At 28.6% G+C, this 57,671-nt stretch carries 60 protein-coding genes (1 of these 60 running past the window's edge); 27 read left to right on the plus strand and 33 right to left on the minus strand.

The features are described 5' to 3' along the window. Window positions 1-838, plus strand: an 838-nt coding sequence (locus ACTT9R_RS01535; RefSeq protein ID WP_440926315.1) for a lysophospholipid acyltransferase family protein, incomplete at its 5' end; no start/stop codon positions are given. Between the two features lies 1 nt (window position 839). Here ACTT9R_RS01535 and ACTT9R_RS01540 read toward each other — a convergent pair. Further along, window positions 840-1,031 carry a DUF2093 domain-containing protein gene (locus tag ACTT9R_RS01540; RefSeq protein ID WP_440926316.1) on the minus strand — a complete coding sequence of 64 codons (192 nt, stop codon included), beginning with the start codon at window positions 1,029-1,031 and terminating at the stop codon, window positions 840-842. Between the two features lie 21 nt (window positions 1,032-1,052). On the opposite strand from ACTT9R_RS01540, the gene purD reads away from it, so the two are divergent. Both purD and rsmD read left to right on the plus strand, forming a co-directional pair. After that, window positions 1,053-2,318, plus strand: a complete 1,266-nt coding sequence (purD, locus tag ACTT9R_RS01545; protein WP_440926317.1) for a phosphoribosylamine--glycine ligase — start codon at window positions 1,053-1,055, stop codon at window positions 2,316-2,318. After that, window positions 2,315-2,875: a 16S rRNA (guanine(966)-N(2))-methyltransferase RsmD gene (rsmD, locus tag ACTT9R_RS01550; RefSeq protein WP_440926318.1), complete on the plus strand. Its 561-nt coding sequence runs from the start codon at window positions 2,315-2,317 to the stop codon at window positions 2,873-2,875. The genes purD and rsmD overlap by 4 nt, the downstream gene beginning before the upstream one ends. Here rsmD and ACTT9R_RS01555 read toward each other — a convergent pair. Genes ACTT9R_RS01555 through ACTT9R_RS01580 form a run of 6 tightly spaced genes read right to left on the minus strand, consistent with a single transcriptional unit; the run spans window position 2,852 to window position 9,271 of the window. Continuing rightward, window positions 2,852-4,027 carry a glucose-6-phosphate isomerase gene (locus ACTT9R_RS01555; protein ID WP_440926319.1) on the minus strand — a complete coding sequence of 392 codons (1,176 nt, stop codon included), beginning with the start codon at window positions 4,025-4,027 and terminating at the stop codon, window positions 2,852-2,854. The two genes, rsmD and ACTT9R_RS01555, sit on opposite strands and share 24 nt — an antisense overlap. Beyond that, window positions 4,014-4,334: a DUF3035 domain-containing protein gene (locus ACTT9R_RS01560; protein ID WP_440926320.1), complete on the minus strand. Its 321-nt coding sequence runs from the start codon at window positions 4,332-4,334 to the stop codon at window positions 4,014-4,016. The genes ACTT9R_RS01555 and ACTT9R_RS01560 overlap by 14 nt, the downstream gene beginning before the upstream one ends. Then, a complete protein-coding gene (gene lspA / locus ACTT9R_RS01565; protein WP_440926321.1) occupies window positions 4,334-4,825 on the minus strand; it encodes a signal peptidase II in 492 nt (163 codons plus the stop codon). The genes ACTT9R_RS01560 and lspA overlap by 1 nt, the downstream gene beginning before the upstream one ends. Then, window positions 4,825-7,539, minus strand: a complete 2,715-nt coding sequence (gene ileS / locus ACTT9R_RS01570; protein WP_440926322.1) for an isoleucine--tRNA ligase — start codon at window positions 7,537-7,539, stop codon at window positions 4,825-4,827. The genes lspA and ileS overlap by 1 nt, the downstream gene beginning before the upstream one ends. Beyond that, window positions 7,536-8,459: a bifunctional riboflavin kinase/FAD synthetase gene (locus ACTT9R_RS01575; RefSeq protein WP_440926323.1), complete on the minus strand. Its 924-nt coding sequence runs from the start codon at window positions 8,457-8,459 to the stop codon at window positions 7,536-7,538. The genes ileS and ACTT9R_RS01575 overlap by 4 nt, the downstream gene beginning before the upstream one ends. Continuing rightward, window positions 8,453-9,271 carry a TIGR01459 family HAD-type hydrolase gene (locus tag ACTT9R_RS01580; RefSeq protein WP_440926324.1) on the minus strand — a complete coding sequence of 273 codons (819 nt, stop codon included), beginning with the start codon at window positions 9,269-9,271 and terminating at the stop codon, window positions 8,453-8,455. Before ACTT9R_RS01580 ends, ACTT9R_RS01575 begins: the two co-directional genes overlap by 7 nt. A gap of 132 nt (window positions 9,272-9,403) precedes the next feature. On the opposite strand from ACTT9R_RS01580, the gene groES reads away from it, so the two are divergent. From groES to typA, 3 genes are all read left to right on the plus strand, one after another. After that, a complete protein-coding gene (gene groES, locus ACTT9R_RS01585) occupies window positions 9,404-9,694 on the plus strand; it encodes a co-chaperone GroES (RefSeq protein WP_023854741.1) in 291 nt (96 codons plus the stop codon). 22 nt (window positions 9,695-9,716) lie between these two features. Then, window positions 9,717-11,378: a chaperonin GroEL gene (gene groL / locus ACTT9R_RS01590; protein ID WP_440926325.1), complete on the plus strand. Its 1,662-nt coding sequence runs from the start codon at window positions 9,717-9,719 to the stop codon at window positions 11,376-11,378. A gap of 272 nt (window positions 11,379-11,650) precedes the next feature. Beyond that, window positions 11,651-13,477, plus strand: a complete 1,827-nt coding sequence (gene typA, locus ACTT9R_RS01595) for a translational GTPase TypA (protein WP_440926326.1) — start codon at window positions 11,651-11,653, stop codon at window positions 13,475-13,477. On the opposite strand, the gene yczE is transcribed toward typA, so the two are convergent. Beyond that, window positions 13,474-14,121 (minus strand): membrane protein YczE, encoded by a 648-nt coding sequence (gene yczE / locus ACTT9R_RS01600; RefSeq protein WP_440926327.1) that lies wholly within the window; start codon window positions 14,119-14,121, stop codon window positions 13,474-13,476. The two genes, typA and yczE, sit on opposite strands and share 4 nt — an antisense overlap. 53 nt (window positions 14,122-14,174) lie before the next feature. Between yczE and ACTT9R_RS01605 the strand changes: the two genes are divergently transcribed. Beyond that, complete coding sequence (locus tag ACTT9R_RS01605; protein WP_440926328.1) at window positions 14,175-14,855, plus strand: DUF6134 family protein; 681 nt, start codon at window positions 14,175-14,177, stop codon at window positions 14,853-14,855. A gap of 3 nt (window positions 14,856-14,858) precedes the next feature. On the opposite strand, the gene ACTT9R_RS01610 is transcribed toward ACTT9R_RS01605, so the two are convergent. From ACTT9R_RS01610 to ACTT9R_RS01620, 3 genes are read right to left on the minus strand one after another with little or no spacing between them, the layout of a single operon-like run. Next, window positions 14,859-15,830 (minus strand): NAD(P)/FAD-dependent oxidoreductase, encoded by a 972-nt coding sequence (locus ACTT9R_RS01610; protein WP_440926329.1) that lies wholly within the window; start codon window positions 15,828-15,830, stop codon window positions 14,859-14,861. Then, a complete protein-coding gene (locus tag ACTT9R_RS01615; RefSeq protein ID WP_440926330.1) occupies window positions 15,827-17,143 on the minus strand; it encodes a TldD/PmbA family protein in 1,317 nt (438 codons plus the stop codon). Before ACTT9R_RS01615 ends, ACTT9R_RS01610 begins: the two co-directional genes overlap by 4 nt. 2 nt (window positions 17,144-17,145) lie before the next feature. Beyond that, window positions 17,146-18,558: a TldD/PmbA family protein gene (locus ACTT9R_RS01620; RefSeq protein WP_440926331.1), complete on the minus strand. Its 1,413-nt coding sequence runs from the start codon at window positions 18,556-18,558 to the stop codon at window positions 17,146-17,148. An 85-nt stretch (window positions 18,559-18,643) separates the two neighbouring features. Between ACTT9R_RS01620 and ACTT9R_RS01625 the strand changes: the two genes are divergently transcribed. Beyond that, the gene (locus ACTT9R_RS01625) at window positions 18,644-18,991 is read left to right on the plus strand and encodes a DCC1-like thiol-disulfide oxidoreductase family protein (protein WP_440926332.1); all 348 of its coding nucleotides are present in this window, start codon (window positions 18,644-18,646) and stop codon (window positions 18,989-18,991) included. Here ACTT9R_RS01625 and ACTT9R_RS01630 read toward each other — a convergent pair. The 4 genes from ACTT9R_RS01630 to ACTT9R_RS01645 are packed head-to-tail and all read right to left on the minus strand — an operon-like array spanning window position 18,988 to window position 22,621. Then, on the minus strand, window positions 18,988-19,281 hold the full coding sequence (locus ACTT9R_RS01630; protein WP_072090343.1) for a hypothetical protein: 294 nt from the start codon (window positions 19,279-19,281) through the stop codon (window positions 18,988-18,990). The genes ACTT9R_RS01625 and ACTT9R_RS01630 overlap by 4 nt on opposite strands. 30 nt (window positions 19,282-19,311) lie before the next feature. Beyond that, window positions 19,312-20,517: a hypothetical protein gene (locus ACTT9R_RS01635; RefSeq protein ID WP_440926333.1), complete on the minus strand. Its 1,206-nt coding sequence runs from the start codon at window positions 20,515-20,517 to the stop codon at window positions 19,312-19,314. Window positions 20,518-20,545: 28 nt separating this feature from the next. Beyond that, a complete protein-coding gene (locus tag ACTT9R_RS01640) occupies window positions 20,546-21,736 on the minus strand; it encodes a class I SAM-dependent methyltransferase (protein WP_440926334.1) in 1,191 nt (396 codons plus the stop codon). Beyond that, a complete protein-coding gene (locus tag ACTT9R_RS01645) occupies window positions 21,737-22,621 on the minus strand; it encodes a dihydrodipicolinate synthase family protein (RefSeq protein WP_440926335.1) in 885 nt (294 codons plus the stop codon). A 49-nt stretch (window positions 22,622-22,670) separates the two neighbouring features. Here ACTT9R_RS01645 and ACTT9R_RS01650 point away from each other — a divergent pair, with 49 nt between their 5' ends. Beyond that, a complete protein-coding gene (locus ACTT9R_RS01650; RefSeq protein WP_440926336.1) occupies window positions 22,671-23,633 on the plus strand; it encodes a glycosyltransferase family 9 protein in 963 nt (320 codons plus the stop codon). On the opposite strand, the gene ACTT9R_RS01655 is transcribed toward ACTT9R_RS01650, so the two are convergent. After that, window positions 23,630-24,133: a J domain-containing protein gene (locus ACTT9R_RS01655; protein WP_440926337.1), complete on the minus strand. Its 504-nt coding sequence runs from the start codon at window positions 24,131-24,133 to the stop codon at window positions 23,630-23,632. The genes ACTT9R_RS01650 and ACTT9R_RS01655 overlap by 4 nt on opposite strands. A 15-nt stretch (window positions 24,134-24,148) precedes the next feature. Between ACTT9R_RS01655 and ACTT9R_RS01660 the strand changes: the two genes are divergently transcribed. Then, window positions 24,149-26,224, plus strand: a complete 2,076-nt coding sequence (locus ACTT9R_RS01660; protein ID WP_440926338.1) for a S9 family peptidase — start codon at window positions 24,149-24,151, stop codon at window positions 26,222-26,224. 100 nt (window positions 26,225-26,324) lie between these two features. Beyond that, complete coding sequence (locus ACTT9R_RS01665) at window positions 26,325-26,771, plus strand: Hsp20 family protein (RefSeq protein WP_440926339.1); 447 nt, start codon at window positions 26,325-26,327, stop codon at window positions 26,769-26,771. A gap of 47 nt (window positions 26,772-26,818) precedes the next feature. Here ACTT9R_RS01665 and ACTT9R_RS01670 read toward each other — a convergent pair whose 3' ends face one another. Together ACTT9R_RS01670 and ACTT9R_RS01675 are read right to left on the minus strand one after the other, a co-directional pair. Further along, window positions 26,819-28,141 carry a uracil-xanthine permease family protein gene (locus ACTT9R_RS01670; protein WP_440926340.1) on the minus strand — a complete coding sequence of 441 codons (1,323 nt, stop codon included), beginning with the start codon at window positions 28,139-28,141 and terminating at the stop codon, window positions 26,819-26,821. Between the two features lie 137 nt (window positions 28,142-28,278). Further along, complete coding sequence (locus ACTT9R_RS01675) at window positions 28,279-28,584, minus strand: hypothetical protein (protein WP_440926341.1); 306 nt, start codon at window positions 28,582-28,584, stop codon at window positions 28,279-28,281. 126 nt (window positions 28,585-28,710) lie between these two features. On the opposite strand from ACTT9R_RS01675, the gene ACTT9R_RS01680 reads away from it, so the two are divergent. From ACTT9R_RS01680 to ACTT9R_RS01700, 5 genes are all read left to right on the plus strand, one after another. After that, a complete protein-coding gene (locus ACTT9R_RS01680) occupies window positions 28,711-29,301 on the plus strand; it encodes a nucleoside deaminase (RefSeq protein WP_440926342.1) in 591 nt (196 codons plus the stop codon). Window positions 29,302-29,304: 3 nt separating this feature from the next. Continuing rightward, the gene (locus ACTT9R_RS01685) at window positions 29,305-30,795 is read left to right on the plus strand and encodes an ABC transporter ATP-binding protein (RefSeq protein ID WP_440926343.1); all 1,491 of its coding nucleotides are present in this window, start codon (window positions 29,305-29,307) and stop codon (window positions 30,793-30,795) included. Continuing rightward, a complete protein-coding gene (locus ACTT9R_RS01690) occupies window positions 30,792-31,856 on the plus strand; it encodes an ABC transporter permease (protein ID WP_440926344.1) in 1,065 nt (354 codons plus the stop codon). Before ACTT9R_RS01685 ends, ACTT9R_RS01690 begins: the two co-directional genes overlap by 4 nt. Before the next feature lie 8 nt (window positions 31,857-31,864). Next, entirely contained in the window at window positions 31,865-32,785 is a 921-nt protein-coding gene (locus tag ACTT9R_RS01695; protein WP_440926609.1) for an ABC transporter permease, read from the plus strand. A gap of 78 nt (window positions 32,786-32,863) precedes the next feature. Then, window positions 32,864-33,934, plus strand: coding sequence for a BMP family ABC transporter substrate-binding protein (locus ACTT9R_RS01700; RefSeq protein ID WP_102133207.1), 1,071 nt, complete (start codon window positions 32,864-32,866; stop codon window positions 33,932-33,934). A gap of 50 nt (window positions 33,935-33,984) precedes the next feature. Here the strand turns inward: ACTT9R_RS01700 and ACTT9R_RS01705 are convergent, their stop codons facing one another. Genes ACTT9R_RS01705 through uraH form a run of 6 tightly spaced genes read right to left on the minus strand, consistent with a single transcriptional unit; the run spans window position 33,985 to window position 39,985 of the window. Then, window positions 33,985-34,509 (minus strand): phosphoribosyltransferase, encoded by a 525-nt coding sequence (locus ACTT9R_RS01705; RefSeq protein ID WP_440926345.1) that lies wholly within the window; start codon window positions 34,507-34,509, stop codon window positions 33,985-33,987. Window positions 34,510-34,525: 16 nt separating this feature from the next. Then, on the minus strand, window positions 34,526-35,434 hold the full coding sequence (locus tag ACTT9R_RS01710; protein WP_440926346.1) for a urate hydroxylase PuuD: 909 nt from the start codon (window positions 35,432-35,434) through the stop codon (window positions 34,526-34,528). Beyond that, window positions 35,434-35,904: a nucleoside deaminase gene (locus ACTT9R_RS01715; RefSeq protein WP_440926347.1), complete on the minus strand. Its 471-nt coding sequence runs from the start codon at window positions 35,902-35,904 to the stop codon at window positions 35,434-35,436. The genes ACTT9R_RS01710 and ACTT9R_RS01715 overlap by 1 nt, the downstream gene beginning before the upstream one ends. Next, window positions 35,894-38,197, minus strand: a complete 2,304-nt coding sequence (xdhB, locus tag ACTT9R_RS01720) for a xanthine dehydrogenase molybdopterin binding subunit (RefSeq protein WP_440926348.1) — start codon at window positions 38,195-38,197, stop codon at window positions 35,894-35,896. The genes ACTT9R_RS01715 and xdhB overlap by 11 nt, the downstream gene beginning before the upstream one ends. After that, on the minus strand, window positions 38,198-39,634 hold the full coding sequence (xdhA, locus tag ACTT9R_RS01725; protein ID WP_440926349.1) for a xanthine dehydrogenase small subunit: 1,437 nt from the start codon (window positions 39,632-39,634) through the stop codon (window positions 38,198-38,200). Then, window positions 39,635-39,985 carry a hydroxyisourate hydrolase gene (gene uraH / locus ACTT9R_RS01730; RefSeq protein WP_440926350.1) on the minus strand — a complete coding sequence of 117 codons (351 nt, stop codon included), beginning with the start codon at window positions 39,983-39,985 and terminating at the stop codon, window positions 39,635-39,637. A 47-nt stretch (window positions 39,986-40,032) separates the two neighbouring features. Between uraH and uraD the strand changes: the two genes are divergently transcribed. Genes uraD through puuE form a run of 4 tightly spaced genes read left to right on the plus strand, consistent with a single transcriptional unit; the run spans window position 40,033 to window position 42,897 of the window. After that, on the plus strand, window positions 40,033-40,530 hold the full coding sequence (gene uraD / locus ACTT9R_RS01735) for a 2-oxo-4-hydroxy-4-carboxy-5-ureidoimidazoline decarboxylase (protein ID WP_440926351.1): 498 nt from the start codon (window positions 40,033-40,035) through the stop codon (window positions 40,528-40,530). Beyond that, entirely contained in the window at window positions 40,527-41,513 is a 987-nt protein-coding gene (gene alc, locus ACTT9R_RS01740; RefSeq protein ID WP_440926352.1) for an allantoicase, read from the plus strand. Before uraD ends, alc begins: the two co-directional genes overlap by 4 nt. Continuing rightward, the gene (locus ACTT9R_RS01745) at window positions 41,510-42,001 is read left to right on the plus strand and encodes an ureidoglycolate lyase (protein ID WP_440926353.1); all 492 of its coding nucleotides are present in this window, start codon (window positions 41,510-41,512) and stop codon (window positions 41,999-42,001) included. The genes alc and ACTT9R_RS01745 overlap by 4 nt, the downstream gene beginning before the upstream one ends. Continuing rightward, window positions 41,998-42,897 (plus strand): allantoinase PuuE, encoded by a 900-nt coding sequence (puuE, locus tag ACTT9R_RS01750; RefSeq protein WP_440926354.1) that lies wholly within the window; start codon window positions 41,998-42,000, stop codon window positions 42,895-42,897. Before ACTT9R_RS01745 ends, puuE begins: the two co-directional genes overlap by 4 nt. A gap of 8 nt (window positions 42,898-42,905) precedes the next feature. Here the strand turns inward: puuE and ACTT9R_RS01755 are convergent, their stop codons facing one another. Continuing rightward, a complete protein-coding gene (locus tag ACTT9R_RS01755) occupies window positions 42,906-43,229 on the minus strand; it encodes a c-type cytochrome (RefSeq protein ID WP_440926355.1) in 324 nt (107 codons plus the stop codon). 43 nt (window positions 43,230-43,272) lie between these two features. On the opposite strand from ACTT9R_RS01755, the gene ACTT9R_RS01760 reads away from it, so the two are divergent. Both ACTT9R_RS01760 and ACTT9R_RS01765 read left to right on the plus strand, forming a co-directional pair. Next, window positions 43,273-43,560, plus strand: coding sequence for a DUF1330 domain-containing protein (locus ACTT9R_RS01760; RefSeq protein ID WP_440926356.1), 288 nt, complete (start codon window positions 43,273-43,275; stop codon window positions 43,558-43,560). Window positions 43,561-43,592: 32 nt separating this feature from the next. Then, entirely contained in the window at window positions 43,593-44,483 is an 891-nt protein-coding gene (locus tag ACTT9R_RS01765; protein WP_440926357.1) for a hypothetical protein, read from the plus strand. Between the two features lie 6 nt (window positions 44,484-44,489). Here the strand turns inward: ACTT9R_RS01765 and ACTT9R_RS01770 are convergent, their stop codons facing one another. Both ACTT9R_RS01770 and ACTT9R_RS01775 read right to left on the minus strand, forming a co-directional pair. After that, window positions 44,490-45,125, minus strand: a complete 636-nt coding sequence (locus ACTT9R_RS01770) for a DNA-3-methyladenine glycosylase family protein (RefSeq protein ID WP_440926358.1) — start codon at window positions 45,123-45,125, stop codon at window positions 44,490-44,492. After that, window positions 45,118-45,999, minus strand: a complete 882-nt coding sequence (locus tag ACTT9R_RS01775; protein ID WP_440926359.1) for a DMT family transporter — start codon at window positions 45,997-45,999, stop codon at window positions 45,118-45,120. Before ACTT9R_RS01775 ends, ACTT9R_RS01770 begins: the two co-directional genes overlap by 8 nt. 34 nt (window positions 46,000-46,033) lie before the next feature. Here ACTT9R_RS01775 and msrA point away from each other — a divergent pair, with 34 nt between their 5' ends. From msrA to ACTT9R_RS01795, 4 genes are read left to right on the plus strand one after another with little or no spacing between them, the layout of a single operon-like run. After that, the gene (gene msrA / locus ACTT9R_RS01780; RefSeq protein WP_440926360.1) at window positions 46,034-46,477 is read left to right on the plus strand and encodes a peptide-methionine (S)-S-oxide reductase MsrA; all 444 of its coding nucleotides are present in this window, start codon (window positions 46,034-46,036) and stop codon (window positions 46,475-46,477) included. A gap of 1 nt (window position 46,478) precedes the next feature. Continuing rightward, window positions 46,479-47,291 (plus strand): sulfurtransferase, encoded by an 813-nt coding sequence (locus ACTT9R_RS01785; protein WP_440926361.1) that lies wholly within the window; start codon window positions 46,479-46,481, stop codon window positions 47,289-47,291. Between the two features lie 3 nt (window positions 47,292-47,294). Beyond that, the gene (locus ACTT9R_RS01790; protein ID WP_440926362.1) at window positions 47,295-48,290 is read left to right on the plus strand and encodes an efflux RND transporter periplasmic adaptor subunit; all 996 of its coding nucleotides are present in this window, start codon (window positions 47,295-47,297) and stop codon (window positions 48,288-48,290) included. 4 nt (window positions 48,291-48,294) lie between these two features. Then, on the plus strand, window positions 48,295-51,417 hold the full coding sequence (locus ACTT9R_RS01795) for an efflux RND transporter permease subunit (protein WP_440926363.1): 3,123 nt from the start codon (window positions 48,295-48,297) through the stop codon (window positions 51,415-51,417). Here ACTT9R_RS01795 and ACTT9R_RS01800 read toward each other — a convergent pair. Then, window positions 51,414-52,013, minus strand: a complete 600-nt coding sequence (locus ACTT9R_RS01800) for a transglycosylase SLT domain-containing protein (RefSeq protein ID WP_440926364.1) — start codon at window positions 52,011-52,013, stop codon at window positions 51,414-51,416. The genes ACTT9R_RS01795 and ACTT9R_RS01800 overlap by 4 nt on opposite strands. 436 nt (window positions 52,014-52,449) lie before the next feature. On the opposite strand from ACTT9R_RS01800, the gene ACTT9R_RS01805 reads away from it, so the two are divergent. Next, complete coding sequence (locus ACTT9R_RS01805; RefSeq protein WP_440926365.1) at window positions 52,450-53,157, plus strand: 2,3-bisphosphoglycerate-dependent phosphoglycerate mutase; 708 nt, start codon at window positions 52,450-52,452, stop codon at window positions 53,155-53,157. On the opposite strand, the gene ACTT9R_RS01810 is transcribed toward ACTT9R_RS01805, so the two are convergent. The 5 genes in view from ACTT9R_RS01810 to ACTT9R_RS01830 are tightly spaced (at most 42 nt apart) and all read right to left on the minus strand, a layout consistent with a single transcriptional unit that may run on beyond the window. Next, window positions 53,135-53,824 (minus strand): sugar phosphate nucleotidyltransferase, encoded by a 690-nt coding sequence (locus tag ACTT9R_RS01810; protein WP_440926366.1) that lies wholly within the window; start codon window positions 53,822-53,824, stop codon window positions 53,135-53,137. The two genes, ACTT9R_RS01805 and ACTT9R_RS01810, sit on opposite strands and share 23 nt — an antisense overlap. Before the next feature lie 4 nt (window positions 53,825-53,828). Then, window positions 53,829-54,773, minus strand: coding sequence for a phosphotransferase (locus ACTT9R_RS01815; RefSeq protein WP_440926367.1), 945 nt, complete (start codon window positions 54,771-54,773; stop codon window positions 53,829-53,831). A 16-nt stretch (window positions 54,774-54,789) separates the two neighbouring features. Beyond that, complete coding sequence (tsaE, locus tag ACTT9R_RS01820) at window positions 54,790-55,239, minus strand: tRNA (adenosine(37)-N6)-threonylcarbamoyltransferase complex ATPase subunit type 1 TsaE (RefSeq protein WP_440926368.1); 450 nt, start codon at window positions 55,237-55,239, stop codon at window positions 54,790-54,792. After that, window positions 55,223-56,509, minus strand: a complete 1,287-nt coding sequence (gene ahcY, locus ACTT9R_RS01825) for an adenosylhomocysteinase (RefSeq protein WP_440926369.1) — start codon at window positions 56,507-56,509, stop codon at window positions 55,223-55,225. Before ahcY ends, tsaE begins: the two co-directional genes overlap by 17 nt. Window positions 56,510-56,551: 42 nt before the next feature. Then, window positions 56,552-57,671, minus strand: the 3' portion of a protein-coding gene (locus tag ACTT9R_RS01830) for a sensor histidine kinase (protein ID WP_440926370.1). The gene runs 422 nt beyond the window's last position; the window shows 1,120 of its 1,542 coding nt (coding positions 423-1,542); the start codon falls outside the window, past its right edge; it ends in the stop codon at window positions 56,552-56,554.

The raw sequence follows: 57,671 nt of genomic DNA on the forward strand, positions 1-57,671 counted from the left end.
ATATATAGTAATATTAATTTTTTTTACTTTATTTAAGATTTTAGGTTTAAAAATTTCATTAATTTTTTCCTCCTTAATATTTAAATTTTTTGGACCAATCTTCAGAAAAAATAAAATAAGTGAAAAAAATTTGAGCTATGCTTTTAAAAATATTGATTATAATGAAAAACAAAAAATATTAAAAAAAATGTGGGGTAATTATGGAAAAATTTTTGCAGAATATATGTTTATTAAAAATTTTAGAAATGACCCAAAAATTTCAAAAAAAATAACTATTAAAAATAAAGAAATACTTAAAAAAATTAAAAAAGATCCAAAACCTGTAATTTTTATTTCTGGTCACTTTAATAATTTCGAATTTATGGCAATGGAAATTGAAAAATTTGGAATTGATCTATCTGCAATTTATCGACCATTAAATAATATTTTTCTTAATCCAATAATGGAGCGAATACGAAAAAAATATATTTGTAAAAATCAAATTCAAAAAGGCATAAATGGTATGAGGAATTTATTAAAAAATTTTAAAAATGGTACTTCAATTGCTCTTATGATTGATCAAAGAGTTTCTGAAGGAATAAAAAGTGATTTCTTTGGTAAAAAGGCTTTTACAACAACAATACCTGCTCAATTTGTAAAAAAATTTAAAACTAAAGTTATACCTGTTTATATTGAGAGGCAAAAAAATGACGAATTTATTATTAAATTTCAGGAACCAATAATTTTTGATGAAAATCAAAATATTGAACAAATAACAACAAGTTTAAATAAAATTATTGAACAAATGATTTTAATTAATCCAGAACAATGGATTTGGACTCACAACAGATGGAAATAAACTATTTTTTTTCCTCTCTTTTTTTTGCCACCTCAACATAAGAAAAATAAGGTTCTTGCAACTCTACACTCCAATAATTAAGCCTTTCTAATGGAATTTTTTTTCTGCTAATGCAGCAAATCACATGATCTCCACTCTCAATAACTTCAAAATTATTTGGTAAGTATTTTATTTTTGCTAATTTTTTATACATTATTAGTTTATACATTATTACATGAATGTTTTAATAATTGGAAGTGGCGGAAGAGAGCATGCTATATGTGTCTCATGCAAAAATTCAGAATTTGTAAGTAAAATTTACTGTATACCTGGAAATGCAGGTACAGAATCTATAGCAAAAAATATTTCTATAGATATTAATAATTTTAAAGAAATCTCACATTTTGTTAAAAAAAATAAAATTGAAATTGTAATTGTGGGCCCAGAAAAACCACTTGTAGATGGTATAGTAGATTTCTTAGAAGAAAATAATATAAAAACTTTTGGACCTAATAAATTAGCCTCTAAACTTGAGGGATCAAAAATCTTTACTAAGAAATTATGTGAAAAATATAATATTCCAACAGCAAAATTTGGAATTTTTAAAAATTCTATTGATGCAAGTAATTTTATAAAAAAATGTAATTTACCAATTGTGGTTAAAGCAGATGGACTAGCATCTGGTAAAGGAGTTTATATTTGTAATAAACGTGATGAGGCATTAATTGCAATTAAAGAAATTTTTAACGGAAGATTTGGTTTAACAAACGAAATATTAATTGAGGAATTTCTTGATGGAGAGGAAATGAGTTTTTTTGTAATTTCTGATGGAGAGAATTATATTCCTTTTGGTACAGCACAAGATCATAAAAGAGTTTTCGAAGGTGACAAAGGTAAAAACACTGGGGGTATGGGTGCATACTCTCCTTCTAGATTAGAAAATGATAATCTAAATAAAAAAATTATAAATAAAATTATAAACCCAACACTACAAGGACTCAGAGACTTAAATACTAATTTCAAAGGATTTCTTTATGCAGGTCTTATGATAATAAATAGCGAACCATTTTTGATAGAATATAACGTAAGAATGGGCGATCCTGAATGTCAAACAATTTTACCAAAACTTAAGAGTGATTTTATAAAATTAATAAGCGCTTGCGTGGAAAAAAATTTAAAATCAATAAATTTAGAATGGCATAATGATAAAAGTTTATGCATTGTGCTTTGCTCAAAAGGTTATCCTGAAAGTTATGAAAATAATATTGAAATCCAAAATTTGGATAACATTAAACTCAATCAAAATGAATTTATTTTTCACGCAGGTACCAAAAAAGATAATGATAAAATTTTTTCAAATGGTGGACGGGTGTTAAATTTTGTTGTTAGGTCAGATAGCTTTTCAAATAATAGAAAAAAAGCAATAAATCTTATTAATCAAATTAGATGGAAAAACGGATTTTTCAGAAAAGATATCGGATATAAAGTAATTGATTCATGAGAATAATTAGAGGAAAAAATAAAGGTAAGAAAATTTACTTACCAGTTGACAAAAATACAAGGCCTCTAAGAGACCTTGTTAAAGAATCTATTTTTAACCTCATAGAACACTCAAATCAATTTGATATATCTATTACAAATTCGATTGTGCTAGATTTGTTTTCAGGTACAGGTTCTTTTGGACTAGAATGTCATTCTAGAGGTGCAAAATTCATTACATTTGTTGAAAATTATATCCGTGTACTAGGTATATTGAAGAAAAATATAACTAATATGAATGCACTGACATGTTCTGAAATAATTGAAAAAAATTGTTTTGAATTGATGAATGAGAAAAAGAAATTTTCAAAAACTTTTGATATTATATTTTTGGATCCACCTTATAAATATAGAAATATTAACATTTTAATTAATCAAATATTTGAACAAAAAATTCTAAATAAAAATGGTATTATTTTAATTCATAGGCATAAAAAAGATGACATAGATATTACATCTAAACTAAAAATTTTAGATACCAGAAAATATGGAATATCAAAAATAATTATTGGAAATTAATTTTTTTTTAGTTTCTTTTTTGATTAGTTCTACTGAAGGTTGGTCATATGGATTTATTTTCAATACTTTGCCTAACAAGATTGTTTCAAGAATAAAATAAGTAAACAGTATACCAAGTGAACTTTCATCTCTCTTTTCAACTACAAAACTCCTGAAAGGGATTTTTTTTTTCGAGAATACACTTTGAGTTGCGAGAAATTGATTATACAAAACATTTTGTAAATTTTTATGTTTTAAATAATCACGTGATTTTAATATTCCTTCATTTTTAATTTTTTCTGAAAGTATTTCTTTAGTAAAAAAAAAAGTATAAAAATTATTTTTTGTTCCATCCAAATAAAGTTGCATTAAACTGTGATTATCTTGAGGCATTTTTGATATTATGGGCAGTATCCCTCTACCTTTTTTTCCTAAGCTTTCAGCAACTAATTGCTGATACCAATAAAATAAATCAGATGATTTTTCATCATAATTTAAAATAATTGAATTTAATTTATTTCTTTTAATCAAACTTATTGTGCTTGAAACACTATTAATTATTGAATTCAAAAAGAATTTATTTTTTATTAATTCATTAAATTTTCTAAACTTTTCTACTTTTAAGCCCATCAAAATTGCAGGAAGCATTCCAACTTCTGATAAAACTGAATACCTGCCACCAATAAAATTATTATGATCAATTATATCTGATTTTAACTTGATAGCCAAAGATCTAAGATAATTTTCGTTATTTTCAGTTATAAAAATATTTTTTACTTTTTTATTGATAATTACATTTGAATTTACAATTGTTTCTAAAGTGTTGCCTGATTTTGATATAATTAAATTTAAATTATTTTTTTTTTTTATTTCTTTAATTTTATTATTTTCAAAGTTATCCAGGAAAAAAAAGTTTTTTTTAATTCTATTTTTTAAAAAACTATAAATAGATTTTGAGCCCATTATAGAACCTCCCATGCCAACAAGAGTAATATTGGAAAAATTTTTATATTTTTGAATTTTTTTTATATCCCACGAATCTTTATAATTATTTTTCAAAGACTTTATAATATGATTGTCTTCTCTAATTAATTTATTTAGTAAACTTTTTATTTTTTTTGAAGGTTTTTTTTTATCAAAATTTTTGATTTTAATATTTTCAATTTGAGTCATTTTTTTTGATATTTTTTAATATCAATTCCTCTGTTGATTTTGTTAATGTTTTTTCCTCTACATTGTTGTCTTTAGAGCTATTAGTTAAAATTTTTCCCTCAAAAGTTTCATTATTATTTAAATCGGTTGTTTCGGTATTTCCCGGTTCTGGAAGATCGTTAAAATTTGGTGGTAAAACTAAGGGATTTTTCTTTTCTACTAAAAATTCATCCCCAGTATTACCTTTTTTCAGTTTAAAACCTTCGGATACTGAGGCACAACTTTGTAAAAAATTAAATATCAAGATAATTAAAATAAGTTTTTTCATCAATTTTTTTTATTTTTTATAAATAATTCAATATATATTAATAGCACTACTCCTAAAGTAATAAATATATCAGCAACATTAAATATAAACCAATGAAAATTCTGATAGTGAATATCTATAAAGTCAGGAACTGCTGAATAAAAAAATCTATCAAATACGTTACCACAAGCACCGCCTAATATTATTAAAAAACTATATTTTTCAAAGCCTCTTGTTTTTGTGATAAAATACAGCAACGTAAGTATTACTAAAATTATAAATCCCGTGATTAAATTATAAAAAAAATTATCATCAAATGCAAATAATCCAAATGCAACTCCTTCATTCCATATAAGACTAATGTTTAAAAATTTTGAAGAATAAATTTCAGACCCTAAAAATTTCTTATCTAGATAAATAACATAAATTTTAGAAACCCTATCAATTACAAATATTAAAAAAACTAACAACAAGTTAATTATTAAGCTTTTTCTTAAAATTTTTTCAATCATTAAGGGTGTCTAGGACAAGGGCCTTCATTTATTTTCCAGCAAACTGGACACTTGGTTCCCTTTGCTTTGCTAGTGATTGCAGTTGTCTCAACATCTTCCTTGTAACTAACTTCAGCTTTTGAAGTAATGCACAGTTCTGAAAAATCAATATTACTAGTTAACTTTTGTAATTTTTGATTTAAATTTATTTTTAAATCTGCCTCTAAACTTGATCCTATTTCCTTACTAGCTCTTTTTTCTTCAATACTTATGTTGCAAACATTTCTAATTTTAATTAATTCACTCCATTTTTCGCTAAGTTTTTGATTTTTAAATTTTTCAGGAAATTCAAGAAATTTCTCAAGGTGAATGCTTTTTTGATCTTTAAATAATAACTTAAAAATTTCTTCAGTTGTAAAAGACAGAATAGGAGCAAACCATTTTAATAGAGAGTTTAAGATTATATTAAGAAGTAAAATAGTTGATTTTCTTTTTTTTGAATCTTTAGGATCACAATAAAGATTATCTTTTCTAATATCGAAATAAAAAGCAGATAAATCAACTGTACAAAAATTTAGAAGTTCTTTATATAAATTATGAAAATCATAATTCTTAAAATATTTTTTAAACTTATCATTTAAAACAAATATTTTATGAAGCATAAATTGTTCAAGTTCGGGTAATTGGGATATATCTATGTTATCTAAATCTATATTTTCAAAATTATCATTTATATTTCCCAGTAAATATCTAAATGTATTTCTTATTTTTCTATAAGAATCTGCATGCTGATCCAAAATAGAATAATCTATTCTTAAATCTTCTGCATAATTTGATGATGCTACCCATATCCTTAAAATATCGGCTCCATATTTTTTTAGAATATCCTCAGGAGCAATTACGTTTCCTAAAGATTTAGACATTTTTAAACCTTTACCGTCTACAACAAATCCATGGGATAAAATAGATTCAAATGGTGCTCTTCCTCTAGTTCCGCAAGACTCTAGTAATGACGAATGAAACCAACCTCTGTGTTGATCTGACCCTTCTAAATACATTGATGCTGGCCATTTTAAATCGTCTCTTTTTTCTAAAACAAATGAATGAGTTGAACCACTATCAAACCATACCTCAACAATATCACTTAATTTTTCATAATCTTCAGCTTTATATTTCTTTCCCAAAAATCTTTGAGGTTCATCAGAAAACCAACAATCAGATCCTTCTTTTTCATAAATTGATGCAATGTTTTCAATAACTTGATCATCAACTAAAATTTCTTTAGTTTTTTTATTAACAAAAATTGGAAGAGGCACACCCCAAACTCTTTGTCTTGAAACGCACCAATCAGGTCTTGTTTCAATCATAGATTTTAATCTTTCTTTACCTTTGCTTGGGTAAAAAGTTGTTTCATCAATAGCCTTTAATGCTTTATCTCTTAATTTATGGCTTTCCATTGAAATAAACCACTGTGGTGTTGCCCTATGAACAAGTGGAGCTTTAGACCTCCATGAGTGTGGATATGAGTGAACTAGCTCACCATTAAATAATAAATTTTTTTGTTCTCTAAGTCTTTCGATTACAATAGGATTTGCTTTAAAAATATGAATTCCTTCAAATAATTTTACATTGTTTGTATATTTTCCATCTCCATCAACTGTTTCAATAGCTTTAATACCGTTATTCAAACAAAGATTAAAATCATCAGGTCCATGACTTGGTGCACAGTGAACTATTCCAGTTCCTTGCTCGGTAGTTACAAATCTAGCCTCAAGCATTGGGATATCATGATCGTAACCAAGATTTAAAAATGGGTGACTACAAATAGTATTATTAAATTCTTTTCCCTTAAATTTGTGGATTTTTTTATAATTTTTTAACTCACACTCTTTCACAACTGATTCCAGCAGAGCATCTGCAATAACAATTTTTCTGTTTTTAAAATCACCTTCGTCATTTATTTCCAATATTATATAATCAAGAGACTCGTTATATGCTAAAGCTTTATTGGCTGGTATTGTCCATGGAGTTGTTGTCCAAATAATTATTTCACTTCCAACTAAATCTTTTAAATTAGATGATTTAACTTTAAATGAAGTATAAATAGTATCTGATTTATGATCTTGATATTCGACCTCAGCATCTGCAAGTGCGGTCTTCTCAACTGTTGACCACAGAACTGGCTTAAAACCTCTATACAAACTTCCTTCTTGAAGAAATTTTCCAAGCTCTCTAACTATTTGAGCCTCTGCACTAAAGCTCATTGTCGAGTAATAATTTTCCCAATCTCCTACAACACCTAATCTTTTAAATTGACTTTTGTGAACTTCAATCCACTTCTCAGCAAATGTTCTACATTCTTTTCTAAACTCAACGATTGGAACTTCGTTTTTGTTTTTTTTATTTTTTTTATATTGTTCCTCAATTTTCCATTCAATTGGCAAGCCATGACAATCCCAGCCTGGAACATAAATAGAGTCTTTTCCATCCATTTGATGAAATTTTACAATTATATCTTTAAGAATTTTATTTAGAGCTGTTCCCATGTGAATATTTCCATTTGCATAAGGAGGACCATCATGAAGGACAAATTTTTCTTTTCCTTTGCTTTGATTTCTTAATTCATCGTAAAGATTAATTTTTTTCCAATATTCAAGAATTTCTGGTTCTTTAGCAGGCAGGTTGGCTTTCATGGAAAAAGCTGTTTTTGGGAGATTTATTTGAGATTTGGTCATTTAGTCTTTTTTGCGATATATAAATCTTTTTTAATTTGAGCTCTTAATTGATTAACATTATTAAATTTTTTTTCTTTTCTTATAAACTTTAAAAACTCTACTGATAAAAGTTTATTATAAAGATTTCCAGAAAAATTAAATAAATGAACTTCTAATAATATTTTTTTTTGGTTAAATGTTGGTCTAAATCCAAGATTAGCAATTCCTTTAAGATATTTGTCACTATTTTTTCTTAAAACCTTCACAGCATAAACTCCTGGTTTTGCCAAAACATAATCATGGATATCTATATTACAGGTCGGAAAACCAATTTTTTTTCCAACTTGTCTCCCCTTTTTAACCACTCCTTGTATAGTCCAGTTTCTTTTTAAAAGATTATTAGCTCTTTCCAAAAGACCCTTTTCTAAAAGATCTCTTATTAAAGATGATGACACAATCTTATTACCTTTTATTAATGGTTCTGGTTTAACAACTTTATAATTAAATAATTGTTCATATTTTTTTAATAAATTAACATTTCCCTCTCTTTTATTTCCAAATCTAAAATTATTGCTTACAAAAATAAATTTAGAAACCAGTTTTTTATTTAAAATTTGAGAAATAAAGTTTAGCGCTTTAGTTTTTGAAAATTTTTTATCAAATTTTTTTGTAATAACAAAATCTACTTTTAAATTACTTAGTAATCTAATTTTTTGATCAATATTAGAAAGCCGAAAGTTTTTTAATTTTTTATTAAAAAACATTTTTGGCATTGGATCAAAATTCACAACACCAATTTTTAAATTATATTTTTTCTTATATGACTGTGCTAATTGAAATAATTTTTGATGCCCCAAATGCAAACCATCAAAATTACCTATTAAAATAATTGAACCTCTATGGATTTTTTTAATATTAAAATTTGTATAATGTTTTACCATTTTAAGTCTGACTGAATATAATTAACTATTACTTCGTAATCTTTCGCAACATTTTGAATGCCATTATTTTTTATTTCATTTCTATGTATTCCGTTACTTACCAACAAAGAATCATAATTTAATAAATTTGCACCTCTGATATCAGTATTTAAATTATCACCAATTGCTAATATTTTTTTATTTTTATTATCAATTGACTGATTATAAACCTCTGGATGTGGTTTTCCAAAATATACTACTTCTCCACCCATTTTTTCAAAAACCATTGCAACTGAACCTGCGCACAACTCTCTAACTTCACCACGATCAACGATTAAATCTGGATTTGTGCAAATCATTTTTTTGGTGATATGTTTTTCAAGTAAAACTTTATAAAATTCTAAATCCTTATCATGATCATCAAATAATCCAGTACACAATAAATATTCACTATCGCTAATATCTTCACACTTATTTTTCTCAAATAAATAAAATAGATCAAAATCTCTAGGAGGACCTATGTGATAAAACTTTTTCGATAAGTATGATTTTTTCAAATAATTCAATGCTGCCTCTCCTGAGGTAAATACGTGATCTCTGAGCACTTTATTCATGCCCATCTTTTCTAAAAAATTTTGAACAGTTTTATTTGGTCTTGGGGCGTTTGTTAAAAGTACCAACATTTTCTTTTTTTTTAAAAGTTCATTCAAAACAGCTATTGCTTTTTCATGAAGATTTACCCCATTATGAACAACACCCCATAAGTCTATATAAAAAAGATCATAATTATCAGCAATTGATTGTAAGCCATTTAAATCTAAATTTTTGGTCATATTTTAAGGTATAAACCATAAAATCCCGAATTTACTAGCATTATTAATATCCTAAAGATTTTCTGATCTTGAAATAGACGGTGAAATATCTATATGAGGCTCATATTTATAAAGATTTATTAAGGAGAATTTATGAAGTTTAAACCGTTACATGATAGAGTTTTAATTGAAGTATTAGATGGTAGTGAAAAAACTGCTGGAGGAATAATCATCCCAGACACAGCTCAAGAAAAACCTCAAGAAGGCAAAGTTGTTGCTGTAGGTGGTGGTGCAAAAACTGAAGATGGAAAAATAATTCCAATGGATGTTAAGGTTGGTGATAAAGTTTTATTTGGCAAATGGTCAGGAACTGAAGTCAAAATTAATGGCAAAGAATACAGCATAATGAAAGAGTCTGACATTATGGGTATTTCAGGTAAGTAATTTAATTTAAAGGAGAAAAATAATGGCAAAAATTGTTAAATTTGATGCTGAAGCAAGAGCAGCAATGATTAGAGGTGTAAATATCTTGGCTGACACTGTTAAAGTAACTTTAGGACCAAAAGGAAGAAATGTAGTAATGGATAAATCTTATGGTGCACCTAGAATTACTAAAGATGGCGTTTCTGTAGCTAAAGAAATAGACCTTGAAGATAAATTTGAAAATATGGGGGCACAAATGGTTAAAGAAGTTGCTAGCAAAACTAACGATGAAGCTGGCGATGGAACTACGACTGCAACTATACTTGCGCAAGCAATTGTCAAAGAAGGTGTTAAGTATGTAACAGCTGGCATGAATCCTATGGATGTAAAAAGAGGAATTGATGCTGCTGTAGAAACAGTAAAAGAAAGTCTTGTTGCATCTGCAAAAAAAGTAAAAGATAGCGATGAAATAGCTCAAGTTGGTACAATTTCTGCAAATGGCGATAAAGAAATTGGTACAATGATTGCAAAAGCAATGCAAAAAGTTGGAAACGAGGGAGTTATTACTGTTGAAGAAAATAAAGGTATTGAAACAGAATTAGATGTAGTTGAAGGTATGCAGTTTGATAGAGGATATCTATCACCTTACTTTATCACTAACAGTGATAAAATGACTACAGAGTTAGAAAATCCTTTTATTCTATTACATGAGAAAAAATTAACTAACTTGCAACCTATGGTCCCTCTTTTAGAAGCTGTTGTGCAAGCTGGTAGGCCATTGATGATTATTTCTGAAGATGTTGAGGGTGAAGCTTTAGCAACTTTAGTTGTGAACAAACTTAGAGGTGGATTAAAAGTTGTAGCAGTTAAAGCTCCAGGATTTGGAGATAGAAGAAAAGCTATGCTTGAAGATATCGCAATTTTAACAGGTGGTCAGGTTATATCTGAAGACTTAGGTATCAAACTTGAAAACGTTAAACTTGATGATCTTGGGTCTTGTAAAAAAATCAAAGTTGATAAGGACAATAGCACTATTGTAAATGGCAGTGGTAAAAAATCTGACATCGAGGCAAGATGCGCATCTATCAAACAACAAGTTGAAGAAACTACTTCTGATTATGACAGAGAAAAACTTCAAGAGAGACTAGCTAAGTTAGCTGGTGGAGTTGCAGTTATCAAAGTTGGTGGTGCAACCGAAGTTGAAGTTAAAGAAAGAAAAGACAGAGTTGAAGATGCTTTAAACGCTACTAGAGCTGCCGTTGAAGAAGGTATTGTAACTGGTGGTGGATGTGCTCTTCTTTATGCTGCTCAAGAGCTTGATAAGGTTAAAGCAAAAGGTGATGACCAAAAAGCTGGTGTGGATCTTGTAAGAAAAGCATTAGAAGCTCCGATTAGACAAATTACTAAAAACGCTGGAGTAGATGGTTCAGTGGTAGTTGGTAAATTATTAGAGCAGAAGAAAAAAACTAACGGTTACGATGCTCAAAACGAGGAGTATTGTGATATGTTTGCAACAGGTATCATAGACCCAGTTAAAGTTGTGAGAACTGCTCTACAAGATGCTGCTTCAATTGCTGGATTATTAGTAACTACAGAAGCAATGATTGCTGATAAACCAGAGGAAAAAGATGCTGCTGGTGGAATGCCTGGCGGAATGCCTGGTGGTATGGGCGGCATGGGAGGAATGGGTGGAATGGGTATGTAATCCCTCATTTTCTAAAACAAAATTTAAAAGGCCATCTCAAGATGGCCTTTTTTTTATGTGAAGTTTAATCATGTCAAAAAGATATAGTGGGAAATCATTTAAAGACTCTAGTGTTAAAAAAAAACCTAAATTGAGCTTTAAAGAAAAAAGAAAACTTAAAAAAGATAAGCAAAAAAAGACAAATTAATCCTGAATTTTGAAAATTATTCAAGCCAGTTATGAGTTTTTTTGAGTTTTAATATCCTTTTAAATATGTATAAGAGCCAGAATTTATGAGCAATAATATCAGAAACATCACAATCATTGCCCATGTTGATCATGGCAAAACTACTCTAATTGATAATTTAATGAAACAAAGTGGTTCATTTAGAGATAATGAAGTTGTTGATGAAAGATTAATGGACTCAGGCGAGCTTGAAAAAGAAAGAGGAATTACAATTTTAGCTAAACCTGCTTCAATTAATTGGAATAACTCAAGAATAAATATAATCGACACTCCAGGCCACAGAGATTTTGCAGCTGAAGTTGAAAGAGTTTTAAGTATGGCAGATGGGGCGTTGTTGTTAATTGATTCTGCAGAAGGTGTTATGCCTCAAACAAAATTTGTGTTATCAAAAGCACTTAAACAAGGATTAAAACCTATTGTTGTTATTAACAAATTAGATAAAGCTGATCAAAGAGCTAATGAAGTTTTAGATGAAACATTTGATTTATTTGTAAGCTTAGATGCAAATGAAGAACAATTAGATTTTCCTGTTTTATATGCAAGTGGAAGATCAGGTTGGGCAGACCATGAGGTTGACGGTCCGAGAGAAAATTTAAATCCTTTGTTAGATTTGATCGTTGATCATGTAAAACCAGCTGAACTTGATAAAACTAAACCTTTTGCAATGTTATCAACGCTACTTTATGCAGATAGTTTTTTAGGAAGAAGTTTAGTTGGAAGAATTACACAAGGTACCGCGAAAGCTAATCAATCTATAAAAGCAATCAATTTAAATGGTGAAAAAGTTGATGAAGGAAAGTTAACAAAAATTTTTAGATATGAGGGAACAAAAAAAGTTCCTATAGATGTTGGTGAAGCTGGAGATATTGTTGTTGTTGCCGGGTTAGAAAAAGCAAATGTTGCTGATACAATATGTGACTTGGAAGTTACAGAGCCTATCCCTGCTACACCTATAGATCCTCCCACTATGTCAATTACAATTACTGTAAACACTTCTCCTTTAGCTGGAACTGAGGGTAAAAAATTAACTAGCACGCAAATTAGAGATAGATTAGTTCAAGAAGCTCAAAATAACGTTGGAATTACATTTTCTGAAAACGAGGGTAAAGACTCGTTTGTTGTTAGTGGTAGAGGTGAGTTAATGTTGGAAATTCTTTTAACTCAAATGCGAAGAGAAGGTTTTGAAATGACAGTAAGTCCTCCAAAAGTTTTATATAAAACTGATGAAAGTGGAAATAAACTTGAGCCGATTGAGGAAATTACTATGGACCTTGATGAAGAACATTCATCAAAAGTGATAGATTCTATGAACAGAAGAAAAGGTAAACTTATAGAATTAAAAGATACTGGAACTAATAAAAAAAGATTAATTTTTCATGCACCCACTAGAGGCTTAATGGGGTACACAAGTAGGTTTCTTACACTTACAAAAGGAAATGGAGTGATCAACAGAATATTCCATAGCTACGGTCCTTTTGAAGGAGAAATGGAAGGTAGAAGAAATGGAGCCTTAATCTCGATGGAACAAGGAAAAGCAGTTGCATTCGCGATATTTAACCTACAAGCAAGAGGAGAGATGTTTGTAACTCATAATGATGCTGTTTATCCTGGAATGATAGTTGGTCTTTCACCTAAACCAGGTGATATGATTATTAATGTAATGAAGGGTAAAAAATTAACCAATATGAGAACTCAAGGTACTGATGAAAATGTTGTGCTCACACCCGTCAGAACAATGTCTATTGCCGAACAATTAAGTATGCTAAATACTGATGAAGCTTTAGAGATAACTCCAGACTCTTGTAGATTGAGAAAAGCAATTCTAGATCCGCACGAAAGAAAAAAAAGCGAAAAAGCTATAGCTGCAGCTTAATCAAAAGTTTTATCAACTAAATAAAGTCCTAAAGCAACGCAAGGACCTATACCAAATGCAAACAATAAAGTCCCAATCCCTACTGTTCCTCCTAAATACCATCCAATACTAACAACTGAAATTTCTAATGTTGCTCTTACAACAGCTATTGGAAAATTAGTTAATTTTTGTAATCCTATCATTAGCCCATCTCTAGGACCGGCTCCTAAATTTGATACTAAATAAATACCCCCACCTATTCCAACCATGATAACAGAAATTACAGCTAATAATAATTGATGAATATAATTTGATGGCGTTGGAACATACTTGATACAAAGATCAATCATAATTGCAATTATCAGAGCATTAAATATTGTACCCATCCCTGGTTTTTGCCCGAGTGGTATCCATAAAATTAAAACAGCAATACTTATTAATAATGTGATAGTTCCTATGCTTAAATTTACATTTAAGGAAATACCTTGGGCTAAAACACTCCAAGGAGAGGCTCCTGTGAACGAAACAATTAACAACCCCTCACCTAATCCAAATAAAGACAAACCAAAGCATAAGAAAAAAAATGTAGAAAACTTTGGTTTAAAGTTAAATGGTTTTTCTGAGCTCCATTTTACTTTTGGAATTTTTTTTATTTTTAAAAACATAATTGTAATAAGCTATTTCTATTAATGAAAAATTCTAATATTATAACCAGCAAATGAAAAAGTTTTCAATTATTTTACTTATTGTATTTTTTTCATCAATTTCTTTTGCTCATATAGGTCATTATAACAAATTCAATAAAATAGAAATGGAGATCTTAAGAAATGATGAGGTAATTGGTTATAATAATTATTTTTTTGAAAGAGATGGTGAAAAAACGAGAGTAAAAAATCAATATAAGTTTGAGGTAAAATTACTATCTGCAACAATATTTAAAGTAGAAGGATATGGGGAAGAAATTTATTTAAAAGATAATTTAATTTCTTTTCAATCAAAGACACTTCAAAATAAAAAAGAAAAATTTGTAAACTTAAAACTGGATAAAAATAATAAAAAGTTTGATATTAAAGGATCTTCATATTCAGGTGAAGCTTCTGAAAAAAATATTATAGGAAATTGGTGGAGTCATAAAATTTTACAAGCAGAAAGCCAAATAAGTCCTATTTCTGGAAGTATAAAAGAACAAATAGTAACTTTTATTGGCAAAGAAAATATTTTAATTAATGGCAAACAATACGAAACAGATCATTTCAAACTTACATCTAAAGATATGTCTCTACCTGAGGATAAAAAATTAAATTTTGATATTTGGCTTGATAAAAAAACTTCAGTAATTGTCAAAGTTACATATAAAAGAATAGGGGATTGGGAATATCGCTTAAAAAATCTTGAATAAAAATTATTTATTTATTTTTTTAAAAAGATCATTTGCACTCATCCATCCAGCTTCAACCCTAGGTCCCACAAACCAGTCTCCACATACTCCTAAATTTAATTTAGTATTCCAATAACTTTTGACTTTAAAGGGCCTAGAATTTGAAGAATATTTCCAACCATGGTTTAATGAAGTTAATATTTTTGTTTTTTTAATTCCAGTAAGTTTAAAAAATCGATCAATCAAAATCTTTGAATTTTTTTCTTTATTTTCTCTATTTTTATTTATTTTTTTGTTTGCCCATAGGTTGGTACTTTGTAAAGTCCATAAATCATTATTACTTTTAAATCTTCTTTTACTATTTTCTTTAGCGGCCCATCCTAAAATTTTGTCGTCAAATAAATAACTTGATATATTTTTATTTGTTTTTTTAATTTCAATCATGACTGTAATATTTGCATCCATTTTAATTTTTTGTTTAATGAATGGATCATCTATAAATTTCTTTGATAATTTTTTTAATTGTGGGAATGGACAAGTTAATATTAATTTATCATAATATTTTATTTGGTTGTTCTTAAAATATAATTTCCATTTATTATTTATAAGTTTAATCTTCTCTAACTCACTTTGAAAGCTACATTTTATATTCTTTATCAAATGTTTGCTGATATCATTATTACCTTTGCAACCAATTATTTTAATATGATTTTTATTTTCTTTTTTTAATTTGTTTAGAAAAATATGTTTGCCACTCCATTTTTTTAGAATTTTTTTTTTACTTAAATTTGTAATAAATTTCTTAAATTGTGTTGATTTTGGAGAAATATATTGAGCCCCGTGGTCAAATCCTTTTGACTTGTTTAATCTTTTAAAGGAAGATCTGCCACCTGGACCTCGAGCTTTATCATAAATATGTACAGAATTTTTTTTGCTCAAAAGATTAGCTATTGTTGCTCCTGAAATTCCAGAGCCAATTACACAATAACTACTCATTTTCCTGCAACAGTCATACCTTCTATCATCATAGTTGGTGAATTGACTGAATATTCGAATTCTAAATCATTAGCTAAAGTTATATTTTTAAACATATCCTTAAAATTACCAGCAATTGTTATTTCATTAACTGGATATTTAAATTCTCCATCTTCAACCAAAAAACCAGTCGCCCCTACTGAATAATCTCCTGTTACAAGATTAGATCCGTGACCAATAGTTTCAGTAATATAAAGACTTTTTGAATTTTTTTTTAGAAGATCTTCGTAACTTAAACGTCCATTTTCAAAATATAAATTAGTAGTTCCGCCACTTCTTCCATTTGATTGTAAATTTATTTTTTTTCCATTGTAAGTGTCAACAAGGTAATTTTTAAGTATTCCATTTTCTATAAGTTGTAACATATTAGATTTTACGCCCTCTGAATCAAAATTTTGAGAACCCATTCCTTTAATTATATCTGGTTTATCAATTACATTTATCGAATTTGCAAAAACCTGGTGATCAATTTTATCCTTTAAAAATGAAGTGCCTCTTGCAATTGCAGATGCAGATATTGCACTTGCAAAAACACTTAACATTCCTTTTGAAATTCTTTTATCAAAAATTATGCTTATCTTCTTGCTTCCAATTTTGTTAGGACTCAATTTTCTAATAGTTTGCTCGGCAGCTTTATTTCCAAGGTCTGATGCTTGCTTAATATCAGATAAATGACGTTTGCTAGAAAATTCATAGTCTCTTTCCATGCTATTTTCATCTTTTGCAACTGTCACACAAGAAGTAGTAAAAGAAGAAGTTTTATAACCGTCACAAAAACCGTCACTATTAGCTAATATAAAATTTGATTTATTTTCAGTAAAACTAGATTCTGTATTTATAATTTGCTTATTTGATGAAGCAGCCTCCTCTAAATCTTTTAAATATTTTATTTTTTTATCGTTTTCGAATCTTGTCTTATCATACAAATTAAGGCTACCAATTTGTTTGGCTAATAAATTTTTATCAGGCAAAGAATTAAATTCATCCTCTGGTGTAATTTTTGTAGTTTCAAAGCACTTTTCAATTAAAGTTTTTATATTTTCATCTAGTAAATTTGATGATGAAATTGATGATCTTCTTTTACCTAAATAAGTTTCTATACTTAATGCCAATCCATCTGATCTATCTGAGGCTTCTAGGGATTTATTTCTAAAATTAACTGTTTCTGAAATTGAGTGACCAACTGTAACACTTGCATCAGTTGCTCCCATTTTTTTTGCCAAATCTAAACAATATGAAGCTTTAGATTTTAGAAATTCTTGATCCTTAACCATAATTAAAGTTTTGTTCCACCAACTGTCATTTTATCAATTAAAATTGAAGGTTGAGCGACTCCCACAGGAACTCCTTGTCCTGCCTTTCCACAAGTTCCTATGCCTGGGTCTAACATCATATCATTTCCTACCATCGATACTTCTTTAAGTATTGATGGTCCATCACCAATAAGTGTTGCGCCTTTAATTGGAGATCCAATTTTACCATTATTTATTTCGTAAGCCTCAGTACAATTAAATACAAATTTTCCAGATGTAATATCCACCTGGCCACCTCCAAAACTTACTGCAAAAATTCCTTTATCAACAGATTTGATCATTTCGTCTTGAGTTTGATTTCCACTTAACATCATTGTATTTCTCATTCTTGGTAACACAATATGTCTATAATTTTCTCTTCTTCCAGACCCAGTGGATCTTGTATTCATTAATCTTGCATTATGCCTGTCTTGCATAAAATTTTTAAGAATACCGTTTTCAATTAAAACTGTTCGCTCAGTTGGTGTTCCCTCATCATCAATTGTTAAACTACCTCTTCTATTATCTATCGTACCGTCATCAACAATTGTTACTCCCTCACTTGCAACTTTTTCACCCATAAGATTATGAAATGCTGATGTTTTTTTTCTATTAAAATCTCCTTCAAGACCATGACCGATTGCTTCATGAATTAATATAGCTGGCCAACCAGGTCCTAAAACTACTTTCATCTCACCAGCAGGTGCTGGTTTACTTTCTAAATTTACTGATGCTATCCTAAAAGCCTCTTCACAAACATTTTTCCAATTGTCATTTTTTAAATAGTCATCATAAGATTGTCTGCCACCAATTCCATATACACCTGTTTCTTTTCTTCCATTTTTTTCTAACATCACAGACACATTAAATCTAATTAATGGACGTACATCAGTAAGCGACTCTCCACCTGATCGAATAATCTCTATTGATTTTTGTTCACCAGCAAAACTAGCTGTCACTTGTTTTACTGATCCATCTTTTTTTCTTAAAAATTCGTTTACTTTATTTAAGACTTCTAATTTTGAATTTAACGTTTTTTGTTCAATTGGATTAATATCTTTATAAAATTTTTTATTAGATTTTGGAATTTCATGATTGTATGTGCCTTTAATTGATTTCAGAGTTGATTTAAGATTTTCTGAAGAATTTTTTAATGAGTCTTTTGATATTTCATTTGAATATGAATAAGCAACAACCTCGTCTGAGATAGCCCTAAAACCAAATCCCAAATCAGAGCTGTAGTTTGAGCTTTTTATTTTGTTATCATCTAGCAAAATTGACTCTGATTTAGACTCCTCTAGATAAAGTTCGCCATCATCACAATTTTTAAGTGTTTCAGATACTAATTTATCTGCATCTTGTCTTGTTAAATCTGATTTATTAAAGAAATTACTCATTCATCTTAAATAGTAGTTTGTTGATAATTTTCAACTGATCATTTTACGCATGTACAATTTCTTACTTAAAGTTAATTATTATTAAATGAAAGTATATTTTAATAATTCTTGTAAAATCTGTAGATCGGAAATTAACTTATATAAAAAAGAAAATATCAAAGATATTGATTGGATAGATATAACTAATAATTTGGATGCTGAAAAAGAAACATCAAGGAATGATAGAGAATTGTTAAGAAGACTACATGTTAAAGAAAACGGTAAAATTATTCAGGGGGCAGAGGCATTTCTTTATGTTTGGAAAAAAATTCCAAAATATAAATTTTTATATAAATTTTTTAAACTACCAATAATTTTCACAATCTTTAAATATGGGTATGAAATGGTTGCCTTTTTTTTATATTTGAAAAATAAAAAACAACTCAAAAACTAAGTTAAGAAAAATATTAAAAATTCACTAAGTAAAGACATAGATAACAAGAACATTATTAATAAAATTGAGTACATTAGAGTTATAACTCTATTTCTTTTTCTTCTCAGTCTAACAAAAGTTTTATCATCAAGATCTGAGATATCTCTTTCACCTATAACTGGATAATCATAACTCCATCGCCATGTAGATTGGCCTAATCTAGAGTCGAGACTGTTAAAATATCTTATCCATGCAAGAACATATCTAAATACTAAATATAAAATTATCATTAATGCAGATGAAAATAACATTCTAAATGATACTTAATAATTTATGATAATTTAATTGATATTTTTGGCTCTTTTTCTTCCGATTAATTGAGTAAGTGCGTCAACCATAGTATCTGAAGCCTTAAATATTTCATTATTTTTAAATTCATGAGAAATATTTTTTTCTGGGTTAGTTTTATCTTCAATAACTATTCCTTCATCAGGCGAATTATTTTTTATATAAATTAACAAAAGCCATTCATCATCTGATGCTTCATCCCACTTAACAAATATTTCTCCAGTTTCAAACCTTCTATCAATACATCTGAAGATAGACATGTGCCTTGTTATGTGTCTTTTGTTTAACTGAAATACTAAGCTACTAGCACTTCTGTAAAAACTTTCGAGAGCAAACTCAATTTTTTGTCTAGCTAAAGTATATTCTTTTTCTTTTTGTAAAAGTGTTTCTCTATCTTCATCTCCTTGAATTTTTACTCCTAAGGCCTCTACTCTTTCCCTAATCTTTTGATCTCTAATAATTCGGTATTTTTCTTTTAGTTTTTCTATTCTTTGTTGTAAGCCAGCATAATCCTCTCTCTTTTCTCTTAAAGAAATTTTTTCTAATTTCTCTAATTCTTTAACCTCTCTAACTCTAAACTTTTCAATTTGCTTATCTAATTTTAATTGTTGTAAAAATTGCTTTTGTTTCTCTGCTTGTTCAATTCTTAAAAGAGCCTGTTCTTTTCTTAAGAATAATTTTATTTCTTTAGTTCTTTGTTTTTCTAATCTAATTTCATCTTTTAAAGCTTGTTCTTTTAATTTAACTTTTAATTCAGCATCTTTTTGTTTTTCTTTTGCAATTTCAATCTTTTCTAACCTTTCTTGTTCTAGTTTTTCTAATTTTAATCTTCTTGCTTCATCTTTTTTTAGAATTTTATATTGTGAAATTGTGTCTGCTATCTTATCAAAAAATGCTTGAATATATTTTTCAAAACCAAAATTTAATCTAAACTTGAATTCAGGCTTTAGAGAATTTTGAAAGTTAACTAACTTTAAAAGAAGATCTGGTTTCTTTGGTGAGATAGATTTAAATTTTTTTGAAATCTTTTTTGATTTTTTCGATTTTTTTGATTTTTTATTTTTCTGTTTTCTTCGATTATTAATTCTTTTTACAGATTTAAATTTATTTGATTTTTTAGATGTTTTTTTTGCTTTTTTTTTGGCTTTATTTTGATTTTTAGAAATACTTTTTTTTAATTTTTTTTTCTTTTTTTTCATTTTGACGGAGTTAGTTTCTACCAATTATTTATTGATAAATATAGTCTCTTGTAACAGGTGTGGAAGAATAATTCTTTGTTAATTGAAATTGGTATACAACTTGATCACCCCACTTAAATGCCATCTCACAACCAGCAAGATAAAATTCCCACATCCTAAAAAATCTCTCATCAAACATTTCAATTATTTTATCTTTATTTCGAATACAATTTTCTTTCCAATGTCTTAGTGTATGTGAGTAATGAAGTCTTAAAACCTCAATATCTGCAACAATTAAGCCTGCTTTTTCAATTGGTGTTGTTACTTCACTTAAACTCGGAGTATAACCTCCTGGAAAAATATACTTAGTAATCCATGGATGTGGATCTCTTGGCGGGTTTACTGATCCTATAGTATGAATTAATGATACCCCATCATCTTTTAAAAGTTTTTCAACTTGTGAAAAAAACTTTCTATAAAATTTTCTTCCTACATGTTCAAACATGCCAACACTGACTATTCTATCAAATTTTTCATTGAGCTCTCTATAATCCATTAACTTAAAGTTTAATTGATTTTCCAAATTAAGTTCTTTTGCTCTTTTCTTGCAGTAATTAAATTGATTTTCTGAAAGTGTAATGCCTGTTACTTCGCAGTTTGCACTTTTTGCAATATCTATTGCTAGAGAACCCCATCCACATCCAATATCTAAAACTTTTTGATTTGGCTTAATGTTAAGTTTTTTTATTATATGCTGAATTTTATTATTTTGAGCAGTTTCCAATGTATCTGTTTCATTTTTAAAATATGCACATGAATATTGTCTTTTAGGATCTAAAAATAAATCATAAAGATCATCCGAAATATCGTAGTGATGCGAAACATTCATCTTAGATTTTTTTATAAAATTAAAATTAGTTAAATATCTATAAGAGCCTCTTAATCTGTTTATTAAATAACTGAAAAAATTTAAATCTCCTCTACCAAAATTCATTAAGGAAAGGTCTAAGAAATCAGTTAGTGTTCCATTTTCTATAATTATTTCCCCATCAGTATAAGCCTCCCCAAAATATAAGTCTGGATGAAATAATAACTTGTAATGAAGATTTTTATTTAATATTTTTAATTTTATAGGATTTTCACTTTTTGGGTTTCCAATAATGTAACTTTTTGAATTTGCATCAACTAATATAAATCCGTCTTTTTTAAAAACATTATTTAAAAATCTAGCTAATTGCATTTAAGCCGCCTTAGTATTTTTTAATGAAAAATTTAATTTCTCTAAATTAGTAATTAAACCTGACTCATCTTCAGCATTTAACATGCTAAGTGGTGGTAAAAGATTTTTATAACATTTTTCTTTTTTACTAAAATAGGTATGCAAACCTGAAATCAAATTATATTTTTCAAATTCAGCTCTTACATCGCAAAGATTTTGGTTTACTGTCTGATCACGTCCATCATTAAAATCATCGTATACTTTTCTTGCCAGTGAAGAAGTAGCATTACATGTAGCTGTAATAATTCCAGAACAACCTAATTGAAGTCCTTTAAATAATTTAGATTCTGATCCAGGTAAAACTGAAAAATTATCAATTTTTAAGTTTTCAAAAAGATTGTAAGAGCTATCTTTTACACCAATAATATTTTTTGGATATTTTTTTACTAACTCTTCAATACATTCAATACTAAACTTATAACCACAGAGTTTTTCAAAATTATATAGTACTATTTCACAATCAGAAATTACTTCTACTATTTTGCTATAAAATTCTATTACTTCTTTATCTCCATATTTATAGTAAGCAGGCGGCATAATTAAGAATCTATTAAAACCTAAAGATTTAGAAACTCTCATTAAATTAATTGTTTCACCTAAAGAATTTAAACCAGTGCCGATAATATATTTTTCTTTGTGTTTGCTTGAAGTCAGATGATTTAATAAATTAATTTTTTCTGAGACAGGTATAAGTTGAGCCTGCCCTGTACTTCCAAATATAGCTGCTCCGTGACAACCATTGTCTATAACCATTTCTGCGTGCAGAATGGTTTTTTTAATATCAAGCGTCAAATCATCATTTAAGATAGACATTGAGGCCGCATAAATGCCTTTAATTTTACTCATAATAAAAATTTATATAAAAATATTAATTAGTAAAGTTTATAAATTAACTATGAAAATATTAGCTATTCAAAACAGGATGGGCATAGGTGATACGGTAATTTTTCTACCTTTTGTTAAAGCCATTTCAAAAAAATTTGGAGCACCTGTTAGTTTATTGGTTAAAGAAAATTCAAAAGCTAACGAGTTTTTAAATCAAACAAATTATATAGATGAAATAATTCACTTAGAAAGAGATAATAAAATAAATCAAAAACATGATGGTTTCAAAGGATTTTTCAAATTAGTAAGCGATATAAAAAAATATAATTTCGATAAAGTTTTTATATTCAATTCTTCTTTGAGATATAACTTAATTTCTAGATTGGCAGGAATTAAAGAAATATTTCAATACCCGTTATTTGAAAAACAAAATCAACACATCACCGAGCAGGCTAAAGCTATAATAAAAAAATATTTAGATATCGAAATTATTGATAATCCAGAAATTCAAATTGATAATAGTTTAGTTCAAAAAACAGCAGTAAACTTTAATATTAATAATGCTGAGCTTAATGTTTTGTTAGGTGTTGGTGGTTCAGGTCCAACAAAAAGAATACCATCAAAAACTTTTCTAGATGTAATGGAAAAATTAGAAGCTTTTAAAAAATGTAGATTTTTTTTAGCTACAGGTAAAAATGAAGATGAACAAAAAATTTTAAGCGAATTATATAATACAAAATTTAAAGAAAAATGTGTTGCCCTAGACAATCTTAGTATAAGAGAAATTTTACCTGTAATTAAAAATTGTAATGTTGCAATATGTAATGATACAAGTTTCTCACATCTATCGTCAGCATTAGGAATTAAAACAATTACACTAATGGCAGATACTCCATTAATTTATGGTTCTTACAACACAAATATGTATCCAATTATTCCTGATGGAGAAATAACAGTTTCTCACAATACTCGTGGTAAAGACAAAATTAATGCAGATAAAATCTACAAAAAACTATTATCAATAATTAATTAAGAAATATCTTTAAGAACTATCTCTTTTGCTTCATTAACAATAGCTGATAATCTTGAAGTTTCTGGAGAAATATCGGGGTGAATTTTTTTTTGAATTTTTTGGTAAGCTTTATTTAGAGCTTCTTTAGTTGGTTTTTTGTTAATGTCTAAATTTAAAATCTTATATGCCTCAGATATTGATAATGATGAAGAATTATTATTTTGATATTGATTAAAAGAAAATCTTCCAGAATTTCTTAAAGTTTGAATAAGCCTATAAAGAGAAAGCAATTGAAACAATGATAAACCTTTAAGTTTAACTAAAGCAAGGCTTGCAAGAGTTAATGGCAATGTGAGTAGAAATTTTCCACCAATAGCAAATAAAACTGCTAATAAAGCCAATAATAAAATTGTAATTAGCCTAACTCCTTTTGACATTTTTTTTGGAGAAATATTTGACCACCATCTTAATAAAAAATATAAGATGACTAAAATTACAAGTAGATAAATAATAATATTCATATATTTCCTTATTAGATGAAAGTACCACAACTTAAAAAAAAACTAGAGATAAAAACTTGTCACAATATTGATTGGGAAGACAATTACAGCTGGATTCATCAAAAAGATATTTTAGAAGTCCTAAAAGATAAAAGTAAGTTAGATCCTGAAGTGAAAAAATATTTAGAAGACGAAAATGCTTACACAGATCATCATTTAAAAGATACAAAAGATATTCAAAAAAAATTATTCGATGAAATTAAAGGAAGAATTAAATTAGAAGATGAATCTTTGCCCTATAAAGATCATTCGTACGAATATTGGACAAAAACCACAGCAAAAGGAAATTATTCCATTAAGCTTAGAAAAAAAATTGGTTCAGAAAATATTGAGGAAATATGGAATGGAGATAAAGAAAAAGAAAAACTTAAAACTGAATATTTTGGGGTTGGAGATTTAGAAGTAAGTAACAATGATAAATATCTAGGATACTCTTTGGATCTTAAAGGATCTGAATATTATACAATTTATTTAAGAGATATTAAAACAAACAAAATTATTTCAAAAGAAATTGCAGAAACATCAGGGGGAATAACATTTAGTTTGGATGATAAATATATTTTTTATTCTAAACTTGATGAAAATCATAGAGCAAGAACAATATACAAGCACAGAATAGGTGATTTTCAAGGCAAAGATGAATTAATATTTGAGGAGAAAAGTGAGGCTTTTACAGTAGGAATTGGAAAAAGCTCAGATGAAAAATATTTTTTTATAAATACTTCTGACCATAATACTTCAGAGCAATATTACTTTAAATCAGATGAATTAAATCCATCTCCAAAACTTATTATTAAAAGAGAAAGAGGTGTTCTGTATTCTGTTAATTCATGGGATGGTAAATTTTATAATCATACAAATAAAAATGCTGAAGACTTTAAAATTGATATTTGTGACAATTTAGAAAATCAAAATTGGCAAACATATATTCCAGCAAAAGATGAAGTTTTAATTGGTGGATTAACATTCCTTAAAAATTGGATTATTCGTGGTGAAACATCAGATGCACTAGATAAATTATTTGTCAAAAATATTTCTACAAATATAGAAGAAGAATTAATTTTTTCTGATGAATCTGTTTATGTTCCAGGAGCAAGCTTAACTCAAAAAGATAGAAATACTGATGAAGTTTATTTAGGATACTCATCACCCAAAACTCCTTCTAGAGTGTTTAAATATAATTTAGCAACAAAATCTAAAGAACTTGTGAAAGAGCAAGAAATTCCTTCTGGTCATAATAAAGATGACTATATTGTTGAGAGAGTTGAGTTTAAATCTCATGACGGAAGGACGGTTCCATTAACAATTACTAGACACAAAAAAACAAAAATTGATGGGTCTGCAAATGTTTTATTGTATGGATATGGGTCTTATGGAAATTCTATGTCCCCAAGTTTTTCTTCTACAAGACTAAGTCTTATCAATAGAGATATAATTTGGGCTACAGCTCACATCAGAGGTGGTATGGAAAAAGGTATGAAGTGGTGGAAAGAGGGAAAATTAACAAACAAAAAAAATACTTTTGAAGATTATATCTACGCAGCAAAATATTTGATCGAAAAGAATTATACGACAAAAGGAAATATTATTGGAATGGGTGGATCAGCTGGAGGATTATTAATGGGAGCTGTAGTCAATCAATCTCCTGAGTTATTTTTAGGAATTATAATGGCTGTTCCATTTGTAGATTCTTTAACAACAAATCTTGATCATTCTTTACCTTTAACTGTGGGAGAATTTGACGAATTTGGAAATGCAAAAGAGAATAAAGAACATTTTGATTATATTTTTTCATATGCACCCTACAACAATATTAAAAAAATGGATTATCCACATATTTTTATTACAACAAGTTTAAGTGATAATAGAGTTTTATTTGATGAGCCTGCAAAATTCACAGCAAAACTCAGAGACTATAAAACAGATAATAATTTACTTCTTTTGAAAACTGAAATGAATGCTGGTCACGGTGGCAAATCAGGAAGAGATGGCGCAATAGAAGAAATTGCTATTGACTATGCATTTGCATTAAAGATTTCTAAAAAAATTTAGTACATTCAATCTTGAAAAAAACAAATTAATTACCATATAAATTAAGTAAGTCGCCTAATGGGGCTTGCACAAATAAACTTGCTTAACAAAGGAGGATATTATGACAAGTAAGGATCTATCTATATTTAACTCACTTAGACCTTTTTCAATTGGTTTTGATGATATGTTCGACCAATTTGAAAATATGCTAGGTAATGGAAATTTGACAATGCAGTCAAATTACCCACCATATAACATCCGAAAGACTGGTAAGGATAATTATGCTATCGAAGTAGCATTAGCCGGTTTTAGTAAAAAAGATGTTGAGGTTGAGTTCGAAGATAATTTATTAACTGTTAGAACTAAACAAGTTGATAAATCTGAGGACAGTGACGTTAATGGAGAAATTATTCATAAAGGTATTTCTCAAAGACAATTTGCAAGATCATTCACTATAGCTGACGATGTAAAAGTAAATGGTGCTGAACTTAAAGACGGTCTTTTAACAATATCTTGTGAAAGAATAATTCCAGAACATAAAAAAAAGAAGCTTATTGAAATTAAATAAGTCTTAAACCTTGCTTGTGGGGATTTCTCCCCACAAGTTTAAATTAATTATTTCTTTGCCATTATAGCATTCAAAGCAAATGCTAATAATCCAGCAGGTATAAGTCCAGTTGTTAAAAGTAGTTTTAAACTTATTCCAAAGTCTGGAATATTTTTCACAAAGTCTGGTAACAATGACATCCCAATTCCAAAAGACAAAGAAAGAGCTAAGATTAATAAATTTCTCTGATCCATTTCTGCCCTTGAAATCAATTTAATACCAGCAGCTACAATCATACCAAACATAATGATTGCTGCTCCACCTATCACAGACTCTGGCATCGCTGCAATTATTCCACCTAATTTTGGAAATAATCCCATTAGAACTAAAACTATTCCAGCTATAGTTCCAACGTGTCTACTTACCACTCCTGTAAACGCAACTAGTCCAGCATTTTGCGAATAAGATGTATTTGGCATTGCATTAAATATTGCACCAAATGCAGTACCAACACCATCTGCCATAATCCCACCTGATATTTCTTTATCTGTTGCCTCTCGTTTAGCACCACCCATTGTCGTAGCACTAATGTCTCCAATTGTTTCAATTGTTGTAACAACTGACATAAACAACATTAGAATTATTGCACCCGGTACAAAATCAATTCCATATTGAAGTGGCATTGGAAATGCAAACCACGCTGCAGATGCAATTTTACCATAGTTAACCATTCCTAGTGCTGCTGCAACTATGAAGCCAGCCACTATTCCAATTAAAATTGAAGCTGCAGAAGCCATCCCTTTACCTCTAAGATTAAAAAAGATAGCAACTATAAATACTGATGCAGCAACTGTTAAGTGATTTGCATTTGCAAAGATTTCAGGTTTATTGTTCATTAACCATCCACCTCCACCAGCATACATAAAACCAACTTTAAGCAAACTAAATCCGATCATTAATACAACTATACCAGTGACTAATGGTGGGAATAGATGCCTTATTGGTTTTAAAACTTTTCCAATAAAAATTTGAAAAATTCCTCCAATAAACGCTGCTGTAAATACCGCACCTAATCCTGCTGCCTTGAATGGTAGCATGATTGGTATAAACGCAAAACTTGTTCCTTGAACAATAGGAAGTCTTGCACCAATTTCTTTATATCCAACTGTTTGAATAATTGTTGCAACTCCCGCAACAAACAAAGCCATTTGAATCAAAAATATTTTTTGTTCAGGCGTTTGACCAAAAACTCCAGCCACAATAATAGGAACAGTTATATTACCAGCAAACATTGCTAATACATGCTGAATTCCTAAAGGTATGGATTTATTTAATGGAAGTTTTTTATCCGGACTGTTTGTAGAGCCCGCTTTTGTTTTTCTTGAAGCCATATAACCTCCGTCGTTAACTAAATAGACGTTATATTATTGGCTATGAATTAAAATAAAAAAACTGATAAGTTTAGAACAACTCCGCTTTAGATAGTAAAAAAAACCTATAATGAGCAGATTTTTTTTAATAATAAATTTTAAAAGCAACCGTTTGAAACGAAGCCTATAACTATATTTTCTGAATTTATTTCAAACCTTCGCTCACAAGGAACAAGGTATTTTTTACTATTATAAACTAGCTCAAAATTACCTTTTGCATTTTTAAAATCCTCATCTGGTTTTCCAAGCTCCATTTGAAGTTCACTAGAAGATTTTCCAAGGAATTTACTTAATTTTTCATTTTCTTTTTCAACAATAGCATCTGTTTTATCTTTAACAGTTTGACACCCTGAAAAAAGAATTATGACAATCAAAAGACTTATTGCTGATTTAAATTTTGACATAAGTTCAAATTAACTTTTTTTGTTTCATAAATTATTAACTTTTAAGTTGTATAAATAATTTATTTCTTATTACTTTTAAGTTTAATTATAGTAACAATTGTGTTCTTTATTTGATGGTTCAAGCATATGAATGAAAAAGCCCTAGAAAAGATACTAAATATATTTTTAAAAGAAGTTTTACCCTTAACTGAACAAGGTGTTGCCAAAGGTAGTAAAATATTTGGGGCAGCAATAATTAAAAAAGATGATTTATCGCTTGTAGTTGCTGAAACAAACAATGAAATAGAAAATCCATTATGGCATGGAGAAATGCATACTCTTAAAAAATTTTATGAATTAAATGCAAATACAAGACCAAAAGAAAAAGACTGCATGTTCTTAAGTTCACATGAGCCCTGCAGTATGTGTTTGAGTGCAATCACATTTTCTGGATTTGATAATTTTTATTATTTGTTTCCGTATACTACCACAAATGAGGAATTTAATATTCCACATGATTTAAATATACTCAAAGAAGTATTCAAAATTAATGATGGAGAATATAATAAAGAAAATTCTTATTGGAAAAGTCAAAATATAAATTTACTTATTGAAAATTTACCTACTTCAAAAAAAGAAAGTATTTTAAAACAATTAAACGAAATTAAAAAAAAATATCAAATTTTATCAAATCAATATCAGGAAAATAAGGATGGAAATTCTATACCATTAAATTAAGCAATGAATACAAACCTTAAAATTTTAAATGTAACTAAAATATATCCTGGGTGTGTTGCAAACGACAATGTTTCGCTCGAATTTAATAGTGGTAAAATTTATGCTCTTCTTGGAGAAAATGGTGCTGGAAAATCTACACTAGTTAAAATTCTATCAGGCGTCATCATTCCTGACGAAGGTAAAATTTATTTAAATGAAAATAATCTAAAGCTTAATTCGCCATTAGATGCAAAAAAAAATGATATCGGAATGGTATTCCAGCATTTTAATCTTTTTGAAACTTTGTCCGTATTTGAAAACTTAATAATAGATTCAGATGAACAAAGGGAAAGTTTAAGAGAAAAAATTGATACAATTATGAAAAAATATAATTTTTCAATTGATCTTAATATTCCTGTTCTAAATCTATCAGCAGGTCAAAAACAGAAAGTGGAAATAATAAGATGTCTAATAAGGAGTCCAAAAGTTTTAATTATGGATGAACCAACATCTGTATTAACAGAACAAGAAACGAGTGAATTATTCTTATCTTTGAAAAAATTTTCAGAAGAAGGAATTTTAATTATTTATATTACACATAAACTAAAGGAAGTTATGCAGCTTTGTGATGAAGTTGCTGTAATGAGAAGAGGAGAGTTAGTTTCTGTAAGTGAAATAAAGAACGAAAATATTGAGTCACTTGCTAACAAAATGGTGGGTCAGAACCTAAAAATAATTAAGAAAAAAAAAGCAAAAACTTCATCTGATCAATTAATTAAAATAACGAATCTTAATTTTACAAGTGAAGATCCTTTTGAAACAAATTTAATGGATATTAATTTTTCTGTTAATCGGGGGGAGTGTTTAGGAATTGCTGGTATATCAGGAAACGGACAAAGTGAATTATTTCAAGTATTAAGTGGTGAAATTATTTCGGAAAAGAACTCTATAGAATTTAACAATAATTACATAGGAGATTTAAATCCTCAAGAAAGAAGAGAATATTTGATGGCCTTTTCTCCAGAGGATAGGCTTGAGCAGGCTGCAATTCCACAAATGAAAATTTTTGAAAATGTAGCTCTAAACAATTTTAAATCATCAAATTTTTTTAATAATGGATTAATAAACGAAAACAAAATTAAAGAGCATTCCAAAAAAATAATTTCAGATTTTAATGTTAATACGGACAACATTGAATTAAAAAGCCAATTTTTGTCCGGGGGTAATCTTCAAAAATTAATTATTGGAAGAGAATTAATAACTTCTCCAGATTTATTAATTTGTTTTAATCCAACTTGGGGTCTGGATGTTGGAGCAATAAATTATATCCACGAAACATTGATTAAAATCAATGAACAAAATAAATCAATTATATTAATATCTACAGACACTGATGAGTTATTAAAATTAAGTGATAAAATTTCAGTAATTCATAAAGGAAAATTGTCAAAAATTATGAATGCTGAAGAAGTTACCTCTGAAAAACTTGGGATACTAATGGGAGGAGCAGATTGATTAAAATCATAAAAAGAGATCAACCATCAAGAGCTATTTTTTTCTTTACACCTGTGTTGGCTATTTTTCTAACATTAGTAGCGGGTGGTTTGATTTTTTTTATTTTAGGTTTTAAACCATTTGAAGCTCTTAAATTTTTTTTCATAGTTCCAATTGCAGATAAATATGGTTTCAGTGAATTACTATTAAAAGCTACACCTCTTTGTTTGATAGCAATCGGTTTATCTTTTTGTTTTAAAAGTAATAACTGGAATATTGGAGCCGAAGGGCAATTAACTTTCGGGGCAATAGTTTCTGGAGGAGTTGCATTATTGTTTTATGAGCAAGAAGGGTTTTACATTCTTCCAATAGTAATTTTGGCTGGTGCAATCGGTGGTATGTTGTATGCATCGATACCGGCAATCTTAAAAACTTACTTTAATACAAATGAAATATTAGTAAGTCTTATGTTGGTATATGTTTCAAAATTAATTTTGGACTACCTTGTTGTTGGTCCTTGGAGCAATCCAGAGGGATTTAATTTTCCTGAAACCAGACAGTTCAGTGATTCTGCTAAACTTCCGTTATTATTTGAAGGACTAAGAATTCACGCAGGAATATTTTTAGCTTTAGCTGCAGTGGTTATCAGTTGGTTTGTTTTTTATAAAACTTATTTAGGGTTCCAAATGAAAGTTTCGGGTTTTAGTTTAAAGACAGCAAAGTATGCCGGATACAAAGGTAAAAAAATGATCATCCTCGTTTTTTTAATAAGTGGTGCTTGCGCAGGTTTAGCTGGTGTTGGAGAAATAACTGGACCTATCGGACAGCTTCATAGAGAAATTTCACCAGATTATGGTTTTACTGCGATAATTGTAGCATTTTTGGGTCGTTTACATCCTGTTGGTATCATCTTTGCATCGCTAGTTGTTGCGATAACTTATCTGGGTGCTGAAACAGCTCAAATATTTATGCAGATACCTAAATATACTGGTCAAGTTTTTCAAGGAATGATTTTATTTTTTCTTCTTGCTTCCGACTATTTACTTTTTTTCAAATTTAAATTTATAGGTTCAAAAAAATGATCATCGATATAAATTTTATTGGACTAATAATGGCATCAATCATGGCCTCTGCTGTTCCTTTGATTTTAGCTTCTTGTGGTGAACTTATTACAGAAAGATCTGGTGTTCTAAACCTTGGTGTTGAAGGAATGATGATCATTGGTGCTATTTCAGGTTTCGCATTAATGACTGTTACAGGAAGTTTAATTATTGCAATTTTTGGAGCAATGTTAGCTGGAGTTTTAATTTCAACTATTTTTGCATTCCTTACTCAAACATTGATCACAAATCATGTTGCTACTGGTTTGGCGCTTACCATATTTGGAATTGGTATTTCTGCGATGATAGGAAAAAATTTTGTAGGTATTCCTGGAAAAGAGTTTCCTGTTTTATTTGAAGGTTTAAAAGACACAATACCGCTTTTAGGTCCAATATTATTTGGACATTCAATTGTTTTTTATTTTGCTTTTGCCCTTCCCTTCATAACTAGCTATTTTTTAAAAAAAACGAAAATTGGATTAATTGTAAGAGCTGTAGGAGATTCGCCTGAGTCTGCATCTAATCAAGGAATAAATGTTAGGTTAGTTCGTTACGCTTGTATACTTTATGGAGGCGCAATGAGTGGACTTGCTGGTGCATATTTATCCATGATTTATACTCCTCAGTGGATTGAAAATATGACAGGAGGAAGAGGTTGGATCGCATTAGCTCTGGTGGTTTTCTCAACGTGGAACCCAATTAAAATTTTGATTGGTGCTATGATATTTGGTGGCTTAACAATTATTCAGTTTCATATGCAAGCAATTGGAGTAAGAATTCCTGTGCAATTTTTAACAGCTCTACCTTACATCGTTACAATAATAGTTTTAGTTGTAATTTCTCGTGATAGTAGAAAAATAAGACTAAGTACTCCTAGTTCGTTGGGGAAATCTTTTCATAAAGACAATTAATTTAAAAATAATCATTTTTTTTTAGACAATTTAATTTAAATTTAATTTTATTAAAAAATCAAAAGGGGAAATAAATTTATGCATAAATTTTTAATTCGTTCTTTCGTCTCTTCTTTAGTTTTATTATTTACATTAACTGTAGCTGCAGTTGCAAAAGATGTTAAAGCAGCATTTGTTTATATTGGTCCAACTGGTGACCATGGATGGACATATCAGCATGATGTAGGTAGAAAAGCTGTTGAAGCTGCCGGATTTAAAACAACTTACGTAGAAGGTGTTCCAGAAAGTGCCGATGCTGAGAGGGTTCTTAGACAATTAGCTAACTCTGGTCATGATGTTATCTTTACAACTAGTTTTGGATATATGAATCCAACAAACAAAGTTGCAAAAGAGTTTCCAAATGTAAAATTTGAACATGCTACTGGATACAAAAGAGAACATCCAAATGTTTCAACATATGCAGCTAGATTCTACGAAGGTAGAACTATCTTAGGAACAATTGCTGGAACTATGACAAAATCAAATGTTATTGGTTATGTTGCATCTTTTCCAATTCCTGAAGTTATCAGAGGTATCAATTCATTTACTTTAGCAGCTCAAAAAGTTAACCCAAATATTAAAACTAAAATTGTTTGGGCTTTCACTTGGTACGATCCAGGTAAAGAAGCAGAGGCAGCAAAAGCTTTAATCGATCAAGGTGCTGATGTAATTGCTCAACATACTGATAGTACTGCTATTGTTCAAATGGCTGAAAAGGCTGGAGTATATGCTTTTGGGCAAGCAAGTGATATGGACAAGTTTGCTCCTAAAGCTGTATTGACTTCAGTTGAAAACAATTGGGGGCCATATTACGTAGACAGAGTTAAAGCTGTTGCGAACGGTACATGGAGTCAAAAAGATACTTGGCATGGTATTGGGGACGGCATGGTCGTGATATCAGATTTAGATTCACAAATGCCAGCTGACCTAAGATCAAAAGTTAAAAAACTTCAAGCAGATTTAGCATCTGGTAAAGTTCATTCTTTTACTGGACCAATTTATGACCAGAAAGGTAATTTAATGGTAGCAGAAGGAAAAACTGCAGATGATGGAATGCTTGCAGGAATGATGACTTACGTTAAAGGTGTTGAAGGAGATATACCTAAGTAATCAGTTTCCAATTTAAAAATTTAAAAGGCCGGTTTTATAACTGGCCTTTTTTATATCTGATGTTTTTTTTTTATTTCTTCAATCCTTAATTCTTCATAAATTTCAAAGGGCTGCACTATCCAAGGATTATCAGGAAGTCTATTTGCACAGAAGTCTGGCTCAAATGTTGATTTCTTTTTTTTAAACAAAGTTGCGGTTTTAATATCTTCTATTTTATCCTTAATGGGTTGGTATTTTTTTAACCAATCTATACTTTTGTTAAAAGTAATTCCTGTGTCAGATAAATCATCACATAAAAGTATTTTTCCACCCATATTAGGTGCTATCGAACTCATTTCTCTTGAAAACACAATATCACCCTGCTCATCCTCTACTCCCTTACCACTGTAAGATTCAACTGCAAGATACGCGCATTTTAATTTAAAAATTCTACTTAGAACATCTATCATCGGCGCTGCTCCACGCATGATGCCAATTAGTATTGTTGGTTTATATCCGCTCTCATCAATTTGGATTGCTAGTTTCTCAACAGTTTTATTGTACTCGTCCCAGCTGACAATCATTTTTTCAGACATAATTTTTTATATCTAGTTATTTAAATAATAAAACTAAAACTGCAAGAACGATAAGTGCTATTATTGAAGAAATTAAAATATACAACCTATGAATGTTTCTTCCTCTTAAGTTAAAATAATGTCTTGCTACACCTGAAATAACAGCAATCGCACATAATATTAACCAATTATATTGGTGATAAACTAAAAAGCTTGAATGCCCAGAAAGCATTATAAACAAAACTAAAAAAGTTGAATAATTATTATGAATTGATCGCTGTTTAGCTGCTAAAGATAAGCTCATATCAAATTTTTCACCTCTTTCGCTGCTACTAATTATGTTCATTTGATTAGGGATAATTACCGTGAAAACATTTCCAAACATATTGGATCCAATGATTAATCCAACACTTAAAATTGCAAATTTCGGTCCAAATAATTTTGTAAGTCCAAATGATACTATTGCTAGCAAAATTATTCCCACGGATATAAATAAAATATTATTCTCAATTAATTTTGATTTACATAAAAGATCGTAAACAAACCAAGAAATAATCAACGATAAAAGTGAGATAATAATTGCATAACTAGGGGGTATTAACAGTACACGCTTATCAACCATTAATACACCAGCGTTATAATAGTAAATTACCACTAAGAGCAACATTCCGGTTACAAAGGTTAAGTAACTTTGCCATTTGAAGATTACTAATCTATTTAAGTAATCCTGAGGTGGAGATGTTTTTAACCTCGAAAGTTTGTAAAAAAAACCTGAATGCATCAGATATCCTTCACCATCGATATCATTGCTTGTTATATTTTTATTTAAATTATTATCTAAGTAATTAAATAAAAAACTATTACCTACCCATAATATTGCAAATAATACATGGCCCCATCTTAAAATAACTTCTAACCATTTTATTGTATAAGGTAAAAATTCCATCAATATTTAATTTTATCTACTTTTTTATCCCAAATTTCAAATGCTTTTAAAGCGTCATCTCTAAGCATTTGTACCATTTTAATTTTCCTGTCATCAATTTTTTTTGGAATTTCTGTATAAATAAACGAGTCATCGAAATCTATATTTTTTGCATCTTCTCTAGTGTTTGCATAATATATTTTATCTAATCTTGACCAATAAATTGCTGAAAGACACATCGGGCAAGGTTCACAAGATGTGTAAATCTCACATCCAGAAAGGTCGAAAGTATTTAAATTTTGACAGGCTTCTCGAATTGCTACTATCTCTCCATGTGCAGTTGGATCATTTAAAGAAGTAACTTTATTAGAACCCTCTGCAATAATCTTATCATTCTTAACTATAACGCTTCCAAAGGGACCTCCAATAGTATTCGCACTATTAATTGATAGCTCAATGGCTCTTGCCATAAATTTTTTTTTATCTTCCATTTAAATTTTTAATTTTGTTAATACTCATTAAAATTCTTTCAGGTGTTGCAGGTGCATTAAGTTCTGGTGCAAACTGATAATTTCCAATTGAAGCAACTGCATCTTTAATTGCATAAAAAACACTCATAGCTAGCATCAAAGGAGGCTCACCAGTTGTTTTTGCTTTATTAACAACTTTTTCTTTATTTAATCCCTCTTTAAAAATTTCTACATTAAATTTTTTTGGAATATCACTTACTGCAGGTATTTTGTAAGTCGATGGAGAAAAAGTTGTAATCTGACCATCTGACTTCCACTTTAATTCCTCTATTGTCAGCCATCCCTGTCCTTGCACAAAACCACCCTCAATCTGACCTAGTTCTAGTGCTGGATTTATTGGTTTGCCGGCATCATGCAAGATATCCACTCTTTCCAGTATATTTTCACCCGTTAATGTATCTACAGTTACTTCCGAAACAGCTGCTCCATAACAAAAGTAATAAAAAGGTCTTCCTCTAAATTTTTTTTTATCAAAATTAATTTTTGGTGTTGAATAGAAGCCTGATGATGAAAGAGATATTCTATTTAAATATGCCTCTTGAATTATACTTTTAAATTCAAATTGTCTGTTTCCAAATATTATGTATTGGTCTTTATATACTGCCTCTTGATTGTAGATCTTATATTTTTTCTTAATAAATTTTTCTAAATTTAATTTAATTTTTGCTACTGCATTTAGAGCTGCTGCTCCATTAAGGTCTGTAGTTGACGAAGCGGCGCTAGCTGAAGTATTTGGAACCTTGGCTGTATTTGTTGATGAGATATGAACTAAATTATATGGTAATCCTAAAGAATTTGCCACTAACTGAGCAATCTTTGTGTGTGTCCCCTGACCCATTTCAATTCCTCCATGATTCAAATGAACACTTCCATCTGTGTAAATATGAACTAAGGCTCCAGCTTGATTTAAATGAATTGTAGTAAATGAAATACCAAATTTTAAAGGTGTAATAGCTATACCCTTCTTTTTAAATTTATTTTTTTCATTAAATTTTCTTATATCCGAATATCTTTTCTTATAATTAGATTTATTTTCTAATTTTTTAAATATTTCATTAATAACATTATCTTCAACTGTCATTCCATAATGAGTTACATTCCTTTTATCTTTTTGATAAAAATTTTTCTTTCTGACTTCTATAGGATCTTTTTTTAAGTACCTTGCGATATTATCTATAATATTCTCTATAGCCATCATCCCTTGATTTCCACCGAAGCCTCTAAATGCAGTTGAGGTTGGAATATTTGTTTTACATAAATTATTTGTTACCTCGATATCTGAAATATAATATGCATTGTCCACATGAAGCAAAGCTCTCTCGTTTATTGCAGCTGATAAATCGGGTGACATTCCACAATTTGAGGATAAGTTTATTTTTAATCCTTCAATAATTCCTTCATCATTAAAACCAACTTCATATTCAGATAAAAATTCATGTCTTTTACCAGTCAATATTATATCATCATCTCTATCTAATCTTAGTTTGACTGGCTGTCCTGATTTTTTTGCCAACAACGCACAAATACACGCTGTCATGAAATTTGTTTCTTTTCCCCCAAACCCACCTCCAATTCTTCTAACTTCTACATTTATTGAATTACTTTTTTGATTAAATATTTTTGCAATTAATTGTTGAGTTTCTGATGGATGTTGTGTTGAACTATAAACTAAAAAATTATCGTCTTCCTTAGGAACAACAAAAGCTGCCTGGCCTTCTAGATAGAAGTGCTCTTGGCTTCCAGTTGTAAAATTTCCTTTTAAATTATTTTTTGAATTTTTTATTTTTTTAGAAGGGTTGCCTTTTTTAACTTTTCTAGGTTTAAATAAGAATTGCTTCTTATTTAAAGCTTCTTTTATTGTAATAATTGGTTTTAAATCTTTATAGGTAACTTTAGCTTTTAATACTGCCTTTCTAGCAAGTTCTGTAGTTGTAGCAGCTACAGCGAATAATGGCTGACCAAAAAACTCTACTTTTTTTTCTGGAAAGATTGGATCACCTTCAAAAACAGGACCTACATCATTTCTGCCAGGGATATCGCTTTGAGTAACTACCGATATAACTCCTTCACTTTTTTTTACTTCAGTTAGGTCTATATTTTTGATTATTGCATGGGCTTTTTTACTTAAACCAATAGCGCCATAAATTGTGTTTTTTGGCTCATTAATATCATCGGTGTACTCTGCATATCCACTCACATGCTTATAGGCACTATCATGTGGTCTTATTTCCTCAATATAGTTCTCTTTGCTCATTTAATTTACTCTTGATAACTTATTAGAATTTATTTCTACAAAACATTTCATCAATAAATTTTTTGCTATCTCTAGTCTGTATTCTTTACTAGCTCTCATGTCTCCAATAGGACTTAAATCTTTTTCTAAATATTTTTTTGCTTGATCAAAAGTATTGATGGTAAGAGGCTTATTTTTAAGAATTTTTTCACATGCTTTAGCTCTTTTTGGCACAGCAGCCATACCTCCATATGCAATATAAACCTCTTTAATTTTATTATTATTAATCTCGAAATTAAAAGATCCACAAACAGATGAAATATCATCATCAAATCTTTTTGAGATCTTAAATGCCTTAAAAATATTTTTCTTAAATAATGGTATTTTAATTGAGTGTATAAATTCATTGTTTTTTAATTGAGTTTTTCTGTAATCAAGAAAAAAATTATTTAAAGGTAATACTTTTCTTTTATTAAAACTTTCAATTAAAACCTCTGCATTTAAAGATAATAGAATTGGCAGTGAGTCTCCAATTGGAGATGCAGTTGCAATATTGCCACCTATAGTACCAACATTTCGAATTTGAACAGATCCATATCTTTTTAGAACTGAATAAAAATCTGGATAATATTTTTTAATTTCTTTTTCAAATTTTATTAATGGTGTAGCGGAACCAACTTCTAAATAATTTTTACTTACTTTTATAAAATCTAATTCATTAATTTCTTTTAAATCAATTATAAAAGGAATTTCTTTTCTTTCTTTTGTAACTTTTAAAGATAAGTCAGTTCCACCGGCAAGAAAACTAAAGTTGGAATGTTTTTTAATTATACCTTTTAAATCTTTAATATTTTTTGGTGAAAAATAAATTTTATCATCTTTTTTAATATAAACATTTTTCGGTTTAATTTTTTTTAATTGCTGAATGACTTTATTTTTATTTTTAGAAAATTGATCATTCTTGTTTATCTTATTTAAACTTTTGGCAGCATCAATTATAGGTCTGTAACCAGTACAACGACACAAATTACCGGATATAGAATCTGTTATTAATTCATTATTAAGATTTTTGTTATTTTTAAACATTGAAAATAACGACATAACAAATCCTGGTGTGCAGAAACCACATTGTGAACCATGAAATTTTACCATTGCGTCTTGCACTGGGTGAAGTTTTCCATTTTTAGAAACTAAATCTTCAACAATTATAAGTTGTTTACCATTAAGTGTTGGGACAAACGAAATACAAGAATTAATTGCTTTATATACAATTTTATTATCGACTAATTCACCCAAAACAATTGTACATGCACCGCAACCGCCCTCCGAACATCCTTCTTTAGTTCCGGTCTTTTTTAATTCAGTTCTAATATAATTAAGTAACGTTTGATTTGGGTCGGGATTTTTGATTACTATAAGCTTGTCATTTAATAGAAATTTAACAGAACTTGATATCACTTAACTACCTCTATAAGTAGAATAACTCCAAGGTGAAACAAGTAAAGGAACATGGTAATGCTGTGAGGGATCTGAAATACCAAATCTTATAATAACATCATCCAAGAATGGTACATCGCTAGCTGAAGATGTATTTTTAAAATAATCACCAATATGAAAAATTAATTCATATTTACCTTTAATAAAAACATCTCCCTCTACTAATGGTGAATTAGTTCTACCATCGTCATTGAGTTTTGTTGACGTTAATTTTTTTCGTTCTGAATTATTAATATAAAACAACTCAACTAGGATACCTTTGCCAGGTTTACCAGAATACACATCTAAAACATGAGTTGTGAGCTTTGTCATAAAATTATAGTATCATTTAATTTCAAACTTAAATTTTTTAAAGTTATATGAGAACAATAGATAACATTAACGATCTTAACAAGTCTGATTTTTTATCTTTATTTGGTAATGTTTTTGAAAAAACTGAGTCAGTTGCTGTGGAAGCTTTTGAGTCAAAACCATTTAAAAACTTTGAAGATATTGTGTTTAAAATGCTTGATATTTATGAAAATTACGAAAAAAATAAAATTTTAGAGATTTTAAATGCTCATCCAGAACTTGCTGTAGCAAAAAAGATGACCTCTGAATCTATATCAGAACAAGCCTCTGCAAAATTGAACCAATGTTCTAATGATGAATATGAAGAATTTAAAAAATTAAATTCAGAATATAAAAAAAAGTTTCATTTTCCTTTTATAATTGCCGTAAAAGGTAAAGATAAAAATGAAATTTTGAATAATTTTAGACAAAGAATACAAAGTGATGTAGAAAGTGAATTCCTTGAAGCAAAAAAACAAGTAAAAAAAATTGCAACCTTTCGTTTGAATGAAATAAATAAAAAATGAAAAAATTTATAAGTGCAAAAATGATTAACTTAGCAGATCCAAGAATTGGATCTAAAGTTATATTTAAGACTGACGATTTTTTTGCAGCTGCTCATAGAATATTAAACATCGAAACTCCAGTTTTTAAAGATGGACTATTTGACAAACATGGTAAATGGATGGATGGATGGGAAACAAGAAGAAGAAGATCAAAAGGTTTTGATTATTTAATTTTAAAACTTGGTAAACCTGGAAAGATATTTGATATAGATATTGACACAACACACTTCAATGGAAATCAGCCTACACATGCTTCGTTAGAGGGCTGCTTAAGTAAAACAAAGCCTAATAAAAAAACAAAATGGATTTCTTTACTGAGAAAAAAAAAACTTGGGCCAAGCCGAAACCATAGCTTCAAATCAAACAATAAATCTGTTTTTAATTATATAAGACTAAACATTTTTCCAGATGGTGGAGTTGCAAGACTAAGGCTTTATGGAAAAATTGAAATGGAGAAAAACTTTTTAAATAACAAAACTATCAACCTTACATCTGTTTTAAATGGCGCTTCAATTATTGGTTGTAATAATGAACATTTCGGCAGGGCTGAAAATATCATAGCACCAGGTAAAGGGAAAAATATGGGAGATGGTTGGGAAACAAGAAGAAGTAGAGGAAAAAACTTTGATTGGCTTATAATAAAATTTGGAAAACCAGGATTAATAAAAAAACTAGAGATAGATACCCATCATTTTAAAGGAAACTATCCCGATTGTTGTTCAATTCAAACTGCAAGTATTGCAAAAGATCTGTCCAATAAATCAATTGTCAATAATTCAAAAAATTGGAAGTTTATTTTAAATAAGTCAAAACTTTCAGCTCACAAGAAACATATTTTTAAAAAATTCTTAATTAAGAGAAGTAAGGAAAATTATCTTAAAATAAATATCTATCCAGACGGTGGAATTTCAAGAATAAGGGCATTCGGAAATTTTGTGAGATGAAAATAATAAAAGCAAAAAAAATTACTAAAAAAAATTTTTCTAAATTTGGTCAATTAATAGATACATCAAAAAAAAATCCTATAAATATTAATGATGGGTATGCAAAAAGATTTGATAATTTAATTAACGTAGATGCATCTAAAAACAAAGGGAAAGCAATTGTTAGTATTTTTAAAGCAAAAAAAAGAAGGTTTCCTATGAAAATTGATATGATGGAAAAACATCCTTTAGGAAGCCAAGCTTTTATACCAATGGAAGATACAAAATTTTTAGTATTTGTAGCACCAAAAGGAGATAAACCAGAAGTAAATAAAATCCAATCCTTTTTAGTCCCAAAACAAACCGGGGTTAATTACAATGCTGGTATTTGGCACTTTCCGTTGATTTCTATGAAAAATATGAATTTTCTAATTGTTGATAGAAAAGGAAGAGGAAACAATCTTGTTATTTATAAATTTAAAAAAGATAAAATTATTTTGAAAAAATGAAAAAAAAATACCCAAGAGATTTGGTGGGATATGGTTCCAAAGAAGTTAAGGTAAAATGGCCTGGTAATGCTAAGTTGGCTTTGCAATTTGTGCTTAATTACGAGGAGGGAGCAGAGAATTGTACTCTTCATGGTGATAAAACTTCAGAAGTATTTTTATCTGAAATTATAGGAGCAAAACCAATTAAAGGTCGACACTTAAATATGGAATCAATTTATGAATATGGATCAAGAAGAGGGTTTTGGAGAATTCATGATCTATTTAATAAAAAGAAAATTCCACTAACTATTTTTGGAGTTGGTATGGCTTTAGAGAGAAATAAAGAAGTGTGTACGGCTATAAAAAAAGCAAATTATGAAGTCGCTAGTCATGGGTGGAGATGGATTGATTATCAAAATGTAAACAAATCTAAAGAAAAAAAGGACATGCAACTTGCTGTTAAATCAATAAAGAAAATTTTTGGTTCTAAACCTATTGGTTGGTACACAGGAAGATGTAGTGAAAATACTTTAGATCTAGTTATAGAAAATGGTAATTTTTTATACTGCAGTGATACATATAGTGATGATCTTCCATATTGGATAAAAAAAGGTACAAAAAAACAATTAATGATACCTTATACATTGGATAATAATGATATGAGATTTGCTACCAACCAAGGATTCAATTCTGGTGAACAATTTTATAATTATTTAAAAGACAGTTTCGATGCTCTTTATGAAGAAGGAAAATCCTCTCCAAAAATGATGTCTGTTGGTTTGCATTGCAGATTAATTGGAAGACCTGGTAGAATACAGTCTCTTAAAAAATTTTTAAATTACATCACAAAATTTAAGGATGTTTGGATCTGCAAAAGAGTAGATATAGCTAAACATTGGATAAAAAATTATAGTTAAAATTTTTATTATTGTTCTGCAGCTATAGAGGTATAATGAGCAACCGCTTCTATTTCCTCATCAGTTAATATACCGTCCATTGCGGGCATTACTCCTATACCATTTCTAACTGCCATTATAATTCTTTGAATATCAGGTCTGATTTCATTTAAATTTGGACCAACCATTGCGTTAGATCCAGCATCTGAAAGCATATGGCATGCTGCACAATTACCAGCACCTAGAAAAACTTCTTTACCCTTATTAAACAATTCATCAGCATTAACGTGAGTTAATGAAGAAAATATTAAAAATAATGATGTACAAAAGAAATTTAAAAATAATTTTTTCACATAAATTTGGTATCATAATTAAAAAAATTTAAAAAGGAGAATTATGAAAGCTTATTGGGTTGCAAATTATACTGAAATAAAAGACGCCGAAAGACTTAAAAAATATGCTGTTAAAGCAAAAGAAGCAGTTGAAAAATATTCTGGAAAAATAATAGCCAGAAGTGCAAATAATGTAACTTTAGAAGGCAGAGAAATGGTTAGAGTGGCTCTTGCAGAATTTCCAGACATAGAAACTGCAAAAAATTGTTATAATTCTGAAGAGTATGTTGAGGCTCGAAAGCATTTAGAAAATAATGCTACAAGAGAACACATAATTTTTGAGGGAATGTAAGATAAAAAATTTTAAATGTATATGTGAAGAGCATGAAGATATTTGATTGTTTTATGTATTTTGATGAGGAAATGATTTTAGATCTTAGGCTAAATATTTTAAACAAATATGTTGATTATTTTGTAATCGTGGAAAGCACATTTACTCATCGTGGAGAGAAGAGAGAGTTAAAATTTAATCAAAATAAGTTTGAGCACTTTAAAGATAAAATTATTTATCTAATTTATGATCAAATCCCAGAAAATATAGAGGATATCAATACAAAAGACACAGAGAATGAGAAATCAAGAAAATTAATTATGAATGCAGTTTTTAGGGAGAATGGTCAAAGAAATTTTATTTCGAAAGGTTTGAAAAATGCTGAAAGTGAGGACATTATTTTAATTTCAGACGTAGATGAAATACCAAACTTAAATAATTTAAATTTTAATCAAATAAATCAAAAAATTTTTTTATTTGAACAAGATATGTTTTATTACAAATTTAATTTAAAATTACCTAACTTGTTATGGAAAGGAACTAAGGGCTGTAGAAAAAAAAATTTAAAAAGTCCTCAGTGGTTAAGAAATATAAAAGACCGTAAATACCCTTTCTATAGGATAGACGCTTTTTTTTCTGAAAAAAAATTTATTAATTGTAAAATAATTAAAGAAGGTGGATGGCATTTTACTAATATAAAAACAGCTAACGAAATTAAACATAAATTAAAATCATATCTTCATCATATTGAATTTGATAAAAATCCACTAACTACTAATCAAATAGATCAAATAATAAAAGATAAAATTCCAGTTTATGATTTATCAGCAGATAAAAGACAAAATAAATTAGGTGGTAACAAATTAGAAAATTATCCTATACAAAGTTTACCTAAATTTTTAATTGATAATTTAGAGAAGTATAAAGAATGGATAGATATATAAAGGAATTTAGTACTGAATAGGCTCTGGATCTATACTTCTCCACAAATACCAAGTTGCAACCGAACAATAAGGCGAAAACCTTTTATTTAAATATTTAACGTAGCTTTCAGGTGGTAAATATTTTTTTTTAAAATTTTTAGATATAGCTCTTAAAAGACCTATATCTTGAATAGGCCAAATATTAGGTCGATTATAAGTGAATAATAAAATCATTTCTGCTGACCATCTTCCAATCTGTCTAAGCTGAGAAAGATAAATAATAGCCTCCTCATCAGACATTTTTGAAATAAGTCTTGGATTAAACTCTTTACTTAATATTTTTTGGGCTAAACCTTTTATACCTTTCACTTTCTGTCTACTTAGACCACAACTTTTGAGCTGAATAGTAGATAACTTGCTTACTGTTTTTGCATTAATTTTATTTTTACATTTTTTCTTAAATTTTAAAAAAACTGAATTAGCAGCAGCTACACTAATTTGTTGCCCAATTATGCTTTTACAGAGAGAGAAAAAGACATCTTTTCTTGAAGTTAGCACTGTCTCTGATGGGGATTTATATTTTTTAATCAAAGAAGACATGATTTTATCTTTTTTAGATAAATATTTTTTTGCTTTACTCCAATATGATGGTGTTTTACTCATGTCGTGAAACAGATAACTTTTTTTTCAAATACATCTCTCTTCTAAATATAATAATAGATGAAACTATAACTAATAAGGCACCTAATAATGTTTTAGAAGTTGGTATTTCGTTCCAAATAAAATATCCAAATATAATAGCAAATACTAATCCAAGGTATTTTAAAGGGGAAACTAAACTTACTTCTGAGTATTTGTAAGATTGTGATAACCATAAATTTGCAAGACCACCTAATATACCAACCATAGATAACAAAAATAAATCTAGTAAACTTGGCAAGATCCATCCTTGATAAAAGGATAAAAAACTTAGAAGCATTATAGAGAATGAAAAGAAAAAACTAATTAACCAAGCAGGATCGGTTGAAGATAATTTTCTTATAGCAATAGCTACATAAGACAAGCCTAAGCAAAAAATTATTGGATAAATATAATATAAATTTAAAGAGCTAAAACCTGGTTCGGTGATGAAAATTATACCAATAAATCCTACTAAAACTGCTAACCATCGATAAATACCAACTTTTTCATTTAGTAAAAAAATTGAAAATATTGTTATAAATATTGGTGCTGCAAAAGAAATACTTACAACTGTTGCTAAAGGCAAATTTCTTAATGCTATAAATATAGAAACCAAAGCAATTAATCCTGCTAAACATCTTTTAAAATGAAGAAAGGGTCTAGTTGTTTTGTAAAAATCTAAATATCTATCTTTAGGAATAAGAAATAAAATAGGAATTATTCCACAAAATCCTCTGAAAAATAATACTTGTCCAACTGGATAATCCTCAGACCATTTAACAATCACATCCATAAGTGAAAATGCACATACCGATATGAACATGTAAAAAAAGCCTAATTGATTTTTTGATAGCATATGATTAACTTTAGATTAATTAAGTAAATTATCAATGGAAATAGCAATTTTAGGATTAGGATGTTTTTGGGGGCCAGAAATTAAGTTTAGTAAACTTGATGGAGTTATAAAAACAGAAGTAGGTTATTGTGGAGGTCATAATGCTGAAACAAATTACAAAGAAGTATGCACAGGTACAACAAATCATGCAGAAGTAGTAAAATTAGATTTTGATCCTAAAGTAATATCTTACGAGAAAATTATTGAATATTTTTTTGAAATTCATGATCCGACAACCCTAAATTCGCAAGGACCAGATTTCGGAACTCAATATAGAAGTGAAATATTTTATTTAAATGATCAGCAAAAAATTACTGCTGAAAAAATGATAGAAAAAGAAAACGTCAAATTATTAGGAAAAGTAGTAACAAAAACTTCTTTAGTTAAAAATTATTGCCCTGCTGAAGAGTATCATCAAAGATATTTGGAAAAAAGATAAAATGTCTTTAGTTGATACAAGTTGGTTAGAAAATAATATTGATAAAGTAAAAATTATTGATTGCTCATGGCATATGCCTCAAACTCAAAGAAACGGTTTTGAGGAATATACAGAGGAACATATTCCAAATGCTATTTTTTTTGATTTAGATAAAAATTCTAAATTAGATACTGATTTACCACATATGCTTACTGATACTAAATCTTGGGAAAAAATAATGAGCAACATGGGTATAGAAAATAACGATCGAATTGTAATTTATGATAATTCTGATGTTATTAGTTCTTGTAGATGTTGGTACAATTTAATTTATTATGGACATGATCCTAAACTAGTTCATGTTCTGGATGGTGGATTAAAAAAATGGAAAAAAGAGAATAAATCTACAGATAATAAAGAAGTGACCAATCAAACTTCTAAGTATACATGTAAAGAAAATAGAGAACTTGTTAAAAATAAAAAACAAATAGATGAAAATATTGATACAGGAAAATTTAATGTTGTTGATGCAAGAAGTAGAGAAAGATTTGAAGGCAAAGTTGCTGAACCAAGGAAAGGTCTTAGAAGTGGTTCAATAAAAAATTCTTTTTGCCTTCCCTTCTCTGAATTGGTAAACGAAGACCATACTTTCATTAGTAAAGATAAAATAATGGAAAAATTTAATTCCTTTAAATTTGACCATAATAAAAATCTAGTATTTTCATGTGGTTCTGGAGTCACTGCAAGTGTATTGGCACTAGCTTATTCTTTAATTAATGCTAAATATATGCCGACAATTTACGATGGCTCTTGGGCTGAATACGGAAAATATTAACTTATGAAAACATCTACAAAAATAACAAGTATAATAATCATATTTTTCTTAATCATTGCAACAGTGATCATTGGAAGAACAATGATAGGTAATCATTTCAAAAAAAAATTTAGTAAAAGACCACCTCCTGGAATAATAATAACTACTACTCAAGAGAGAGTTTTTGAAAATGTTGTTAGTACCTACGGGACTGCAACTCCAATTCAAACACAATCATTTAAAATTGAAAAATATGAAATATTAAAACCTATAAAATTTAATCAAAAAGTTAAAAAAGGTGATGTAATTGCTGAGCTTAAAAATCGAAAAGTTATTGCTCAATTTGATGGTGTTATAGGAAAAAGAGAATTTTCGGAAGATATAGAGGTTTCAAAATCATCAATATTAATTAATCTTGAAGATACTAGCTCAATATATTGTGATGTTGATATACCTGAAATTTTTGTACCATTTATTAAAGTTGGTCTGCCAGTTGATATTAAATTTTCTGGATATAAAAATAAAATTTATAAAGGTGAAGTAGACTCTTTTGCTAGTAGGATAAGTGAAGATACAAGAGCTTTAGCAACAAGAATTAAGATGAACAATTCAACAGGTGAAATTTTACCTGGCTCATTTTTAGAAATATCAATTAAATATGATGTGAGAAATGGTTTAAGTGCTCCTGACACTAGTACAATTGTTGAGGGTGAAAATGTTTTTATTTATAAAGTAGATGAAAAAAATAAGGTAATGAAAACAAAAGTAACCATTGGTGATAGGTATTTGGGCTTTGTAGAAATATTAGATGGATTAAATAATGGAGATAAAATTGTTGCAGAAGGAACAAAAAAAGTAAGACCAAATTTAACAATCAGACCTATAGAGAAAGGTGCCAAAAAAAAACAAGCAAATTCTAGCTGGGGTAAAAAAGATAAATCAAAAAAAGCTGAAGAAAAAAAAGGTAAATTTGATTGGTTGAAAAATATTTTTAAAAAATCAGATAAAGAGAAAAAATAATTAAATGTATATAACTGAAGTTAGCATTAAACGACCTGTTGTTGCTTGGGTTATGTCTTTGATATTGATAATTTTTGGTATTTTTGTCTTTCTAGAATTACCAGTTCGAGAACTTCCAGATGGTATACAGCCCCCAGTAGTTCAAGTTCAAACCGATTATAAATCTGCTTCTGCTGAAATCGTTGATGAAGAAATAACTCAAAAATTAGAGGATGTAATTGGAGGCGCTGAAGGTATCAAAAATATTGACTCAAGTTCTCTCAATGGAAGAAGTAGGATTAATATTCAATTCAACACAGACATTGATTTAGATGATGCAGCTAACGATATTAGGGAAAGAGTTGCAAGAGTTGTAGATAATTTACCAAGTGAATCAAACCCTCCACAAATTTTAAAACAGGCAGCAGGTTTTACAACTACAATGTGGATAGCATTATCATCCCCAACCTGGAATGATCTAGATCTTGGTGATTACGCTGAAAGATATCTAATAGATGCATTTTCAAGTGTACCAAACGTAGGTCGAATTTTAGTTGGTGGATTAAGAGAGCTTAGTGTTAGAGTTTGGATAGATCCAATAAAATTAGCTGCAAATGATCTTACAATTCAAGAAGTTGAAAGAGCTCTTAGAAATGAGAACATAAATCTTCCAGCTGGAACATTAGAAGCTAATAACAAGGACTTAACTTTAAACATTGATAAATCCTATTCTAATATTGATACCATTAAACAATTGCCACTTAAGAAAAATAAGGAAAAAGTTATAATTTTATCTGATGTGGCTAATATAGAATTTGGACCTGTTTCGGAAAAAACTTTATTTAAAGCACAACGAAAAAATGCAGTTGATTTGAAAACCGTAGGAATTGGGATTTATGCAAAAAGTGGTGCATCAACGGTAGAACTTTCTAAACAAATAAAAACTAAAATAAAAGAACTTAACAAATCTTTACCTGACGGGTTAAAATTAGAAATTGCATTTAATAGAGCAACTTACATAGGTGCTGCAATTGAAGAAGTATATAAAAGTTTAGTAATTGCATTCGTATTAGTTGTTTTAATTATTTATCTATTTTTAGGTAACCTAAAAGCTGTAATAGTTCCTGCTGTTGCATTGCCGGTTAGTCTTATAGGTTCATTTCTAGGTCTTTATATTTTTGATTTATCAATTAATATTTTCGTTTTACTGAGCTTTATTCTAGCCATTGGTATAATAACTGATGACTCAGTGATCATGACTGATGCTATCTATACAAGAATTGAGAATGGTGAAACACCATTAGTAGCTGCTTACAAAGGTTCTAAACAAATTACATTTGCAATTATTGCAACGACTTTAATTCTTATAGCAGTATTTTTGCCTTTAATTTTTATTAAAGGAATATCGGGAACTTTATTTAAAGAGACAGCAATAGCCTTATCTTTTTCAATAGTTGTATCTTCTTTTGTGGCATTAACTTTGTCTCCAATGCTAGGCAGTAAATTTTTAAATAAAAAAGAAAAAATCAATTTCTTAGTAAGAAAATTCAATAATGGATTTAAATCATTTACAGGATTTTATGTGAGCTCCCTTAAATATTGGGTGAACAAACAAAAAACTATTTCGATATTTATAATTTTAATTATTGCTGCCTCAGCTTATTTGTTTAGTTTTTCCAAAAAAGAACTAATACCAGTTGAAGATAGGGGTGCTTATTTAATTATTGGATCAACTGATGAAGGAAGTTCATTTGAATATACCCAAGAAAAAGCTCAAATAATTGAAGGAAGAATTTTAAGATTATTGCAAGCAGAAGACAGTCCATATGCAAGACTAATCATGAGAGTTCCTGGTTTCGGAAGATCTGCAACGTCTTATAACAGTTTTATAATCATTGCATTACTTGATGAATGGAAAAATAGAGAAAAAGGTAGTCAAACAATATTAAGAGAAGCAATTGGACAAGTGGTTTCTGTGCCTGAAACTTTTGCTTTTCCAATTTCTCCACAATCAATAAGAGTATCTAGTTACAATAAGCCCGTTCAAATGGTGATATATGGATCTAGCTACGAAGAATTAGAAGAAATTCAAAATAGTGTCTTAAGAGAATTAAGAAAAAATAGAAATATGTCTAGAATTGAAAGTGATTATACAAAAAATAAACCTGAGGTTAAATTAATCACTAATAAAAATAGAGCAAATGATTTGGGGGTTTCTACTGAAAATATAGGTAGAACTCTAGAAACTCTTTATGGAGGAAAAAGAGTAACAACTTTTAGTAAAGAAGGAAGAGAATACCCAATTATTTTACAACAATATTTAGCAGACAGAAGAGATAAAGATGGGTTATCAAAAATTTTTGTTAGATCTGAAACAACTGGTAAACTTGTATCTGTTGCAAGTTTAGTCGAGTTTAAAGAGAAAGGCACTGCTGAAGCGCTTCCAAGATACAATCGTCAGAGAGCAGTTACAATTTCTGCTGCGCTTGCAGAGGATTATACTCTAACAGAAGCAATAAAATACCTGGAAGATGTAATGATTAAAGTTGCTCCTCAAAATCAAATCACTTGGAAAGGAAAATCTGAAGAATTAAAAGAAACAACAAATGAAATATACTTAATTTTTGCTCTTGCTTTGTTAACTGCTTATTTGGTTATGGCAGCAACATTTAACTCTTTTGTTCATCCATTTATTATTATTTTAACAGTTCCACTAGCTGTATTTGGTGGATTAGTATTTATTTTATTTTTAAATAGTTCAGTAAATATTTTCTCCCAAATCGCTTTAATAATACTTATTGGTATATCCACAAAGAATAGTATTTTGATTGTAGACTACACAAACCAAATAAGAACTACCGGTGTTAAAATTCAGGACGCTATAATTAAAGCTTGCCAACTTAGAATTCGACCAATCATAATGACCTCACTTAGTACAATGATAGCAATGCTTCCATTAGTTATTGGAAATATTGGCCCAGGTGCAGGTGAAGGCTCTAGATTAGCTGTGGGTTCTACAATTTTAGGAGGAATGATCATTTCAACCTTCTTTACTTTATATGTAACTCCAACAATGTATTTAGCTCTTGCAAAAAATACCAAACGAATTGATGCTGTTGATATTGAATTAAAAAAACAGCTAAATTAAAAAATAATATATTTTGATGTTGATAAAGAATTTTTACATTTTAACAATTGTTGTTTATAAATATTTGATTGTTTTTCTACACGCTTTGCAAGATTAATAACTTTTTTGTTTTTTTTATAATTCTTATAATTTCCCCAACCTTCATGATAAGCAACATATTGATTGAACGCGTCACTCCTTGAGATTTTTAAAATTTTTTCAGTTTTATTTGTATACCATCCTATAAAGTCAACACTGTCTTTAAATCTTGATCTTACTGCATACTTATTCCCAGTCTCATTTTTGTATTGTTTCCAGGTACCTTTTACAGCTTGAGAATAACCAAAAGAACTTGATGGTCTTTTATAGGGAATAACCTTAAAAAGCTTTTGTCTTGGTGGTTTTGCTAACCAATCAAAGCTGGATTCCATTTTAATAATTGCAAGCTGTAAGTAAACTGGTGTGCCCCATTTTTTTTCAGACTTTTTCGCATGTTTATACCAAAAATATCTTTCTTCAAATATTGAACAGCTGTTGGCTGTATTTTTAGGAACCGATGAACAAGCTGAAATAAATAATATTATTAAAAATAAAAAATTAAGTTTTAGAATTTTCATTTTTTATAAAAAAGTAAAATAAGATTAATATTATTAATACACCTAATAAATTTCCAAATAAATCTGAAAATTGAAAAGTTCTCTGAGGAATAAATAAATGCAAAATCTCAAGTATTATAGATAAAAATATTAAATAAATGCTTAATATTTTTAATTGATTTAATTTTTTATAACTAAAAAAACCAATTATTGAAAAAACTAGAAAAGCATAAACATGATTACTCGATATATTTAAATTAGAAAAATAAAAATCTGAAGTAATTTGAGGTTGTTGGCTGAGATTATTATGAAATAACCAACCTAAAATACTTCCTGGGAATAGGTATAAGAAAATTAAAATAAAATTGCAAAAATAAAAAATAAATTTATATTTTGAAAAAAATTTATTCATTAATAGTATAGTGTTATTTATCAAATTAATCTAAAAGATAAACAAATGAGTTATTTAATTTTAATAAGGCACGGTCAAAGTGTTTGGAACCTCGAAAAAAAATTTACTGGATGGGTTGACGTAGATCTAACAGAAAATGGAAAGTCAGAGGCAAAAAAAGCTGGCCAACTAATAAAACAAGAAAATATTGAAGTTAATCTTTATTATTCATCTTTTCAATTAAGAGCAAAAAATACCTTAAGAATAATACAAGAAGAATTGAAGGATTTTAAAAAGGTAATAAGTGCATGGGAATTAAATGAGAGACATTATGGTGCTTTGACTGGATTAAATAAAGATGAAATGAAAGTAAAACTTGGAGAAGAAAAAGTTCACCAATTTAGACGTTCTTGGGATCTTAGACCTGGCCCTTTAGATAAAAAAAATCCATATCATCCGCTAAATATTGAAACTTACAAAAAAATTCCTTTAGAAAAAATTCCTGACACCGAGTCACTAAAAGATACATATGAAAGAGTAATAAAATTTTATAATAAAGAGATAGAACACAAAACAAGTGAAAATATTCTAATTTCTGCTCATGGAAACTCCATTAGGGCTCTTTGTAAACATTTGTTCAATTTAGATGAGAATGAGATCTCAAAACTTGAAATTCCAACAGGAAACCCACTTTTAATTGAATTAGAAAACAGCAAGATTTCCAATTGTAAATATCTTGATCAAGAAAGAGCTAAAGATCTTTTAGTTTTTTAAAAATATCCAGATCAGTCAGATGATAAAAGTCTTTTTGACTTTCATAACCAAATAACTTTTTTTGATCTAATAAATTATTCCAAATTTCCAAAATTGAGTAATTTTCTACTTTCTCTTTAATAAATAATTTTTTATTAATTATTTGACATCCAATGTAAATAAATTCTTTTTCAGCTTCTTTGTTAATTAAATTATTTTTTAAATTAAAATCTCCTTTTAACTTTTTATCAAAACTAAGTTTTTTATTTACTAACAGAAGAATGTTTTCTAATTTTTCAGAAAAATACATTTTTTCCATTTTTAATATCTCGTCTTTATAGTAATTACTCCAGATAGTATCTGGATTAAAAATTATGAAATCCTTTTCATTAGAGTCTTTAATCATATTTTGAATACCTCCCCCTGTATCTAAAATATGCTCACCATCCTCAATTATTTTGATATCAATATTGAAATTTTTACTGTTTAAAAACGCTGAAAATTGATCCTTTAAATAAAAAGTATTTATTAAGATTTTTTGAATACCTAGTTTTTCGATTAAATTAATGCATCTCTCGAGCATACTTGCATCTTTAATCTCTAATAAAGGCTTAGGCGTTTTTAAAGTAATTGGGTTTAATCTCTTACCAAAACCTGCACATAAAATTAAAGCTGTATTTATTCTCACTACTCTACCTTATAAATTTTGGAAAATAATTTTTTAATAGCAACATCAAATTATTGAATTTATTTTGATCTTTAATTCTATAATTAATCATTTCCCAAGCGTAGGGAATTAACTTAAGATATTTTTTTTTATTATCTCTAGCAGCTAAACGCATAAATATACCAATTATTTTCAAATTCCTTAAAACAGATAATATTTCAAAATCGTTTTTAAATTTTTCTAAATCAATTTTTTGATTTGTTTTAACGTAAAACTTAAATACCTTTTCTTTTAATTCATTGGTTGTTTTTAATCTTACGTCGTCAATTAAGGATGCTAAATCATAAGCTCTATTGCCAATTAGTGCATCTTGACTATCTATTACTGCAATTTTTTTATTGTGATACATCAAATTTGAAACATGAAAATCTCTATGAACAAATGTAACATTTTTATAATTTAATTTTGATAATAATTTTTTTATCTCTAATCTAAATTTTTGTTTAAATTGAATAATTTTGGATTTAGGCAATATTTTTGGTGCATACCAGTCACAAAAAAGTTTAGTTTCATCAAACAAAACTTTGTTATTATATTCTTGAAGTTTATATAATTTGTTTTTGAAATTTTTTACTTTTTTATCTTTTATTAATTGTATTTTATTTAAAATTTTTATTATCTTTTTAAAAATGGTATATTTATTATTCTTTTTGTTTTTTAAAATTTGAAACAAAGTTTGATCTCCAAAGTCATTTATTTCCATATAATTATTAATGTAATTTTCACTTAATAGATTTGGTGCTAAAATTTTATTTTTAATTAGAATTTTATTTATCGCATCGTAAATTAAAAGATTTTTTAACTTTTCTTTCTTAGATATTACAATAATAGATTTATTTTCTCCGTTTCTATAAAATTCTCTAAAAGATGCGTCACCTTTTATTTTTTTCAATTTTACTAAGCTTTTCATCAAAATGAGTTTTAATTTAAACTTTTATATCTACAGTTCTATCATTTAATTGATTTAAATAATTAAATGTTAAAGTTATAAATTTTATATCTTGTTTATCAGCAATCAATTGTGGCCATTCTATAAGTGTTATTAATTTATTATCTTTTTCAAAAATATCTAAATTATTGATATCTTGATTTCTATTAATTCTAAATAAATCATAATGTTTTATTCTTATATCTTTAAAGTGATACTCATTTAATAAACTAAAAGTAGGGCTTGTAATTTCTGTTTGTGTTAAATTATTTATTTTTTGATACTCATTTATAAAATATTTAACAAAGGTTGTTTTGCCAACACCCATTTCTCCATATAAAAAAACAAACTCGCCGCCTTTAAGATATTTTGTAAATTCTTTAGCTAATTCTTTAGTTAACTTCTCTGAAGTGATATCAATTGTGCTATCTTTAATAGCGATAGGCATCTGGTTTGAAAGGACCTTCTGTTCCAACGCTTATATAATCTGCTTGCTCTTTTGATAATTTTGTTAGTTTTGCCCCAACTTTTTTTAAATGTAAAGTTGCTACTTTTTCATCTAAATGTTTTGGTAGTACATAAACTTTATTTTCATAATTTTTATGATTATGCCAAAGTTCTATTTGAGCAATAACTTGATTAGTAAATGATGCACTCATTACAAAACTTGGATGTCCTGTTGCACAACCAAGATTAACTAATCTTCCTTCAGCTAAAAGAATAATTCTTTTACCACTAGGCAGCTCTATTTCATGCACTTGAGGTTTTACTTCACTCCACTTATAATTTCTAAGAGCATCAACTTGTATTTCATTATCAAAGTGACCAATATTGCATAAAATGGCTCTATCCTTCATATCTCTCATATGATCTGCAGTAACAATGTCTTTGTTACCTGTTGCTGTTACAACGATATCAGCTCTACTAATAGCCTCCTCCATTAATACCACTTCATAACCTTCCATTGCAGCTTGTAGAGCACAAATTGGATCTGCTTCTGTAACTAAAACTCTAGCTCCACTTTGTCTTAAAGATGCAGCACTTCCTTTTCCAACGTCTCCGAAACCAGCAACAATAGCAATTTTTCCAGACATCATTACATCTGTAGCTCTTCTTATCCCGTCTACTAAACTTTCTCTACATCCATATAAATTATCAAATTTTGATTTTGTGACAGAGTCATTAACGTTAATTGCTGGAACTAAAAGTGATTTATCATTTTCCATTTTATTAAGTGCTTTAATTCCAGTGGTAGTCTCCTCTGAAACTCCCTTAATATCTTTCATTAAATCCTTATATTCATTGTGCATGATAGCTGTTAAATCACCACCGTCATCTAATAACATGTTAGGTTTCCAGTCAGGTTTTCCAACTATAGTTTGTTTAATGCACCATAAATATTCCTCTTCTGTTTCACCTTTCCAGGCATAAACAGGGATCCCAGCCTTTGCAATTGCTGCAGCTGCATGATCTTGAGTTGAAAAAATATTACAAGATGACCAACGAACTTCGGCACCTAATGCAACTAAGGTTTCGATTAGTACAGCCGTTTGAATTGTCATATGAAGACATCCTATAATTCTTGCACCCTTTAACGGTTTTTCCTCAGAATACTCTTCTCTTAAAGCCATTAAACCGGGCATTTCACTTTCAGCTATTGATATTTCTTTTCTACCAAATTCAGCTTGTGCAATATCTTTTACTTTATAATCTTCCATGGCAAGCTTTATACAGCTAAGTATTTATTTATCAAGAGATGATTAAACATTGGGAAATCTTATCTCTATCATTGCTCCTTCTTTATCTATACGATTAGATGCTACAATTTCACCATCGTGGAGTTCAACCAAATTTTTTACTATATTTAAACCAAGGCCTGAATGTTCTCCAAATTTTTCAGGTCTATTACTATAAAATCTTTTAAATATTCTTGATGTGTCTTTTTCTTTAAATCCCTGGCCTTCATCAATAATTTTGATTGATATTTGATTTTTTCCATTAACAGAAACGTCAACAAAAACATTGCCACCATCTTTACTAAACGATATTGAATTATCTAATAAATTTGCAATGATTTGTTCAATTCTATTTTCTATACCATTTATTAAATATTTATCTTTTCCATCATTTTTATATTCAATTTGTATTCCTTTTTTTACTTGATGAATATTATTATAATCATCAACAACAGATTGAATGATAGGTTCAATATTTATTCTTTTCATTTGTTCTTTACTTAAAGCAACTTCATCTTTTAACATTTGAGAATAATCGGTAATCAATCTCTCTATTCTTTGAACGTCATGACTAAGTATATTTAATAATCTATTCCTTTGTTCGTTATCATTTGTATCTTGCAAAATTTCTGAGGCACTTTTTAAAGATGCTAATGGATTTCTAATCTCATGAACCAAATCTGTCGAAAAGTTTTCTGCATGCGTGACTCTATTTTGAAGCTCATTTGTCATATCCTCTAAAGAATTTGATAAAAGTCCTAATTCGTCATTTCTTTTTTTAAGATTTTCAATACCTATTTTATCCTGACTTTTTTCTTTAATACGAATTGTATATCCAACAAGATTTTGTATTGGTTTAATAAAGTATCTACTCAACACAAAAGAAAATATTAATATTACAAATCCTACAGATATAGCTGTTCTTATTACAAATGCTTTTCTCTCGTCTATCGCTGTCTTAATTTCATTAGCATTTTCCGTAATAGCCACATAACCAAGATTAATTTCATTCTTTGTAACATTCTTAATTGTTGTTACATTAAATTGATTAAAATCTTCTTGCGTAAATGTGTAAGTAGCTCCTAGATTTTCAGAACTAGAATAACTTTTTAATATATCTTTGAACGAAACAGGTTTTTTTTCA

It is taken from the genome of Candidatus Pelagibacter sp., assembly GCF_052049835.1.
Lineage (GTDB): Bacteria > Pseudomonadota > Alphaproteobacteria > Pelagibacterales > Pelagibacteraceae > Pelagibacter.

Excerpts from the sequence above, each read along its gene's own strand:
- puuE (WP_440926354.1), top strand. The coding sequence starts at position 41,998 with ATGAAAAAAAAATACCCAAGAGATTTGGTGGGATATGGTTCCAAAGAA.
- ACTT9R_RS01660 (WP_440926338.1), top strand. The coding sequence starts at position 24,149 with ATGAAAGTACCACAACTTAAAAAAAAACTAGAGATAAAAACTTGTCAC.
- yczE (WP_440926327.1), bottom strand. The coding sequence starts at position 14,121 with ATGTTTTTAAAAATAAAAAAAATTCCAAAAGTAAAATGGAGCTCAGAA.
- ACTT9R_RS01575 (WP_440926323.1), bottom strand. The coding sequence starts at position 8,459 with ATGGTAAAACATTATACAAATTTTAATATTAAAAAAATCCATAGAGGT.
- ACTT9R_RS01655 (WP_440926337.1), bottom strand. The coding sequence starts at position 24,133 with ATGAATATTATTATTTATCTACTTGTAATTTTAGTCATCTTATATTTT.
- ACTT9R_RS01560 (WP_440926320.1), bottom strand. The coding sequence starts at position 4,334 with ATGAAAAAACTTATTTTAATTATCTTGATATTTAATTTTTTACAAAGT.
- groL (WP_440926325.1), top strand. The coding sequence starts at position 9,717 with ATGGCAAAAATTGTTAAATTTGATGCTGAAGCAAGAGCAGCAATGATT.
- ACTT9R_RS01700 (WP_102133207.1), top strand. The coding sequence starts at position 32,864 with ATGCATAAATTTTTAATTCGTTCTTTCGTCTCTTCTTTAGTTTTATTA.
- ACTT9R_RS01610 (WP_440926329.1), bottom strand. The coding sequence starts at position 15,830 with ATGAGTAGTTATTGTGTAATTGGCTCTGGAATTTCAGGAGCAACAATA.
- ACTT9R_RS01615 (WP_440926330.1), bottom strand. The coding sequence starts at position 17,143 with ATGGTTAAGGATCAAGAATTTCTAAAATCTAAAGCTTCATATTGTTTA.
- rsmD (WP_440926318.1), top strand. The coding sequence starts at position 2,315 with ATGAGAATAATTAGAGGAAAAAATAAAGGTAAGAAAATTTACTTACCA.
- ACTT9R_RS01685 (WP_440926343.1), top strand. The coding sequence starts at position 29,305 with ATGAATACAAACCTTAAAATTTTAAATGTAACTAAAATATATCCTGGG.
- alc (WP_440926352.1), top strand. The coding sequence starts at position 40,527 with ATGAAAAAATTTATAAGTGCAAAAATGATTAACTTAGCAGATCCAAGA.
- purD (WP_440926317.1), top strand. The coding sequence starts at position 1,053 with ATGAATGTTTTAATAATTGGAAGTGGCGGAAGAGAGCATGCTATATGT.
- ACTT9R_RS01775 (WP_440926359.1), bottom strand. The coding sequence starts at position 45,999 with ATGCTATCAAAAAATCAATTAGGCTTTTTTTACATGTTCATATCGGTA.
- ACTT9R_RS01665 (WP_440926339.1), top strand. The coding sequence starts at position 26,325 with ATGACAAGTAAGGATCTATCTATATTTAACTCACTTAGACCTTTTTCA.
- tsaE (WP_440926368.1), bottom strand. The coding sequence starts at position 55,239 with ATGCCTATCGCTATTAAAGATAGCACAATTGATATCACTTCAGAGAAG.
- ACTT9R_RS01705 (WP_440926345.1), bottom strand. The coding sequence starts at position 34,509 with ATGTCTGAAAAAATGATTGTCAGCTGGGACGAGTACAATAAAACTGTT.
- xdhB (WP_440926348.1), bottom strand. The coding sequence starts at position 38,197 with ATGAGCAAAGAGAACTATATTGAGGAAATAAGACCACATGATAGTGCC.
- ACTT9R_RS01555 (WP_440926319.1), bottom strand. The coding sequence starts at position 4,027 with ATGACTCAAATTGAAAATATTAAAATCAAAAATTTTGATAAAAAAAAA.
- ACTT9R_RS01580 (WP_440926324.1), bottom strand. The coding sequence starts at position 9,271 with ATGACCAAAAATTTAGATTTAAATGGCTTACAATCAATTGCTGATAAT.
- ACTT9R_RS01765 (WP_440926357.1), top strand. The coding sequence starts at position 43,593 with ATGAAGATATTTGATTGTTTTATGTATTTTGATGAGGAAATGATTTTA.
- ACTT9R_RS01715 (WP_440926347.1), bottom strand. The coding sequence starts at position 35,904 with ATGGAAGATAAAAAAAAATTTATGGCAAGAGCCATTGAGCTATCAATT.
- lspA (WP_440926321.1), bottom strand. The coding sequence starts at position 4,825 with ATGATTGAAAAAATTTTAAGAAAAAGCTTAATAATTAACTTGTTGTTA.
- ACTT9R_RS01805 (WP_440926365.1), top strand. The coding sequence starts at position 52,450 with ATGAGTTATTTAATTTTAATAAGGCACGGTCAAAGTGTTTGGAACCTC.
- ACTT9R_RS01710 (WP_440926346.1), bottom strand. The coding sequence starts at position 35,434 with ATGGAATTTTTACCTTATACAATAAAATGGTTAGAAGTTATTTTAAGA.
- msrA (WP_440926360.1), top strand. The coding sequence starts at position 46,034 with ATGGAAATAGCAATTTTAGGATTAGGATGTTTTTGGGGGCCAGAAATT.
- ACTT9R_RS01800 (WP_440926364.1), bottom strand. The coding sequence starts at position 52,013 with ATGAAAATTCTAAAACTTAATTTTTTATTTTTAATAATATTATTTATT.
- ileS (WP_440926322.1), bottom strand. The coding sequence starts at position 7,539 with ATGACCAAATCTCAAATAAATCTCCCAAAAACAGCTTTTTCCATGAAA.
- ACTT9R_RS01625 (WP_440926332.1), top strand. The coding sequence starts at position 18,644 with ATGAAAGTATATTTTAATAATTCTTGTAAAATCTGTAGATCGGAAATT.
- ACTT9R_RS01770 (WP_440926358.1), bottom strand. The coding sequence starts at position 45,125 with ATGAGTAAAACACCATCATATTGGAGTAAAGCAAAAAAATATTTATCT.
- ACTT9R_RS01640 (WP_440926334.1), bottom strand. The coding sequence starts at position 21,736 with ATGCAATTAGCTAGATTTTTAAATAATGTTTTTAAAAAAGACGGATTT.
- ACTT9R_RS01605 (WP_440926328.1), top strand. The coding sequence starts at position 14,175 with ATGAAAAAGTTTTCAATTATTTTACTTATTGTATTTTTTTCATCAATT.
- ACTT9R_RS01670 (WP_440926340.1), bottom strand. The coding sequence starts at position 28,141 with ATGGCTTCAAGAAAAACAAAAGCGGGCTCTACAAACAGTCCGGATAAA.
- ACTT9R_RS01760 (WP_440926356.1), top strand. The coding sequence starts at position 43,273 with ATGAAAGCTTATTGGGTTGCAAATTATACTGAAATAAAAGACGCCGAA.
- ACTT9R_RS01635 (WP_440926333.1), bottom strand. The coding sequence starts at position 20,517 with ATGAAAAAAAAGAAAAAAAAATTAAAAAAAAGTATTTCTAAAAATCAA.
- ACTT9R_RS01785 (WP_440926361.1), top strand. The coding sequence starts at position 46,479 with ATGTCTTTAGTTGATACAAGTTGGTTAGAAAATAATATTGATAAAGTA.
- ACTT9R_RS01680 (WP_440926342.1), top strand. The coding sequence starts at position 28,711 with ATGAATGAAAAAGCCCTAGAAAAGATACTAAATATATTTTTAAAAGAA.
- ACTT9R_RS01815 (WP_440926367.1), bottom strand. The coding sequence starts at position 54,773 with ATGAAAAGCTTAGTAAAATTGAAAAAAATAAAAGGTGACGCATCTTTT.
- uraH (WP_440926350.1), bottom strand. The coding sequence starts at position 39,985 with ATGACAAAGCTCACAACTCATGTTTTAGATGTGTATTCTGGTAAACCT.
- ACTT9R_RS01645 (WP_440926335.1), bottom strand. The coding sequence starts at position 22,621 with ATGAGTAAAATTAAAGGCATTTATGCGGCCTCAATGTCTATCTTAAAT.
- ACTT9R_RS01650 (WP_440926336.1), top strand. The coding sequence starts at position 22,671 with ATGAAAATATTAGCTATTCAAAACAGGATGGGCATAGGTGATACGGTA.
- ACTT9R_RS01620 (WP_440926331.1), bottom strand. The coding sequence starts at position 18,558 with ATGAGTAATTTCTTTAATAAATCAGATTTAACAAGACAAGATGCAGAT.
- ACTT9R_RS01795 (WP_440926363.1), top strand. The coding sequence starts at position 48,295 with ATGTATATAACTGAAGTTAGCATTAAACGACCTGTTGTTGCTTGGGTT.
- ahcY (WP_440926369.1), bottom strand. The coding sequence starts at position 56,509 with ATGGAAGATTATAAAGTAAAAGATATTGCACAAGCTGAATTTGGTAGA.
- ACTT9R_RS01540 (WP_440926316.1), bottom strand. The coding sequence starts at position 1,031 with ATGTATAAAAAATTAGCAAAAATAAAATACTTACCAAATAATTTTGAA.
- ACTT9R_RS01790 (WP_440926362.1), top strand. The coding sequence starts at position 47,295 with ATGAAAACATCTACAAAAATAACAAGTATAATAATCATATTTTTCTTA.
- uraD (WP_440926351.1), top strand. The coding sequence starts at position 40,033 with ATGAGAACAATAGATAACATTAACGATCTTAACAAGTCTGATTTTTTA.
- typA (WP_440926326.1), top strand. The coding sequence starts at position 11,651 with ATGAGCAATAATATCAGAAACATCACAATCATTGCCCATGTTGATCAT.
- ACTT9R_RS01745 (WP_440926353.1), top strand. The coding sequence starts at position 41,510 with ATGAAAATAATAAAAGCAAAAAAAATTACTAAAAAAAATTTTTCTAAA.
- groES (WP_023854741.1), top strand. The coding sequence starts at position 9,404 with ATGAAGTTTAAACCGTTACATGATAGAGTTTTAATTGAAGTATTAGAT.
- ACTT9R_RS01630 (WP_072090343.1), bottom strand. The coding sequence starts at position 19,281 with ATGTTATTTTCATCTGCATTAATGATAATTTTATATTTAGTATTTAGA.
- ACTT9R_RS01675 (WP_440926341.1), bottom strand. The coding sequence starts at position 28,584 with ATGTCAAAATTTAAATCAGCAATAAGTCTTTTGATTGTCATAATTCTT.